At 64.5% G+C, this 51,592-nt stretch carries 54 protein-coding genes and 1 tRNA gene; 35 read left to right on the forward strand and 20 right to left on the reverse strand.

Annotated elements, in window-relative coordinates; all coding sequences use genetic code 11:
* Positions 1-301: 301 nt before the first annotated feature.
* Positions 302-1,024, forward strand: coding sequence for a bifunctional nicotinamidase/pyrazinamidase (gene pncA / locus JQ603_RS37150; protein ID WP_212348345.1), 723 nt, complete (start codon positions 302-304; stop codon positions 1,022-1,024).
* 120 nt (positions 1,025-1,144) lie between these two features.
* Here the strand turns inward: pncA and grpE are convergent, their stop codons facing one another.
* The gene (grpE, locus tag JQ603_RS37155; protein WP_212348348.1) at positions 1,145-1,762 is read right to left on the reverse strand and encodes a nucleotide exchange factor GrpE; all 618 of its coding nucleotides are present in this window, start codon (positions 1,760-1,762) and stop codon (positions 1,145-1,147) included.
* Positions 1,763-1,871: 109 nt separating this feature from the next.
* Positions 1,872-2,960, reverse strand: coding sequence for a heat-inducible transcriptional repressor HrcA (gene hrcA, locus JQ603_RS37160; protein ID WP_212348351.1), 1,089 nt, complete (start codon positions 2,958-2,960; stop codon positions 1,872-1,874).
* 180 nt (positions 2,961-3,140) lie between these two features.
* On the opposite strand from hrcA, the gene rph reads away from it, so the two are divergent.
* From rph to hemW, 3 genes are read left to right on the forward strand one after another with little or no spacing between them, the layout of a single operon-like run.
* Positions 3,141-3,854 carry a ribonuclease PH gene (gene rph, locus JQ603_RS37165; protein ID WP_212348353.1) on the forward strand — a complete coding sequence of 238 codons (714 nt, stop codon included), beginning with the start codon at positions 3,141-3,143 and terminating at the stop codon, positions 3,852-3,854.
* Between the two features lie 11 nt (positions 3,855-3,865).
* Positions 3,866-4,501 carry an RdgB/HAM1 family non-canonical purine NTP pyrophosphatase gene (rdgB, locus tag JQ603_RS37170; protein WP_212348356.1) on the forward strand — a complete coding sequence of 212 codons (636 nt, stop codon included), beginning with the start codon at positions 3,866-3,868 and terminating at the stop codon, positions 4,499-4,501.
* Positions 4,488-5,642, forward strand: a complete 1,155-nt coding sequence (hemW, locus tag JQ603_RS37175) for a radical SAM family heme chaperone HemW (RefSeq protein WP_212348359.1) — start codon at positions 4,488-4,490, stop codon at positions 5,640-5,642. Before rdgB ends, hemW begins: the two co-directional genes overlap by 14 nt.
* Positions 5,643-5,757: 115 nt before the next feature.
* Here the strand turns inward: hemW and JQ603_RS37180 are convergent, their stop codons facing one another.
* Complete coding sequence (locus JQ603_RS37180) at positions 5,758-6,993, reverse strand: penicillin-binding protein activator (protein ID WP_212348362.1); 1,236 nt, start codon at positions 6,991-6,993, stop codon at positions 5,758-5,760.
* Between the two features lie 339 nt (positions 6,994-7,332).
* Here JQ603_RS37180 and rsmI point away from each other — a divergent pair, with 339 nt between their 5' ends.
* The 7 genes from rsmI (at position 7,333) to JQ603_RS37215 (ending at position 14,526) form a co-directional block, all read left to right on the forward strand.
* Complete coding sequence (gene rsmI, locus JQ603_RS37185; protein ID WP_212348365.1) at positions 7,333-8,283, forward strand: 16S rRNA (cytidine(1402)-2'-O)-methyltransferase; 951 nt, start codon at positions 7,333-7,335, stop codon at positions 8,281-8,283.
* A complete protein-coding gene (locus JQ603_RS37190; RefSeq protein WP_212348369.1) occupies positions 8,270-8,668 on the forward strand; it encodes a YraN family protein in 399 nt (132 codons plus the stop codon). Before rsmI ends, JQ603_RS37190 begins: the two co-directional genes overlap by 14 nt.
* 10 nt (positions 8,669-8,678) lie before the next feature.
* Positions 8,679-9,623, forward strand: coding sequence for a glutathione synthase (gshB, locus tag JQ603_RS37195; RefSeq protein ID WP_212348372.1), 945 nt, complete (start codon positions 8,679-8,681; stop codon positions 9,621-9,623).
* A gap of 495 nt (positions 9,624-10,118) precedes the next feature.
* Positions 10,119-10,931 carry a Flp pilus assembly protein CpaB gene (gene cpaB / locus JQ603_RS37200; RefSeq protein ID WP_212348375.1) on the forward strand — a complete coding sequence of 271 codons (813 nt, stop codon included), beginning with the start codon at positions 10,119-10,121 and terminating at the stop codon, positions 10,929-10,931.
* 10 nt (positions 10,932-10,941) lie between these two features.
* Complete coding sequence (locus JQ603_RS37205; RefSeq protein ID WP_212348378.1) at positions 10,942-12,462, forward strand: type II and III secretion system protein family protein; 1,521 nt, start codon at positions 10,942-10,944, stop codon at positions 12,460-12,462.
* Between the two features lie 40 nt (positions 12,463-12,502).
* A complete protein-coding gene (locus JQ603_RS37210; RefSeq protein ID WP_212348381.1) occupies positions 12,503-13,237 on the forward strand; it encodes a CpaD family pilus assembly protein in 735 nt (244 codons plus the stop codon).
* Positions 13,234-14,526, forward strand: coding sequence for an AAA family ATPase (locus tag JQ603_RS37215; RefSeq protein ID WP_212348384.1), 1,293 nt, complete (start codon positions 13,234-13,236; stop codon positions 14,524-14,526). Before JQ603_RS37210 ends, JQ603_RS37215 begins: the two co-directional genes overlap by 4 nt.
* A 30-nt stretch (positions 14,527-14,556) precedes the next feature.
* On the opposite strand, the gene JQ603_RS37220 is transcribed toward JQ603_RS37215, so the two are convergent.
* Both JQ603_RS37220 and JQ603_RS37225 read right to left on the reverse strand, forming a co-directional pair.
* Positions 14,557-15,333 carry a tetratricopeptide repeat protein gene (locus JQ603_RS37220; RefSeq protein WP_212348386.1) on the reverse strand — a complete coding sequence of 259 codons (777 nt, stop codon included), beginning with the start codon at positions 15,331-15,333 and terminating at the stop codon, positions 14,557-14,559.
* A 79-nt stretch (positions 15,334-15,412) separates the two neighbouring features.
* Positions 15,413-15,658: a PilZ domain-containing protein gene (locus JQ603_RS37225; protein ID WP_011083489.1), complete on the reverse strand. Its 246-nt coding sequence runs from the start codon at positions 15,656-15,658 to the stop codon at positions 15,413-15,415.
* 273 nt (positions 15,659-15,931) lie between these two features.
* Here JQ603_RS37225 and JQ603_RS37230 point away from each other — a divergent pair, with 273 nt between their 5' ends.
* The 11 genes from JQ603_RS37230 (at position 15,932) to JQ603_RS37280 (ending at position 25,819) form a co-directional block, all read left to right on the forward strand.
* A complete protein-coding gene (locus tag JQ603_RS37230) occupies positions 15,932-16,138 on the forward strand; it encodes a hypothetical protein (protein ID WP_212348389.1) in 207 nt (68 codons plus the stop codon).
* Positions 16,138-16,359 (forward strand): RNA-binding protein, encoded by a 222-nt coding sequence (locus tag JQ603_RS37235; RefSeq protein WP_212348392.1) that lies wholly within the window; start codon positions 16,138-16,140, stop codon positions 16,357-16,359. The genes JQ603_RS37230 and JQ603_RS37235 overlap by 1 nt, the downstream gene beginning before the upstream one ends.
* Positions 16,360-16,428: 69 nt before the next feature.
* Positions 16,429-17,115, forward strand: a complete 687-nt coding sequence (locus tag JQ603_RS37240; RefSeq protein ID WP_212348395.1) for a hypothetical protein — start codon at positions 16,429-16,431, stop codon at positions 17,113-17,115.
* A gap of 90 nt (positions 17,116-17,205) precedes the next feature.
* Positions 17,206-17,293, forward strand: a tRNA-Ser gene (locus JQ603_RS37245).
* Between the two features lie 146 nt (positions 17,294-17,439).
* Complete coding sequence (locus JQ603_RS37250) at positions 17,440-18,327, forward strand: DDE-type integrase/transposase/recombinase (protein WP_212348398.1); 888 nt, start codon at positions 17,440-17,442, stop codon at positions 18,325-18,327.
* A 132-nt stretch (positions 18,328-18,459) separates the two neighbouring features.
* Entirely contained in the window at positions 18,460-19,116 is a 657-nt protein-coding gene (locus tag JQ603_RS37255) for an NYN domain-containing protein (RefSeq protein ID WP_245004133.1), read from the forward strand.
* 76 nt (positions 19,117-19,192) lie between these two features.
* Positions 19,193-20,731 carry a YifB family Mg chelatase-like AAA ATPase gene (locus JQ603_RS37260; RefSeq protein ID WP_212348401.1) on the forward strand — a complete coding sequence of 513 codons (1,539 nt, stop codon included), beginning with the start codon at positions 19,193-19,195 and terminating at the stop codon, positions 20,729-20,731.
* Positions 20,732-20,829: 98 nt separating this feature from the next.
* Positions 20,830-21,297 (forward strand): hypothetical protein, encoded by a 468-nt coding sequence (locus tag JQ603_RS37265; RefSeq protein ID WP_212348404.1) that lies wholly within the window; start codon positions 20,830-20,832, stop codon positions 21,295-21,297.
* Between the two features lie 213 nt (positions 21,298-21,510).
* Positions 21,511-23,736, forward strand: coding sequence for a PAS domain-containing hybrid sensor histidine kinase/response regulator (locus JQ603_RS37270; RefSeq protein ID WP_212348407.1), 2,226 nt, complete (start codon positions 21,511-21,513; stop codon positions 23,734-23,736).
* Positions 23,737-24,060: 324 nt separating this feature from the next.
* Positions 24,061-24,693 (forward strand): histidine phosphatase family protein, encoded by a 633-nt coding sequence (locus JQ603_RS37275; RefSeq protein ID WP_212348410.1) that lies wholly within the window; start codon positions 24,061-24,063, stop codon positions 24,691-24,693.
* Between the two features lie 79 nt (positions 24,694-24,772).
* Positions 24,773-25,819: an AI-2E family transporter gene (locus JQ603_RS37280; protein ID WP_212348413.1), complete on the forward strand. Its 1,047-nt coding sequence runs from the start codon at positions 24,773-24,775 to the stop codon at positions 25,817-25,819.
* Positions 25,820-25,835: 16 nt separating this feature from the next.
* Here the strand turns inward: JQ603_RS37280 and JQ603_RS37285 are convergent, their stop codons facing one another.
* The 8 genes from JQ603_RS37285 to hisB all read right to left on the reverse strand — a co-directional run bounded on the left by JQ603_RS37285 (position 25,836) and on the right by hisB (position 30,912).
* The gene (locus JQ603_RS37285) at positions 25,836-26,075 is read right to left on the reverse strand and encodes a hypothetical protein (RefSeq protein ID WP_212348416.1); all 240 of its coding nucleotides are present in this window, start codon (positions 26,073-26,075) and stop codon (positions 25,836-25,838) included.
* A gap of 100 nt (positions 26,076-26,175) precedes the next feature.
* Positions 26,176-27,132: a type I pantothenate kinase gene (gene coaA, locus JQ603_RS37290; RefSeq protein ID WP_212348420.1), complete on the reverse strand. Its 957-nt coding sequence runs from the start codon at positions 27,130-27,132 to the stop codon at positions 26,176-26,178.
* A gap of 21 nt (positions 27,133-27,153) precedes the next feature.
* On the reverse strand, positions 27,154-27,480 hold the full coding sequence (locus tag JQ603_RS37295; RefSeq protein WP_212348423.1) for a phosphoribosyl-ATP diphosphatase: 327 nt from the start codon (positions 27,478-27,480) through the stop codon (positions 27,154-27,156).
* Between the two features lie 78 nt (positions 27,481-27,558).
* Positions 27,559-28,332 (reverse strand): imidazole glycerol phosphate synthase subunit HisF, encoded by a 774-nt coding sequence (gene hisF, locus JQ603_RS37300; RefSeq protein ID WP_212348425.1) that lies wholly within the window; start codon positions 28,330-28,332, stop codon positions 27,559-27,561.
* A gap of 3 nt (positions 28,333-28,335) precedes the next feature.
* Positions 28,336-29,079, reverse strand: a complete 744-nt coding sequence (gene hisA / locus JQ603_RS37305; protein ID WP_212348511.1) for a 1-(5-phosphoribosyl)-5-[(5-phosphoribosylamino)methylideneamino]imidazole-4-carboxamide isomerase — start codon at positions 29,077-29,079, stop codon at positions 28,336-28,338.
* Positions 29,076-29,726: an imidazole glycerol phosphate synthase subunit HisH gene (hisH, locus tag JQ603_RS37310; protein ID WP_212348429.1), complete on the reverse strand. Its 651-nt coding sequence runs from the start codon at positions 29,724-29,726 to the stop codon at positions 29,076-29,078. Before hisH ends, hisA begins: the two co-directional genes overlap by 4 nt.
* Complete coding sequence (locus tag JQ603_RS37315) at positions 29,723-30,253, reverse strand: DUF2628 domain-containing protein (RefSeq protein ID WP_212348433.1); 531 nt, start codon at positions 30,251-30,253, stop codon at positions 29,723-29,725. The genes hisH and JQ603_RS37315 overlap by 4 nt, the downstream gene beginning before the upstream one ends.
* A gap of 65 nt (positions 30,254-30,318) precedes the next feature.
* Positions 30,319-30,912: an imidazoleglycerol-phosphate dehydratase HisB gene (gene hisB / locus JQ603_RS37320; RefSeq protein WP_212348436.1), complete on the reverse strand. Its 594-nt coding sequence runs from the start codon at positions 30,910-30,912 to the stop codon at positions 30,319-30,321.
* A gap of 242 nt (positions 30,913-31,154) precedes the next feature.
* Here hisB and hslV point away from each other — a divergent pair, with 242 nt between their 5' ends.
* The 5 genes from hslV (at position 31,155) to JQ603_RS37345 (ending at position 35,497) form a co-directional block, all read left to right on the forward strand.
* Entirely contained in the window at positions 31,155-31,715 is a 561-nt protein-coding gene (gene hslV, locus JQ603_RS37325; protein ID WP_212348439.1) for an ATP-dependent protease subunit HslV, read from the forward strand.
* A gap of 3 nt (positions 31,716-31,718) precedes the next feature.
* Complete coding sequence (locus JQ603_RS37330; protein WP_212348442.1) at positions 31,719-32,204, forward strand: GNAT family N-acetyltransferase; 486 nt, start codon at positions 31,719-31,721, stop codon at positions 32,202-32,204.
* The gene (locus tag JQ603_RS37335) at positions 32,201-32,818 is read left to right on the forward strand and encodes a DUF2585 domain-containing protein (protein WP_212348462.1); all 618 of its coding nucleotides are present in this window, start codon (positions 32,201-32,203) and stop codon (positions 32,816-32,818) included. The genes JQ603_RS37330 and JQ603_RS37335 overlap by 4 nt, the downstream gene beginning before the upstream one ends.
* 53 nt (positions 32,819-32,871) lie before the next feature.
* Positions 32,872-34,176: an ATP-dependent protease ATPase subunit HslU gene (gene hslU / locus JQ603_RS37340; protein ID WP_212348465.1), complete on the forward strand. Its 1,305-nt coding sequence runs from the start codon at positions 32,872-32,874 to the stop codon at positions 34,174-34,176.
* A 196-nt stretch (positions 34,177-34,372) separates the two neighbouring features.
* Positions 34,373-35,497, forward strand: coding sequence for a hypothetical protein (locus JQ603_RS37345; protein ID WP_212348468.1), 1,125 nt, complete (start codon positions 34,373-34,375; stop codon positions 35,495-35,497).
* Here JQ603_RS37345 and JQ603_RS37350 read toward each other — a convergent pair.
* The 3 genes from JQ603_RS37350 to JQ603_RS37360 are packed head-to-tail and all read right to left on the reverse strand — an operon-like array spanning position 35,494 to position 38,313.
* Positions 35,494-36,084 (reverse strand): Smr/MutS family protein, encoded by a 591-nt coding sequence (locus tag JQ603_RS37350; protein WP_212348471.1) that lies wholly within the window; start codon positions 36,082-36,084, stop codon positions 35,494-35,496. The genes JQ603_RS37345 and JQ603_RS37350 overlap by 4 nt on opposite strands.
* Positions 36,081-37,628, reverse strand: coding sequence for a murein transglycosylase A (gene mltA / locus JQ603_RS37355; RefSeq protein ID WP_212348474.1), 1,548 nt, complete (start codon positions 37,626-37,628; stop codon positions 36,081-36,083). Before mltA ends, JQ603_RS37350 begins: the two co-directional genes overlap by 4 nt.
* Positions 37,606-38,313: a Tim44/TimA family putative adaptor protein gene (locus JQ603_RS37360; protein ID WP_212348477.1), complete on the reverse strand. Its 708-nt coding sequence runs from the start codon at positions 38,311-38,313 to the stop codon at positions 37,606-37,608. Before JQ603_RS37360 ends, mltA begins: the two co-directional genes overlap by 23 nt.
* 415 nt (positions 38,314-38,728) lie before the next feature.
* On the opposite strand from JQ603_RS37360, the gene secB reads away from it, so the two are divergent.
* On the forward strand, positions 38,729-39,217 hold the full coding sequence (secB, locus tag JQ603_RS37365; RefSeq protein ID WP_018646030.1) for a protein-export chaperone SecB: 489 nt from the start codon (positions 38,729-38,731) through the stop codon (positions 39,215-39,217).
* 9 nt (positions 39,218-39,226) lie between these two features.
* Here secB and dnaQ read toward each other — a convergent pair whose 3' ends face one another.
* From dnaQ to JQ603_RS37385, 4 genes are read right to left on the reverse strand one after another with little or no spacing between them, the layout of a single operon-like run.
* Positions 39,227-39,946 (reverse strand): DNA polymerase III subunit epsilon, encoded by a 720-nt coding sequence (dnaQ, locus tag JQ603_RS37370; protein WP_212348481.1) that lies wholly within the window; start codon positions 39,944-39,946, stop codon positions 39,227-39,229.
* A gap of 27 nt (positions 39,947-39,973) precedes the next feature.
* Complete coding sequence (coaE, locus tag JQ603_RS37375; protein ID WP_212348484.1) at positions 39,974-40,573, reverse strand: dephospho-CoA kinase; 600 nt, start codon at positions 40,571-40,573, stop codon at positions 39,974-39,976.
* A gap of 23 nt (positions 40,574-40,596) precedes the next feature.
* On the reverse strand, positions 40,597-41,205 hold the full coding sequence (locus tag JQ603_RS37380; RefSeq protein WP_212348487.1) for a Maf family nucleotide pyrophosphatase: 609 nt from the start codon (positions 41,203-41,205) through the stop codon (positions 40,597-40,599).
* 8 nt (positions 41,206-41,213) lie between these two features.
* On the reverse strand, positions 41,214-42,053 hold the full coding sequence (locus JQ603_RS37385; RefSeq protein ID WP_018646025.1) for a pyruvate, water dikinase regulatory protein: 840 nt from the start codon (positions 42,051-42,053) through the stop codon (positions 41,214-41,216).
* A 458-nt stretch (positions 42,054-42,511) separates the two neighbouring features.
* Here JQ603_RS37385 and hemJ point away from each other — a divergent pair, with 458 nt between their 5' ends.
* From hemJ to JQ603_RS37420, 7 genes are all read left to right on the forward strand, one after another.
* On the forward strand, positions 42,512-42,946 hold the full coding sequence (gene hemJ, locus JQ603_RS37390; protein WP_212348490.1) for a protoporphyrinogen oxidase HemJ: 435 nt from the start codon (positions 42,512-42,514) through the stop codon (positions 42,944-42,946).
* A gap of 246 nt (positions 42,947-43,192) precedes the next feature.
* Positions 43,193-44,458 carry a transcription termination factor Rho gene (gene rho / locus JQ603_RS37395; protein ID WP_011083462.1) on the forward strand — a complete coding sequence of 422 codons (1,266 nt, stop codon included), beginning with the start codon at positions 43,193-43,195 and terminating at the stop codon, positions 44,456-44,458.
* 311 nt (positions 44,459-44,769) lie between these two features.
* On the forward strand, positions 44,770-46,116 hold the full coding sequence (gene mnmE / locus JQ603_RS37400) for a tRNA uridine-5-carboxymethylaminomethyl(34) synthesis GTPase MnmE (protein ID WP_212348494.1): 1,347 nt from the start codon (positions 44,770-44,772) through the stop codon (positions 46,114-46,116).
* A gap of 654 nt (positions 46,117-46,770) precedes the next feature.
* Positions 46,771-48,651: a tRNA uridine-5-carboxymethylaminomethyl(34) synthesis enzyme MnmG gene (mnmG, locus tag JQ603_RS37405; protein ID WP_212348496.1), complete on the forward strand. Its 1,881-nt coding sequence runs from the start codon at positions 46,771-46,773 to the stop codon at positions 48,649-48,651.
* A 141-nt stretch (positions 48,652-48,792) separates the two neighbouring features.
* Positions 48,793-49,434 (forward strand): 16S rRNA (guanine(527)-N(7))-methyltransferase RsmG, encoded by a 642-nt coding sequence (rsmG, locus tag JQ603_RS37410; protein ID WP_212348499.1) that lies wholly within the window; start codon positions 48,793-48,795, stop codon positions 49,432-49,434.
* A 27-nt stretch (positions 49,435-49,461) separates the two neighbouring features.
* Positions 49,462-50,328: a ParA family protein gene (locus JQ603_RS37415; RefSeq protein WP_212348502.1), complete on the forward strand. Its 867-nt coding sequence runs from the start codon at positions 49,462-49,464 to the stop codon at positions 50,326-50,328.
* A 189-nt stretch (positions 50,329-50,517) separates the two neighbouring features.
* Complete coding sequence (locus JQ603_RS37420) at positions 50,518-51,405, forward strand: ParB/RepB/Spo0J family partition protein (protein ID WP_212348505.1); 888 nt, start codon at positions 50,518-50,520, stop codon at positions 51,403-51,405.
* Positions 51,406-51,592 lie beyond the last annotated feature (187 nt).

Below are 51,592 nucleotides of genomic sequence, written 5' to 3' on the forward strand. Positions count from 1 at the left end.
AACTCCGCCCCATGGCAACACCTCCTCCAGGAAGTGTTGCACTTCGTTTGTGAACTCAGGGGACCCATAACCACAGGGGGTGGTTGTGTGGCGAGCTCGTAACTCCGAGTCTTCGCAAAACTATCGCTGCGGCGTATGGGTCCCGGCCCCCCGCGCGCAATTGCGCGCTAGGCCGGGACGACGACGATTTTGGGTTCGAGAGCCCAACCCCTCACCAATCCCGGCTGCATTTTCGGGCTTCTGTTCGTATACGAACGGAACTAGGCTTCCCCGGTTGGATCATCCTGGAGGGAGACGAACGATGCTGGATCGGCGACAGGTCTTGGCAATGCTTGGAACGACGGCGCTGGCGACCCTCGCGCCAACCGCGCTGTTTGCAGCGGCATCGATCAAGCCGGACGATGCGTCCGCGCTGCTCGTGATCGACGTGCAGAACTGCTTCCTGCCCGGCGGCAGTCTCGCCGTGAAGGAAGGCGAGCAGGTGGTGCCCGTCATCAACAAGATGGCAAAAGCGTTTGCGAACGTGGTGATGACGCAGGACTGGCACACGCCCGGCCACGTCTCGTTTGCGTCGGTCCACTCCGGCAAGAAGCCGTTCGAGACCATCGACCTGCCCTACGGCAAGCAGGTGCTGTGGCCGGATCATTGCGTGCAGGGCACCGATGGCGCGGCGCTGTCGAAGGACCTTGCGATCCCGCACGCCGAGCTCATCATCCGCAAGGGTTTTCACAAGGACGTCGACAGCTACTCGGCCTTCCTCGAAGCCGACGGCAAGACCTCGACGGGACTTGCAGGCTATCTGAAGGGCCGCAAAATCAAGCGCGTCTTCGTCGCAGGACTTGCGACGGATTTCTGCGTCGCCTGGACCGCGCTGGACGCGCGCAAGGCGGGCTTCGAGGTCTATGTGGTGGAAGACGCCTGCCGCGGCATCGACACCCAGGGCTCGCTGGCAAAGGCCTGGGCCGACATGGCCAAGGCCGGCGTGAAGCGCATCCAGTCCGCGGATATCGCGGTGAGCGCGTAGGCTTTCACGCAGTCATTCCGGGGCGATGCGAAGCATCGAACTCCGGTGCGCAATTGCGCACCGGAGAATCTCGAGATTCCGGGTTCGGCTCTGCGAGCCGCCCCGGAATGACACCAAGACTCAGTTCGTCGCGCCGCTCGACTCGTTGTTGTTGGCCGCAGGCGCGGCCTTCGCGCCGCCCTTGGCGACGCCGACGAGAGCCGGGCGCAGCACGCGGTCGCCGATGGTGTAGCCGGCCTGCATGATCTGCACCACGGTGCCCGACGGCACCGACGGATCAGGCACTTCGTACATCGCCTGGTGGAAGTTCGGATCGAACTTCTGGCCCTGCGGATCGAGCTTCTTCACGCCGTGCTTTTCCAGCGCGTTGAGCAGCGCGCGCTCGGTGAGCTCGACGCCTTCGATCAGCGAGATCAGGCCGGGATCGGCCGTGGCACGCGCTTCGGCCGGAACGGCATCGAGCGCGCGCTGGAGATTGTCGGCGATGTCGAGCACGTCGCGGGCAAAGCCGGTGATGCCGTAGAGGCGGGCGTCGGCGACCTCCTTGGTGGTGCGCTTGCGCAAATTCTCCATCTCGGCCAGCGTCCGCAGCATGCGGTCGCGCGCCTCGGCGGCTTCCTTCTGCAGCAGCTCGACCGAACCCGGCTCGGGATCGTCGGGCATGATGTAGGGTTTTGACACCACGGGCTCGCCGGTCGGCGCGGTCGTGTCTTCGGGTTGCCGGTCTCGATCGGTCATCGGCTCAAATCTCGAACTCGTTTCCAAGGATTGTCAGGAAGGATTGTTGGCCCGGATATCGTGCCTTAAGCGGCGAAAATCAAGCGCCCGTGATCGGCGCAAATGCCGGTCAGCCCCCCAAAAGGCGGCTGACGATGCGGGCGGCATAGTCCACGGTCGGGATCACGCGGGCATAATTCAGCCGCGTCGGCCCGATCACGCCGAGAACACCGACGATGTGGCCGGCGGCATCCCGATAGGGTGAGATGATGGTGGAGGACCCCGACAGCGAAAACAGCTTGTTCTCGGAGCCGATGAAGATCCGCACGCCCTCGGCGGTCTCGGCGCGGCCGAGCAGGTCGATGACGCCGCGCTTGGTCTCGAGATCGTCGAACAACAGGCGCACCCGCTCCAGATCCTCCAGTGCGTGCAGATCTTCCAGCAGATTGGCGTGACCGCGGACGATGAGCTGGCGGTCCTCGTTCTCGCCACCCGACCAGCTGGCGATGCCGGCTGAAATCACCTTCTGCGTCAGCTGATCGAGCTCGGCGCGGGCTTGCCCGAGCGCGGTTTCAAGCTCGAGCCGCGCCTCGGCCAGTGTCCGGCCGCGAATCCGGGCATTGAGGAAATTGCCGGCTTCGGTGATGGCCGAGGAGGGAACCCCCGGCGGCAGCGTCAGCACCCGGTTTTCGACCTGGCCATCCTCGCCGACCAGGATCACCAGCGCTTTTTCCGGTTCCAGGCGGACGAATTCGATGTGCTTGAGCCGCGCATTGGATTTCGGCGTCAAAACCACCGCCGCGGCGCGGGTCAGGCCCGACAGCCGCGTCAGCGCCTGGTCCAACGCCGCCTCGACCGACTGGGCCTGGCCGACCGTGGCAAGCTGGCTCTGGATCGACTGCCGTTCGGCCTCGTTGAGATCGCCGACCTGCATCAGGGCGTCGACGAAGAAGCGCAGGCCGAGTTCCGTCGGCAGCCGGCCCGCCGAGGTGTGCGGGGCGTAGATCAGGCCGAGCTGTTCCAGATCCGCCATGACGTTGCGAACCGAGGCCGGCGACAGCGGCGTGGCAATCAGGCGGGAAATGTTGCGCGAGCCGACCGGCTCACCGGTCGCGAGATAGCTTTCGACAATTTGACGAAAGATGTCGCGGGAACGCTCGTTGAGCTGGGCGAGGCCTGCGCGCGGCGCGATCAGATGGATCGGATCGTGATGGGCCACAGACGGTAACTCCTCTCAGATGCTCATAATTTGTCCATCCGGGACGGTTCTGACAAGCGTGGCGTTTGCGGGGTGGAAAACCGGGGCGAACAAGCGCCGATCTTCCCCCTTGCCGCCCACCGTCACCGCACCTACAAGCACCGCGAACAGCCTTTTTCCGAGAATTTTGGAGGATTTCCCATGCGGCCAAGCCGCCGTGCGCCCGACGAATTGCGCCCCGTGACGCTGGAGCGCGGCGTCGTCAAATATGCGGAAGGCTCCTGCCTGGTGAAATTCGGCGACACCCATGTGCTGGTCACCGCCACGCTGGAGGACCGCCTGCCGCCGTGGCTGAAGGGCCAGGGCCGCGGCTGGGTCACCGCCGAATACGGCATGCTGCCGCGCGCGACCTCCGAACGCACCCGCCGCGAGGCCTCCGCCGGCAAGCAGAGCGGCCGCACCGTCGAGATCCAGCGCCTGATCGGCCGCTCCTTGCGTACCATCGTCGACCTCGAAGCGCTCGGCGAGCGCCAGATCACGGTCGATTGCGACGTGCTCCAGGCCGACGGCGGCACCCGCACGGCCTCGATCACCGGCGCCTGGGTCGCGCTCGCCGATTGCATCAGCTGGATGAAGGCGCGCAACATGATCAAGGCCAACGTGCTGCGCGACAACGTCGCGGCGATCTCCTGCGGCATCTACAACGGCACGCCGGTGCTCGATCTCGATTATGCCGAGGATTCGGAAGCCGAAACCGACGCCAATTTCGTCATGACCGGCGATGGCCGCATCATCGAGGTGCAGGGCACCGCGGAACGCGAGCCGTTCACGGAAACCGAGTTCCTGGCGCTGATGGCGCTGGCGCGCAAGGGCGTCGCGCGTCTCGTGGACTTGCAGAAACTGGCTGTCGCGTAGTCAATAGGCCCATGCACCGCCGAATCACCGGAAAGCTCGTCATCGCCACCCACAATCCCGGCAAGCTCGCCGAGATGAAGGAGCTGCTTGCGCCGTACGGGATCGAGGCGGTGTCGGCCGGTGAGCTCGGCCTGGATGAGCCCGAGGAAACCGGCAACGACTTCCGCAGCAACGCCGCGATCAAGGCGATCGCGGCGGCAAAGGCGACGAAGCTTCCCTCCTTCGCCGACGATTCCGGCATCGTGGTCGATGCGCTCGACGGCGCGCCCGGCATCTACAGCGCGCGCTGGGCCGGTCCGACCAAGGATTTCAACGCGGCGATGGCGCAGATCGAGCGGCTGCTGCAGGAGCGCGGCGCGAGCACGCCCGCAAAGCGCACCGCGCATTTCGTCTCCGCGCTCTGCGTGGCCTGGCCCGACGATCATCTCGAAGAGGTCGCGGCGCGCGTCGACGGCACGCTGGTCTGGCCGCCGCGCGGCACCGCCGGGTTCGGCTACGACCCGATGTTCCTGCCCGATGGCCACGGCCGCACCTTTGGCGAGATGGAAAGCATCGAGAAGCACGGCCTGCCGCCGCTCGGCCTCGGTCTGTCCCATCGCGCCCGCGCCTTCGTGAAACTGGCGGAGATCTGCCTTGAGCCGCGCTAAGGAAGCCTTCGGCGTCTACGTGCACTGGCCGTTCTGCCTGTCGAAGTGTCCGTACTGCGACTTCAACAGCCATGTCCGCCACGCCGCGATCGACGAGGCGCGCTTTGCTTCGGCCTTCGCGCGCGAGATCGCAACGACCGCCGAGCGCGCACCCGGCCGCGAAGTGACCTCGATCTTCCTCGGCGGCGGCACGCCGTCGCTGATGCAGCCTTCAACGGTCGGCGCGGTGCTCGATGCCATCGGCAAGCACTGGACCGTCGCAGGCGACGTCGAGGTGACGCTGGAAGCGAACCCGACCAGCGTCGAAGCCACGCGCTTCGCCGGCTATCGCTCAGCCGGCGTCAACCGCGTCTCGCTCGGCGTGCAGGCGCTCGACGATGCCTCGCTGAAAGCTTTGGGACGCATGCACAGCGCGCGCGAGGCGCTCGATGCCGTCGCCATCGCGCGCCGCTCATTCGACCGCTATTCGTTCGACCTGATCTACGCCCGTCCCGACCAGACGCCGGCGATGTGGGCCGATGAGCTGCGGCACGCGATCGATGAAGCGGCCGAACATCTGTCGCTCTATCAATTGACGATCGAGGAAGGCACGCCGTTCTTCGGCCTGCACCAGGCCGGCAAGCTGAAGACGCCGGACGAAGCGGTCGCGCGCGCGCTCTACGACGTCACGCAGGAGACCTGCGACAAGCTGGGGCTACCCGCCTACGAGATCTCCAACCACGCACGACGCGGCGCCGAGTGCCGGCACAATCTGGTCTACTGGCGCGGCGAGGAATATGCCGGCATCGGCCCGGGCGCACACGGCCGTCTCGACATCGATGGCGTGCGCCATGCCACCGCCACCGAGAAGCGTCCCGAGGCCTGGCTGATGCGGGTCGAGACCAACGGCCACGGCGTCATCACCGACGATCTCCTCAACAGCGAGGAGCGCGCTGATGAATTTTTGCTGATGGGACTGCGTCTCGCCGAAGGCATCGACCCCGCGCGCTACAAAGCGCTGTCAGGCCGCCCGCTCGATCCCAAGCGCATCGCGCTGCTGCGCGAGGAAGGCGCGATCACGGTCGATGCGACGGGACGGTTGCGCGTGACAAGCAGCGGTTTCCCGGTGCTCGACGCGGTGGTCGCGGATCTCGCGGCGTAACGCACTGCCGTAGGGTGGGTTAGCGAAGCGTAACCCACCACTGTCTGTCTCCGCAGAGGTAGAAGAGGTGGGTTACGCCTTCGGCTAACCCACCCTACGGCACCGTCGTCCTGAACTAGGCCCCAAAACTCTTCGGCGAGCCCGCGACCGCAACGCCGCCGCCGGTCGTCACCTTCATCACGGCAAGGCCGCGTTCATTGGTGCCGTCGGGGCGGAAGCGGAACAGACCGTCGATGCCGGCGAAGCCGGAAGGATTGGTGAGCACATCGGAGGAGAAGCGCGTGGGCCCTTGCGTGCGCGCCAGCGCGGCGACGAGCGCGACCGCATCATAGGCGAGCGTCGCGGTGCGGATCGGCTCGGCGCCGTACTTCGTGCGATAGCGGCCCGAGAACGCGCGAAAACCGGCCGGATCGGGCGCGGCATAGAGGCCGCCCTGCAGCGCCGAGCTCGCATAGACGCGCGGATTGTCCCACAGGCCGGTGCCGAGCAGCTGGATGTTGCGCAAATTCGCACCCGCCGCGGTCATCGCATCCGCGACCGTCACCACCGCATCGCCGTCGTCGGCAATGAACAGCGCATCCGCGCTGCCGAGCTGCTGCGCCACGGTGCGCGCCGGCGTGGCGCGATCGGCGCCGTATTTCTCGAACGCGACGATGCGCCCGCCGCGCCGCGGCACCGCCGCCTTCACCGCGGCTTCGACCACATTGCCATAGGCATTGTCGGGCACCAGCACGGCGACGGAGCGCTTTCCGATGCTGGCGGAATATTCGATGATGCGGTTGACGTCGGACTCCGGCAGGAACGAGAGCAGATAGACGCCGCGGCCGGCGATGCTGGAGTCGGTCGAGAACGCGATCACCGGGATGTTGCGGGTGCGCGCGACCTGCGCCACGGCCGGCACGGATTGCGCGAACAGCGGCCCCAGGATGATCTCGGCGCCCTCCTCGACAGCTTGCTGCGCGCCGGCTTGCGCGCCCTGCGGGCTGCCATTGTCGTCCTTGATCAGCAGCTGGATGTTCGGGTTCTGGAACTCGGCCAGCGCCATCTCGGCGGCGTTGCGCATGGACTGCGCGGCAAGCCCGGCATTGCCGGCCGCCGAGAGCGGCAGGATCACCGCGACCTTGACCCCGCCGCTGCCGGCGGTCGTCGCCTGTTGCGGGGGACCTGCCGGCTGGGCCGGCGGCGCGGAGGAGCTCGAGAACGGATTGGAGAACTGGCTGAGGCTCTGCTGCACGCCGGCGCAGGCCGACAGCAGGGGCGCCCCCAGCAACAGGCCGAGCGCACTGCGCCGGGTCGCTCCCGACGATCGGGGGCCCGGAACGGGAGATTTTGGATGACGCGGGCCCAGCATGACAGCTTCTCTTCCGGCCGGCTCTCGCCAGCCGGTCACAACATTCTTTGCCGCGACACGAGCCGCGGATTCAGGCATAGTGTCGACAAATAGTTAACCAAAACAAAAGGATAATGACCGCTTAACGCGGCTGCCTTCCCGTCCTGGCCAGCTGTTCGCCGTTCGTCGCGTAGCATCAAGGCGGCGTTTCCGTCGCGAATATGGCACGAGGGCCCTCACTCCCCCTCGACGTGACCTTGGGTCGATCACATTCCTGTCCGTTCCTCGCCCCTCACCTCAGCACGATCTTTTCGAAGAGCAGTTCCCAGCCCTGCGGATCGTGCCTAAGTTGACTTCATTATGCGCGCAAAGCCGGCCCCGATAAATACGCCTGAAGGCCCAGACGCCGCCCCGCGCGGCTTCTCCATCGATGCCCATCGGCTGGCGGCCCCGAAGGCGGCCGCGGGCCTCCACCTGGTCGCGACCCCCATCGGCAATCTCGGCGACATCACGCTGCGCGCACTGCAGACGCTCGCCGGCGTCGATGTCATCGCCTGCGAGGACACCCGCATCACGCGCCGCCTGACCGAGCGCTACGACATCTCCGCCCAGCTCAGGCAATATCACGAGCACAATGCCGAAGCGGCGCGCCCGAAGATCCTGGAGGCGCTGGCGCAGGGCGGCTCGGTCGCGCTGGTATCGGATGCCGGCACGCCGCTGATCTCCGATCCCGGCTTCAAGCTGGTGCGCGAGGTCTGCGCAGCCGGCCATGCCGTGTATGCGCTGCCCGGCCCGTCCTCGGTGCTGGCGGCACTGTCGGTCGCGGCGCTGCCGACGGACCGCTTCTTCTTCGAAGGCTTCTTGCCGGCGAAATCCGCGGCGCGGCGCTCCCGCCTTGCCGAGCTCGCCCGCATCGACGCGACGCTCGTGATGTTCGAATCCGGCAACCGCGTGCAGGATACACTCACCGAACTCGCCGAGATCATGGGCAGCCGCGAGGCCGCGATCTGCCGTGAGCTGACCAAGCTGCACGAAGAGATTTCGCGCGCAACGCTGCACGAGCTGGCGCAGGGCGCTGCATCGCTGGAAACGCGCGGCGAATTCGTCCTGGTGATCGCTCCGCCCGCGGCCGACGCCGAGGTGCTGACATCGGATGCGCTGGACGATCTTCTGCGCGCGCAGCTCGCAGCGCACAGCGTCAAGGACGCGGTGGCACATGCGGTCGCGCTCTCGGGCCGGCCGCGCCGCGAGGTCTATGCCCGCGCGCTCGAGCTCGCAAAAGATCTGCGGGGCGACGATGGCGAAGACTGAGGGTGCGGAACCGAAAGTCGCCTCGCCCGAGCGCGTCGCCGCCTTCCGCACCGGCATCTCCGCGGAGAGCCGCGCCGCCGCCTATCTCATGGCCAAGGGCTACCGCATCCTGGCAAAACGCTACCGCACGCCGCATGGCGAGATCGACATCGTGGCGCGCCGCCGCAATCTGATCGCCTTCGTCGAGGTCAAGGCGCGCGCCAGCCTGGATGATGCCGCTTTCGCGGTAACCCCACGCCAGCAGCAGCGCATCATCGACGCCGCCCAAGGCTGGCTCGTGGCGCATCCCGAGCATGCCGAATTCGAATTGCGATTTGACGCCATGCTGATTGCGCCGCGCTCGCTTCCGCGCCATGTGTTGGCGGCATTCGACGCCTCGACCTGAAAGGCAGACCATGAAACTCAACGTCGCCGTCCAGATGGACCCCATCGCCCGCATCAACATCAAGGGCGATTCCACCTTCGCGCTGCTCTTGGAGGCGCAGAAGCGCGGCCATGGCCTGTCCTATTATACGCCCGACAAGCTCTCGATGGTCGGCGATGAACTGGTCGCGCCGGTGCAACTTCTGACCGTGCGTGACGAGCCCGGCGATCATTTCACCCTCGGCGAGCCCAAGCGCGAGGCGCTCAACGGCTTCGACGTGGTGCTGCTGCGCCAGGACCCGCCCTTCGACCTCGCCTACATCACCTCGACGCACTTCCTGGAGCGCATCCATCCGAAGACGCTGGTCGTCAACGATCCGGCCTCGGTGCGCAACGCGCCGGAAAAGCTGTTCGTGATGAACTTCCCGCAGCTGATGCCGCCGACGCTGATCTCGCGCGACCTCGACGAGATCAACGCGTTCCGCGACCGGCACGGCGCTGTCGTGATGAAGCCGCTGCACGGCCATGGCGGCGCGGCGGTGTTCCGCGTGATGCCGCAGGACATGAATTTCGGCTCGCTGTTCGACATGTTCTCGGTCACGTTCAAAGAGCCCTGGGTGATCCAGCAGTTCATCCCCGAGGTAAAGCACGGCGACAAGCGCATCATCCTCGTCAACGGCGAGTTCGCCGGCGCGGTGAACCGCGTGCCGGCCGCGGACGACCTCCGCTCCAACATGGTGCGCGGCGGCGCCGCGCAGGAGACCGAGCTCACCCCGCGCGAGCGCGAAATCTGTGCGACCGTCGGCCCGGCACTGCGCGAGAAGGGCCTGCTGTTCGTCGGCATCGACGTCATCAACGGCAATCTCACCGAGATCAACGTGACCTCGCCCACCGGCATCCGCGCCATCTCACGGCTCGGCGGCCCCGACGTGGCGGCGAAGATCTGGGACGTGATCGAGCAGAAGCGGAAGAAGTAAGTCTCGTAGCCCGAATTGCGCTTCGCTCCATCCGGGCTACGCACGCGCGCTGCGCACAACTGTTTCCCCAACGTCGTCCTGGCGAAGGCCAGGACCCATTACCCCAACCGCTGGTTTGGCGAAGTCGGGTAGACACGTTCTGCAACAATTCCCATTGGTGGTAATGGGTCCTGGCTTTCGCCAGGACGACACCGGTGATGTAGCGCGCCGCTTCCTTCTCACAACCATGATCGTGCAGCTCCAAACGTGGGAGCCACTAACCACCCGTTCACCATGACGCCCCGCGCCTCATGCGAACGCGCGATCCGGCATGCGTGAATCTACGGGGCCGCTCGCCGACTGAATAACGCCGCGTTCACCATCTGCCGAAAACCAGCATCGTGACCGGCCGGCGCATTCGGCCTCGCAACACCCCTTATACTTTTACTCCCTACTCATCGACGCAGGGGAACCCGCCAGGTGCGGTTCGAGTGACCCGCGTAAGAGTAAAAGCGTATGAACACCGCACGCATTGTCGTTCTCGTCATCGCGCTGGGCGCCGGCGGCGTCGCTGCATATCTGGCGAGCGGCTATCAGAATGCGCCCGCTCCCGTCGCTCCCGTCGCCGAGAAGCTGCCGACGGTCGAGGTTCTGATCGCGAAGAACGACATCCAGCTCGGCCAGGCCGTGAAGCCCGACGACCTGCAATGGCAGTCCTGGCCGGCCGCGACCGCGAGCAGCGCCTTCATCCGCCGCGACGCCAGGCCCGACGCGCAGACCCAGATCGCCGGCTCGATCGCACGCGTCCCCTTGATGCAGGGCGAGCCGATCCGCGAGCAGAAGCTGGTGCGGGCCGAAGGCTCCGGCTTCATGGCCGCGATCCTGCCCTCGGGCATGCGGGCCGTCTCCACCGAGATTTCAGCCGAGACCGGCGCCGGCGGCTTCATCCTGCCGAACGACCGCGTCGATGTCGTCCTGACGCGCCGCCTGAAGAATCCCGACGCCAACGGCGCAACCGCCGGCAACGACCTCATCGTGTCCGAGGTCATCCTGTCCAATATCCGCGTGCTCGCGATCGACCAGGCGCCGAAGGAAAAGGACGGCCAGACCGCCGTGATCGGCAAGACCGTCACGCTCGAGCTCAAGCCCGACCAGGTCGCGACGCTGTCGGCCGCGCGCCAGGGCGGCACGCTCCAGCTCGCGCTGCGCAGCATCGTCGATGTCAACGCGACCGAACTCACGGTCGAGGATCAGGCGGCCAAGCGTTCCGGCGGGGTCAACGTGATTCGTTACGGGGTGCAGGTGCGGCAACTGACGTCACAGAAGTGATGGGGATAGCATGAACTACGGGGATGATCGGGCGGGCCTGCGCATTCGGGGGAATCGCGCAAGCACGTTCTGGACGGGGGCGATGCTGATGCTGGGGCTGCTCGCAGTTCCCGACATGGTCAGCGCTGCTGCGGATGCGCCGGTCGGCGACCAGGCACCGATGCAGGTGCCGGATCTCGGCTTGACGTCGGTCGGCTCGATCGCGCCGGCGAAGACGCGCTTTCTCTCGCTCGGCGTCGGCAAGTCCGTCGTCATCGACCTGCCGCGCGAGGTCAAGGACGTGCTGGTGGCCGATCCCAAGATCGCCAATGCGGTGATCCGCTCGGCCCAGCGCGCCTACATCATTGGCGGCCAGGTCGGCCAGACCAATGTCGTGTTCTTCACCGCCGACGGCCAGCAGGTCGCCGCCTACGACATCGCGGTGAAACGCGACCTCAACGGCATGCGTGCGGCGCTGCGCCAGTCGCTGCCGGGCGTGCAGATCGAGGGCGTCGGCGACAGCGTGATGCTGACCGGATCGGTGTCGAGCCCGGTCGAGGCCCAGCAGGCCGGCGACGTCGCCGCAAAGCTCGTCGGCGGCGCCGAGAAGGTCGTCAACAACATCGTCGTGCGCGGCCGCGACCAGGTGATGCTCAAGGTTGTCGTCGGCGAAGTGCGCCGCGACATCGTCAAGCAGCTCGGCGTCGATCTCAGCGCCAGCCTGAACGCCGGCACCGCCGTCGTGAATTTCAACAACTCCAACCCGTTCTCGGTCTCCGGCGGCCCGCTCGTCAGCAGCAACGGACTCGGTGTTACTGGCCTTGCAAAAGGCGTGGCCACCGTCAACGCCACGATGCGCGCGATGGAAAGCGCCGGCGTGATGCGCACCCTGGCCGAGCCGAGCCTGACGGCGATCTCCGGCGAGTCGGCCACTTTCATCGCCGGCGGCGAATTCCCGATCCCTGCGGGCTATTCCTGCGATCCGGTCACCCACGTCTGTACCACCCAGATCACCTACAAGAAGTTCGGCATCTCCCTGAACTTCACGCCGGTCGTGCTCAGCGAGGGACGTATCAGCCTGCGCGTGATGACCGAAGTCTCGGAGCTGTCGAATCAGAACGCCATCTCCGTGACGCAGGCGGTGTCCTCGGGCACGACCAGCTCGATCACCATCCCCTCGATCCAGACCCGCCGCGCCGAGACCACGCTGGAAATTCCCTCGGGCGGCTCGATGGCGATGGCCGGCCTGATCCAGCAGCAGACCAAGCAGGCGATCAACGGCCTGCCCGGCGTCGACCAAGTGCCGATCATCGGCGCGTTGTTCCGCAGCCAGGACTTCGTCAACAACGAGACCGAGCTGATGGTGATCGTGACGCCCTATGTGGTGCGCGCGGTCGCCCAGAAGGAATTGTCGCGGCCGGACGACGGCTTCGCGCCGGCCTCGGACGCGCAGACGGCGCTGCTCGGCCGCATGAACCGCCTCTATGGCATCGCGCGGCGCGTCGATCCAATCGACGGCAATCGCGGCGATTTCGGCTTCATCATCGACTGAAACGAACGGTTTGGGGACCGGGACAAGAGGGGATCAAGCGATGACGAAGACGACAGCGGATCGACGTCGCGGCTTAAGCGTCGCGCTGGCGTTGACGGGTCTCTCCGTCATGCTCGGCGCCTGCAACACCACCGGCGAGATCGTCACCCAGACGGTGCCGACCGATTATCGCCAGCGCCACCCGATCGCGGTGCAGGAAGGCAAGAAGTCGATCGTGATCTTCGTCGGCAAGGCGCGCGGCGGACTCTCGGACGCGCAGCACTCCGACGTCGCGGGAATCGCCCGGGACTGGGTGCGCGAAGGCACCGGCTCCGTCGTCGTCGACGTGCCTGTAGACACCGCGAATTCGCGCGCTGCGGCGGCGACCTACCAGGAAATCCGTTCCGCGCTGGCATCCGGCGGCGTGCCGTCGCGCGCCATCGTCAAGCGTCCCTATCGGCCCGAGGATCCCGGCCTGCTGCCCACCATCCGCGTGAGCTATTCCAGGATCGCCGCGGTCGCCGGCCCCTGCGGGCTGTGGCCGGAGGACGTCGGGCCGTCCATCCTCGACCCCGGCTACAACGAGAACCGGCCGTATTTCAATCTGGGCTGCGCCAGTCAGCGCAACCTTGCTGCGATGATCGACAATCCCGCCGACCTCGAGCAGCCGCGCTCGGAAACGCCGGTTTACACCGCGCGGCGCGACATCGCCTTCGACCGCTATCGCAAGGGCACCCCGATCGCCACTCCCAATCCCGACGCCGAGAAGGCCAAACTCAGCGACACAGGCAAATGACAGGCTTCAACGACGAAGAAGAAGCGGACGATCCGCGGCACCCCGAGGAACACATTGCACCGGTTCCTCGCATCTCCGTGCAGGCGTTTTGCGAGACCGACCAGACGCTCAAGGCGGTGACCGCGGCGGGCGAGGATCGAAGGCTCGCCAAGGCGCATCTCACCGCCAAGGAAGGCGGCTTAGCTGCGGCGATCGAAGTCTATGAATCGATGCCGACGCCGAACGTGATCGTGATCGAATCCGACGGCACGCGCGACATCCTCGAAGGTCTCGACGATCTCGCCGGCGTCTGCGATCCCGGCACCCGCGTGGTCGTGATCGGCAACCCCAGCGATACCGCGCCCTATCGCGAGCTGGTGCGGCGCGGCGTCAACGACTACGTGGTCGGCCCGGTCGAAACGCTCGACGTGGTCCGCTCGATCTGCAGCCTGTTCTCGGCCTCCGAAGCCATCATCACCGGCCGCGTCATCGCGGTGGTCGGCGCCAAGGGCGGCGTCGGCGCGTCCACCGTCGCGCACAACGTCGCCTGGACCATCGCCCGCGACCTTTCGCTCGATTCCGTCGTGATCGATCTCGACCTCGCCTTCGGCACCGCGGGCCTCGATTACAACCAGGACCCGGCGCAGGGCATCGCCAATGCGGTGCTGTCGCAGGACCGGCCCGACACCGCGCTGATGGAGCGCCTGCTCGCCAAATGCACCGAGCACCTCAGCCTCCTCGCCGCACCCGCCACCCTCGACCGCGTCTATGATTTCGGTGCCGAAGCGTTCGACGCGGTGTTCGACACGCTGCGCATGACCACGCCCTGCATCGTGCTCGACGTTCCCCATCAATGGTCCGCCTGGACCAAGCGCGCGCTGGTCAACGCCGACGACATCGTGATCGTAGCCGAACCCGATCTCGCCAATTTGCGCAACACCAAGAACATGCTGAGCGTGCTGAAGGCGGCGCGGCCGAACGACCGGCCGCCGCTGTACTGCATCAACCAGGTCGGCATGCACAAGCGCGCGGAGATCGAGGTCAAGGCGTTCGCCAAGACCATGGAGAGCCAGCCGATCGCGGTGATCCCGTTCGATTCGAAACTGTTCTCGACCGCGGCCAATAACGGCCAGATGATCGCGGAGGTCTCCAAGAACCACCGCACCACCGAGCTGTTCCAGACCATGGCCAACCGCCTCGCCGGGCGCGGCGACGTGAAGAAGCCGAAGCGTTCGCTGCTCGGCCCGCTCCTGAAGAAGCTGAAGGGCCGCTCGGGTCGCGGCTCCGCCCCGCATCGCAAGGCGTCGTAGGTTTCCCGTACGGAAAACGCGGCGAGCGGGCTACTTCTCGGCCCGCTGCTGCTGCTTCTTCGCCAGCAACTGACGCAACGCCGCGACCTTGGCCGCGGCCTGGTCCGGCGGCAAATCTGCCTTCACGAGGATTTCAGCCTCGGCCTCGCGGCCTTGCAATCCCAGCACGAGCGCGAGATTGGCACGGATCCGCACATCGTTCTGATTGCGCTGATAGGCGCGGCCGAGCACCTGTTCGGCCCGCGGCAGATTGCTCTGCAGCATGTAGGACAGGCCGAGATTGGACAGAACCTGCGGCTCGTCAGGCACGATCTTCAACGCGCTCGCATAATATTGCTGCGCTTCTTCGTTGCGGCCGAGCTGATCGAGCGCGGCGCCCTGCGCCGACAGGATCCGCCAGTCGGGATCCTCGGGCGAATGCGCGCGGCCCAGAACGTCGAATGCCTGCTGGAAATTGCCGTTGTCGGCGAGCGCGCGGCCGTAGCCGGCGAGCAGCGCCTTGTTGCTGGGATGGGCGAGCACGGCCTGCTCGAGCACCGCGACCGCCTGGGCGCGCTGGCCGGTGGCGCGCAGCGCCTTGCCGTATTCGAGCGCGAGGTTGGGATCACCGGGCTTGGCGCGATAGCGCTCGCGCAGCCCGTCCATGTCCGACCTGGCGTCGGCCTTGCCGGCTGTTTCCGGCTTGCCGCCGAGCGCGCCGGTGACATCCTCGAGGCTCGTCGTCTGACAGCCGCCGAGGGCAAGCACGATGAGCGCGGAAAGCAGAAATCTCGCCGGGGGGAAGGCGAGGGACGAACGCTTGGGCATACTCTGATCACTCGGCAACTGATCAGAGATGCTTACCGATTAACGCTAAAGTCCCGTTAAGGACGCGTATCGATCGGACTTAGTCGGTGAATTCGGCACCGAATTCGCAGCCGATGCGCCAGCGCAGGCGGCACTGGCGGGAATAGTCGGGTGCAAAGATGATGGTGAATTGCGGCGGCACTTCCAGAAACTCCGCCACGACTTTCACGCCCCCGTCCGAGATATCCGTGATGGTGCAGTCCCTGGGCAGCGAGCCCGCCCCAAAATGAATCTTGGCGAGCCGGCTGCACACCCGACGTTCGCTTCTCCGGCGATTTGCAAGCATTTGAACTGTTCACCCGTTAGACCACGGCCCATCCCGCACCCTCAGGAATAGCGGACATTCGTTGGAATGTGCTGATGAGAGCCGCTCGCATTCAAGGCGTAGTGTCTCCGTTGTGTTTACGGCCTGTTAGGGCTGGACGGGCGCCCTGGATTGTTCCCGTATTGTTCTTGCGGACGGCGGGTCGTGCCTCAGTTTGAAATTTAGCCCGTCTTGACGGTCACCAGATGGACCCGGCTTCCGTGCTATATTGGCGAGACCAGCAGCGGAGGCGAAATGGCGACTTTCCAAGCAGGCTTGGGCCGGATGTTAAACGGGAACCTGGTAATCTACGACTCTGTCACCATCGAAAATGACAGCTCAGTCGGTGCCGTTGAGCGCGCCAAGTCGTGGGCCTCGACAGTCGAGCAGCACGACGAATCGTGGCTTCAGGTTGTCTACAACGGGAAGGCCGTCGCCAGCCTCAAGCCGGGAGAATTCTGATGGCTAAGGGCCCCAAGGGCGAGAAGCGCCACGCCGACACCGTACAGAACGCCATGTTGATCGGCAGGATCGCGACCGGAGAGGTCGAGGACCCGCCCAGTAAGGTCCCGAATCGGGCCAAGGGCGGAAAGATCGGCGGGAAAGCGCGCTCCGAGGCCCTGTCTCCCGAGCGAAGGGCGGCTATTGCGAAGAAAGCTGCGCACAAACGCTGGGAATCGTAAACCAAGTTCTTGTATCCGTTGTGTAGAACATCTACAAGCATCCCATCCGGTCGAATCGGGTGGACGTAGATGGACGACGAAGTTCGCAAGGCAGCCGCTGGCGCCGTAGCCGAAAAGTTCCGAGACCTGATGCAACAGCGCTCAGACGCGCTGCGCCGTCGCGCGGAAATTGACCGGGAGATTCGCGGCTACGACCGCGCGTTGTTTGACTGTCGGGCCGCTGGCCGCCTTTTCGGCGTCGATATCGAGCTGCCCGATGATGCCAAGCCGGCGATGATCGTGAGGCCACATAATGTGAACAGAACAGTTCTGGCGCATCAGGTGGCGCATGAGGTGGCGCATCAGTGGCGCCGCAGCCCCTCCGCCGCACCAAGCCTGTTTGAGGAAGCCGCACCAAGGATAGTAGGCACTAAGGCAATGCCTGACCCGGAGCCCCCGGCCCCGCCAGTGCCCACGGTGGCGTCAACAACCCTTACGCCTGGTGCCGAGCCGTCGATCCGGGATCTGATCCTGCTCTACCTTAAGCAGGCTGGTGCAAAGGGCGAGAAGGCATCGCTGATGCGGCGAAAGGTCGAGACCTTCCTCAATCGCCAAATCCACTACAAAACCATTGGGATGAGCCTCTACCGGCTCTCCAAAGAGTCGCCCCCAGCGGTACGGCGAGAGGGCCAGACTTGGTTCCTCATCCCCCCGCTGCCGTGGGCAGAAACGAAAGACCCCGGCGCTGCTACACCGGGGTCCTCAGAAGGGAGGTGAAGGCGATGAGTAAGCACCGCTACGACACCAGCTAGTTCGTTTCCAACGTGGCTTGCGGTGGGGAAACCCGCCGCAAGTTCGTCTGCGTGCGCCCCGGTAGCTCAGTGGAGCCGTGAAAAGCCTAGAGAGCGCCGAGCTGCTAACTCGGAGGACGTTGGTTCGAGTCCAACCCGGGGCACGCGTGGATGAATATGAGGAAATTATCCTCGCTTAGCAACCGAAAAACCCTACGAATCCAAAAGGTTACAGATATTTAGTAGTCAGTGGAATCTAAACTGAACTAATTGCTTGACATATGTAGGGGTTCTGTTCATGATGCGATCTATGAACAGACTTCCTACAGAGAAGCGCGCCCAAATCCTCCAGATGCTCTGCGAGGGTTCTTCCATGCGCTCCATCTCCCGGGTCTCTGACGTTTCCCTGAACACGGTTACCAAGCTCTTGGTTGACGCTGGCAGCGCCTGCGCCGCCTTCCATGACGCGACCGTCCGCAACGTCAAATCCCAGCGCGTCCAGTGCGATGAAATCTGGAGCTTCGCCTACGCCAAGGCCAAAAACGTTCACAGCGCTAAGGCCGCTCCGATTGGCTCGGGCGACGTTTGGACGTGGACCGCTATTGATGCCGACTCCAAGCTGATCCTGACTTGGCTTGTCGGTGACCGCGACGCGAGCGCCGCCAACGCATTCATTGCCGACCTGAAGCCCCGGCTCGCAAACCGCGTCCAACTCACAACGGACGGCCACAAGGCTTACCTGCATGCGGTTAGCCAGGAATTCGGCCCCGATGGGGTGGACTACGGGATGCTTGTGAAACTGTACGGCAGCGACCCCCAAGCTCAGAAGCGCTACAGCCCGGCAAAACTCATCGGAATTGAGAAAGATCTGATCCTCGGCTCGCCCGACATGGCGCACGTCTCCACGTCCTACGTGGAGCGCCAGAACCTCACCATGCGCATGTCGATGCGCCGCTTTACCCGGCTCACCAATGCCTTCTCAAAGAAGGTGGAGAACCACTATCACGCCCTCTCGCTCTACTTCGTCTGGTATAACTTCATTAAGCAGCACAAGACGTTGCGTATGACCCCGGCGATGGCCGCTGGCCTTGTTTCATCGCCTCTCGAAATGACTGACATTGTTACGCTGATCGACCAACGCGAAGGCCCGGCAAAGAAGCGAGGGCCGTACAAGAAGAGGCTGCCAATTCCGGCCTAGGGCGGGAACGCCCCCTTAACAAAATTCGTTGACAATCCCGAGCGGGTCACCATTTATGGTGCCTGCTATATCCGCTACGCCCGTAGGCGGGCAACGTATCAACCCCCACGGTCCTGCCGTGGGGGTTTTATTTTGAAAGTTGCTGTGCTGATCGACGGCGGCCATCTTCGCGTCCAGGCGCGAATGGCAAATCATCGCTATGATCCTGATTTTATTGAGAAAGTTGCGCACACATGCGTAGAGGAAAAGGAAACCCTCCTGCGCGTGCTCTATTATGATTGTCCTCCATTTAATGGAGAAGTGAAGCTGCCTGTCTCAGGGGAGACGACTACATTCAAAGGGTCGGATAAGTGGCTTCGGGAACTGGCGGCAAAGGACCTGTTCGCCGTAAGGCGAGGGGTGCTCAAGTTTCGAGGCTATAAGCCCAAAAAGATTCCTGTAGTTGGCAAAGAGCTAACCGATGACGACTTCGCGCCAGATTTCGAACAGAAGGGCGTTGATATGCGCATTGGGCTGGACATGGCGAACTTCGCCGCTGACAGGACCGTAGATCGGATAATCTTGGTAACTGGCGATACCGATTGTGTGCCAGCGATGAAGAACTGCCGGATTCGCGGTCTACAGGTCATCTTGGCCGCATTGCCCGGCCATACCGCTGCTCAAGAACTACTTTGGCATTCCGACATTCATCGCACTGTGAATTGGCCCTCACAGCCTGATGCTGCAAAGGCTACCCCGGCTTCGTCAGTGCCTGCCCCGAGAAAGCTGACGTGGCAACGGGCCAAATAATTTCAAACTGAGGCACGACCGGACGGCGCCCTGCTCTGCTACCCTTGATTGTGCGAGAGGGCAGGCTGGTTCGGGCATGGTTCAACGGGTTTCCACCGTCGCCTTTGAGGGGATCGAGGCCCGCGCGGTCGACGTGCAGGTGCAGGTCGCGCCCGGCCTGCCGGCGTTCGCCATCGTCGGCCTGCCTGACAAGGCGGTGTCGGAGGCGCGCGAGCGGGTACGCTCGGCGCTGATCGCCTCTGGGCTGGCGCTGCCGGCGCGGCGGATCATCGTCAATCTGGCGCCCGCCGATCTGCCCAAGGAAGGCAGCCATTACGACCTGCCGATCGCGCTTGGCCTGATGGCGGCGATCGGCGCGATCCCGCCGGATGCGCTGACCGGTTTTACCGTGCTCGGCGAGCTCGGGCTCGACGGCTCGATCGCAGCCGTCGCCGGCGTGCTCCCCGCCGCGATCGGCGCCAATCAGCGCGAGGAAGGCTTGATCTGCCCGGCCGCCTGCGGTTCGGAGGCGGCGTGGGCGAGCCCGGATATCCAGATCATTGCAGCACAATCGCTGATCCAGATCGCCAACCATTTCAAGGGCACGCAGGTGCTGTCGCGGCCCTCGCCGAAAGTGCACGAGGCCGCCGCTTCAAAGCTCGACCTGCGCGACATCAAGGGCCAGGAAAGCGCCAAGCGCGCGCTCGAGATCGCGGCCGCCGGCGGACATCACCTCCTGATGATCGGCGCACCCGGCGCCGGAAAATCGATGCTGGCGGCGCGTCTGCCCTCGATCCTGCCACCGCTGTCGCCGGGCGAGCTTCTGGAAGTCTCGATGATCGCTTCCGTCGCCGGCGAGATCGAGGGCGGCGCGCTGACGTCGCGGCGGCCGTTCCGCTCGCCGCATCACTCCGCCAGCATGGCCGCGCTCACCGGCGGCGGCATGCGCGCAAAACCCGGCGAGATCTCGCTCGCGCATCAGGGCGTGCTGTTCCTCGACGAATTGCCGGAGTTCGATCCGCGCGTGCTGGATTCGCTGCGCCAGCCGCTGGAGAACGGCGAGGTCTCGGTGTCCCGCGCCAATCACCGCGTCACCTACCCTGCGCGCTTCATGCTGGTCGCAGCGATGAATCCCTGCCGCTGCGGCAACGCCTTCGAGCCAGGTTACGCCTGCAAGCGCGGCCGCATCGATCGCTGCACCTCCGACTACCAGGCCCGCATCTCCGGCCCGCTGATGGACCGCATCGACCTGCGCATCGAGGTGCCGGGCGTGACCGCCGCCGATCTGATCCTGCCGGCGGCGGCGGAGGGCTCGGCCGAGGTCGCAGCACGCGTGGCGGCGGCGCGCGACATCCAGCTTGCGCGTTACGCCGATGCGGGCCTGCCGAATGTCCGCACCAATGCCGAGGCGCCCGCCTCCGTGCTGGAGGAGATCGCCAAGCCCGATGCGCAGGGTCAAAAACTGCTGCGCGATGCCGCCGAGACCATGCGGCTGTCGGCGCGCGGCTATCACCGCGTGCTGCGGGTGGCGCGGACGCTCGCCGATCTCGATCACGCCGACAAGATCGGCCGGCTGCATCTCGCCGAGGCCTTGTCCTACCGCGCACTCGCGGAGGATGTGCGCCAGATGGCGTGATCATTCCGCGCGTCAACCCGGCGGTAACGAGTTTCCTTTACGCTCTGCAAACCATAAGGCCCGACGAGTTTTCAAAAGGGCCTGGCGAGTAGAGTGTCATGTTGCGTTTCAAGATCCTGGCCTCGGTTGTTCCCCTGCTGGCGGCTGCGGTGTTTGCCCGCGGCGAGATCGGATCGGTCTCACATCCCTGCATCGCCTTGGGCGAAACCTCGGTCGAGCTGACATCCCTGTTCTGGACCGCCGGCGTCCACGTCGCCTTCACCGACGATCCCGCGCGGGCCACCGTCAGGGTCCAGATCACCGACGATGCGGACGCCGCGGACTTCGCGGTCGTCGACGACGGCCTCGGTTCCGAGACCGATTCCTGCCAGGCCAATCCGGCAAACCGCCTCGTCACCATCGCGGCGCAGCCGGTCGATGGCGGCCCGGTCATCTATCTCTCGACCGACGGCCCCGCCGATTACCGAATCTATGTGCGCTCCAAGACGTTCTCGCAGCGCGAGGCCGCGGCGCTGATCGTTGGCGCTCACGACGGTCGCCGGCCGGTCCAAGCCGCCTCGCTCTAAAGCGCGATGAGGAGTCTCATCGCGCTTTAGGTTGTTGTTCGAGCATGATCTTCCCGGAAAACCGCTGCACACTTTTCCGGATCATGCTCTAGGCCATTAACACCTCGTCAACCCTGTTTGGAGGCGGCGCCACCGCCTCAAGCTGTTCGCAAGGTCGGCGCGACATCGTCGCATGCAGCGGCGGTGGGGTTTCGGACAAGAGTCGGGGTTGCGATGGGTCGGACGTTCCGGATCAAGGTGCGCATGCGCCGCTTCAGGCGGCAGCATCCCAGGATCGCCTTCGCGATCCGCTCCTTCATGATCTTCTCGGCGACGTTTGGCGGCGCCTATGGCTTCGTCTCCGGTAGTCGCTCCGAGAATTCCGGCTACGATCCCAACGCCTTTGCGATCGGCGCGAGCTTTTTGTTCGCCCTCGCCTGCCTCGGCCTTGCCACGCTCAGCATGCGCTTGCGCTTCGTCAACAAGCGGCTGCGCAAGCTCGCCGCCCACAACGAGGCGCTGATCGACCGCAATTGGGAGCTGAAGGAAGCCGAGGAGCGCGCCCGCAGCCTGTTCGAGCAGCAGGGCGATCTGATCGTGCTGCGCGACCATCAGGGCCGCATCACCTTCGCCAACGACGCCTATTGCGCGCTTGCGGGCCAGGCGCGCAGCGCGCTGGTCGGCACGCGTTTCGATTTCGACGTGCTGGAGCAGGGCGACAGCGCCCGCGAAAGCAACGGCACCCGCATCCACGACCAGAGGATCACCACGCCGCTCGGCGCGCGCTGGATCGCCTGGCGTGAAGGTTACGTGCGGCTCGACGCCGGCCAGGCCGCCGAACTGCAGAGCGTGGGGCGCGACGTCACCGACCGCACCGAGACCGAGCGTGCACTGTCGGAGGCACGCGATCAGGCCGATGCCGCCAACCGCGCCAAGTCGCGCTTCCTGGCGATGGCATCGCATGAGATCCGCACGCCGCTCAACGGCATCATCGGCATGGGCGGCCTCCTGCTCGACACCAATCTGACGCCGGAGCAGGCGACCTATGCCAGGGCGGTGAAGACCTCGGGCGAAGCGCTGATGGCGCTGATCGAGGAGCTGCTCGACTATTCCAAGATCGAAGCCGGCAAGCTCGACCTCGAGCAGCGTCCGTTCGCGCTCTCGACCCTGATCGAGGAGATCACCGAGCTGCTGGCGCCGCGTGCGCAGGCCAAGCAGCTCGAGATTGCCGCCTATGTCGACGAGCGCCTGCCGCTGGAAGTCGTCGGCGACGCCGCACGGCTGCGTCAGGTGCTGCTCAATCTCGCCGGCAACGCCATCAAGTTCACAGCTCACGGCGGCGTCGCGCTGATTGTCGAACCCGGCATCTGGCCGAACGAGATCAGCTTCCTGGTCCGCGACACCGGCATCGGCATCGCGCCCGAAGCGCAGCAGCGCATCTTCCGCGAATTCGAGCAGGCCGACGAGCGCGTCGCCCGCACCTATGGCGGCACCGGGCTCGGCCTCGCCATCAGCGAACGCATCGTCAAGCGCATGGGCGGCCGCATCACGCTGACCAGCGAGCCGGGCAAGGGCGCGACCTTCGAGGTCGCGGTGCCGCTCGCACCGTCGCTGGGAGCCACGGGGCAGACGACGTTCCCGAGCCCCGACCTCACCGGCAAGTCGATCCTCGCGATCGCCGAGGGGATCGAGGCCTCGCTGATCGCGCGGCGCTTGGAGCGCTGGGGCGCTCAGACCTGCCTTGTGTCGCACGCCACCGTCGCGGAAGCGCTGCTGCCGGAACGCTCATGGCACGCAGTGCTGATCGATCGCGCGATCGGTCCTGCCATCGCCGACCGGCTGGGCGAAATCGCCCGCGCGCATGCGCCGCAGCGGCTGGTGCTGCTGACGTCGAGCTCGCGGCATGAGAAGATCTCGCCGGCCTTCACCGGATTCCTGGTCAAGCCGCTGCGCGCGGCCTCGCTCGCCGCACGCCTCACGCTGACGCCGGAGATCCCCTCGCCCGACCTCGCGCCGGAACCGCCGGCGGAATCCACCGGCGCAGCGTCGGTGAAAGCCCTGTCGATCCTCGTCGCCGAGGACAATGAGATCAACGCACTGCTGATGCGTTCGCTGCTGACAAAGCTCGGCCACCGCGTCGTCATCGCCGTCCATGGCGAGGCCGCGCTGGAATCCTGGCTGGCGGCGTCATCGGCCGGCACGCCCTACGATCTCGTGCTCATGGATATCCAGATGCCGCAGCTCGACGGCATCGAGGCAACCAAACGCATCCGCGCCCATGAGGCCGCCACCGGCGGCCATAACACGCCGATCCTGGCGCTCACGGCCAATACACTAGTTGAGGATCGTTATGCGTGCTTCGAAGCCGGCATGAACGGCTTCCTGATCAAGCCGCTCGATCGGGACAAGCTCGACGAGGCACTGGCGGGACTGGCGGCGTCGCGGCATCTGGCAGTGTAGCGGCAATCGACGCTGCCGTAGGGTGGACAAAGCGAAGCGTGCCCACGAATCGTTCGACAACAGGCACAGAGCGTGGGCACGGCGCTTCGCGCCTTTGCCCACCCTACGGCACCGCAGCCTGCAACTCTCTCCCCGTCATTGCGAGCGCAGCGCAGCGAAGCAATCCAGAGTCTCTCCGGGGGGACAGTCTGGATTGCTTCGCTGCGCTCGCAATGACGATGTGGTGACAGGAGCGCCTTGCCCGACCGACAATCTGCGATTGAAATCCAACGCACTGCGCGTCATCATCCTTCGGGGGCTCGGTTTCCGACGAGGATATCGCGCATGAATGTGCTCTACCGGCTCTCCGTCATTGTCTTTCTCGCTGTTTGCTCCCAGGCCGCCGCCACGGCCGACACGCCGGACCTCATCGCATCGCTGAAGCAAGGCGGCTACGTCCTCGTCTTTCGGCACACTGCCACGGACGACAGTCAAAAGGACGTCTATCCCTTCAAGTTCGACGACATGAGCGCCCAGCGTCAGCTCAGTGAAAAGGGCAGGGATGCGGCGCGCCAGATCGGGACGGCGATCAAGGAGCTCGCGATCCCGATCGGCAATGTCTACACCAGCCGGCTGAACCGTGCGGTCGAGGCCGGCAAGCTGATTTCCGGCCGCGAGGTCAAGCCGGTCGATGCGTTGACGGACAGCAGTAACGCGAGTGCATCGGGAATGGCAAACCCGACCGGTGCAAATGCCAGGGCGGGCCAGGCCGTGCGTCAGCTCGTCGATACGCCGCCGAAGGCCGGCACCAACACGTTCCTGGTCACGCACAAGACGAACATCGCCGATGCTTTCGGCAAGGAGGCCGGCGACGTGCAGGAAGGCGAAGCTTTCGTCTACAAGGCCGGCAGCTCGGGCCCCGCCACCTTTGCAGGGCGCATCAAGCTCGCGGATTGGAGCGCGAAAGCGGGCAAATGACGGGAGCGCGACTTGGCGCTCCGCCACGATCTTGTGATACCGATGTCTTGTGACGCGCGACTAAAGGGCTGGCGAACACGTGAGAACATCGGAAGACCGCTCATTCCTCGTCTTGCTTGCCGCGATCTCCGTCGCGTTCGGCTGGGTGCTTTGGCCGTTCTCCGGAGCATTGCTGTGGGCCACGCTGCTGGCGATCATCTTCGCACCACTCTATCGACACGCCCTGAAAACCCTCCCGGGAAGGCACAACCTTGCCGCATTATTCACTGTCGTCGTCGTGGTCGTCATGGTGTTGATCCCCGTGGCGATCGTCATCGCTTCGCTCGTCGAGCAGGGAGGGGAGCTGTATCAGCGCGTTCAGAGCGGGGAGATCAGTTTCGCCCATCCTCTGCAGCAACTGAAATCCGCGCTGCCCGACTGGGCTGCTTCCGTCTCGGACCGCCTGGCCGGCATCGATCTTTCGGCCCTGAAAGAGCGCCTCTCGAGCCTGGTCGTCCCGGCCGGCCAGCAGCTGGCCGGCCATGCTTTCAACATCGGCCAGCTGACGGTGGAGTTCGTCGCAAGCTTGCTCGTGATGCTGTACCTGCTGTTCTTCTTCCTGCGCGACGGTGACGAGCTCAACATACGCATCCGCGACGCGCTGCCGCTGCGTGCGAGCCACACCGCCGCGATTCTGGATGCGTTCACCCTCTCGGTTCGCGGGACGATCAAAGGAATCATCCTGGTTGCTCTGATCCAGGGAGCGCTTGGCGGGCTGATCTTCTGGCTGCTCGGCCTGACCGCGCCGCTGCTGGCGGGCGCTCTCATGGCGCTGCTTTCGCTCCTGCCCGTGCTCGGCTCCGCCCTGGTTTGGGTTCCGGTCGGGCTCTACCTGCTTGTGGCAGGCGCAGTCACGAAGGGAATCATCCTGCTCGCATTCGGGACTTTCGTGATCGGTCTTGCCGACAATTTTCTCCGCCCTGTCCTGGTCGGCCAGTCGATCCGAATGCCAAGCTATATTGTGCTGCTTGCCACCCTGGGCGGCCTTGCAACTTTCGGCGCGAACGGCTTCGTCATCGGCCCGCTCGTCGCCGCAATGTTTCTGACGACGTGGCACATCTTCGTCGGTTCGAAAGCGCAACAGTAGGTCCGGAAACGACCGGTTATGCGGCGGAAGCCGTAGGCCGCGGCGTAGAGAGCTTGTCAGTCGGCGCTTTGCCTGCCTTGAAGATGGTCTCCGTCTGGGCCGCCCGCTTGCAATGCGGGCACACGAAGAGATGCGCGATGATCGGGGTCGGCTCATCCGCGAGCAGTTCGGAGCGGAACCACTTCATCTCGATATGACAGTCCGGGCAGGCCGGTGCTTCGAGCTGCGCCGCAGCGCTTCTGAGACGATCAACCATGGTGCCTCCCGCCGTTTCAAAGCATAGCGGAAGACCCATTATTGGTCTGCAACAAAAGATACATTTGCAGGCCAGCCGAGGCCCATGTTCACGGGCGCGATCACAACCGCCTGAGCGCCACGCTCTCCACCACGTGATCCGGGCCCTTCTTCAGGATCAGCGTCGCGCGGGGGCGGGTGGGCAGGATGTTGTCCTCGAGATTGGCGAGGTTGGTGCGCTCCCAGATCGCGGTCGCGGTCGCGGTGGCTTCCTCGTCCGAGAGCAGCGCGTAGCGGTTGAAGTAGGATTTTGGATTGGTGAATGCGGTGTCGCGCAGCGCCAGGAAGCGCTTGATGTACCAGCGGCGCAGCGCCGCTTCGTCGGCATCGATATAGACCGAGAAGTCGAAGAAGTCGGAAACGACGGGCACTGCCTTGCCGTCACGCGGCAGCTTGCCGGTCTGCAGGACGTTGACGCCCTCGACGATCAGGATGTCGGGCTGATCGACCTCGGCCCACTGGCCCGGCACGATGTCATAGGTCAGATGGGAGTAGACCGGCGCGCGCACATGGCGACGGCCCGACTTGATGTCGGAGAGAAAGCTGAGCAGCAGCGGCAGGTCGTAGCTCTCCGGAAAGCCCTTCTTCTGCATGATGCCCTGCCGGTCGAGCACCGCGTTGGGATAGAGGAATCCGTCGGTGGTGATCAGCTCGACCTTCGGGCGCGGCGACCAGCGCGCCAGGAGCGCCTGGAGCACGCGGGCCGTGGTGGACTTTCCGACCGCGACCGAACCGGCGACGCCGATGATATAGGGCACCTTGCGGTCGCGGATGTTGAGGAACTGGCGCTCGGCGTAATACAGGCGCTGCATCGCATCGACATAGATCGAGAGCAGGCGCGACAGCGGAAGATAGATGTCCTCGACCTCCTGCAGGTCGAGGCGATCGTGCAGCGAGCGCAGCCGGTCAAACTCGCCCGGCTCCAGCGTCATCGGCGTATCGTCGCGCAGGCGCGCCCACTCATCGCGCGTATAAACGCGGTACGGATTATACTGCTGCTCCGGTGCGCGGATATCCATGAAGCGACCTCTCCACCTCGGCTAGTTGCCGCTCTTGCGCGACGCCTTCTCTTCCAACCCTGACATGTTCGTCCGCTTGTCCAGCGCGGCTTCGACCTCTTCCAGCTTTATGCCGCGTGCCTTCAAAAGCACAAGGAAATGATAGAGCAGATCGGCACTCTCGGCGATCAGATGCGCGCGATCGTTTTCGACTGCTGCGATTACGGTTTCGACTGCTTCCTCGCCGAACTTCTTGGCGCAATGCTCGGCGCCCTTGTCTAGGAGCTTGCGGGTATAGGAGGCCTCGCCGCCGGAAGCCGCGCGGGCGTCGATGGTCTCGGCCAGATCGTGGATCGTGAAACGCGACATCGGACTTACTCGGAAACACATGAGGCCACGGAGGCCATTCCCCGCAGGCTAATGTAGCATTTTTACGAACGGGAGTCGTCAGGCATCGAGGCGCATCGGCAGCCCGCGCCTCGCCATGTGCTCCTTGGCTTCGCGGATGGTGAATTCCCCGAAGTGGAAGATCGAGGCAGCCAGGACGGCCGTGGCGTGCCCGTCGCGGATACCGTCGACGAGGTGGTCGAGATTGCCGACGCCGCCCGAGGCGATCACGGGAACGGGAACGCTGTCGGCGATCGCCCGGGTCAGCGGAATGTCGAAGCCTTGCCGTGTGCCGTCGCGATCCATCGAGGTGAGCAGGATTTCACCGGCGCCGAGCGAGACCACCTCCTGGGCGTATTCGATCGCATCGATGCCGGTGGAGTTGCGGCCGCCATGGGTGAAGATCTCCCAGCGGTCACTGCCCGGACGCTTGACGCGCTTGGCGTCGATCGCAACCACCACGCACTGCTCGCCGAATTTTTCGGCAGCTTCCTTGACGAATTCGCGCCGCGACACCGCGGCGCTGTTGATCGAGACCTTGTCGGCGCCGGCGCGCAGCAGCGTCTTGATGTCGTTGACCTCACGCACGCCACCGCCGACGGTCACGGGCATGAAGCAGGCCTCCGCCGTGCGCCGGACCACGTCCAGCATGATGCCGCGATTCTCGTGGGTCGCGGTGATGTCGAGGAACGTCAGCTCGTCGGCGCCCGCGGCGTCGTAGGCGATCGCGGCTTCGACGGGATCGCCGGCATCGCGCAGATCGACGAAGTTGACGCCCTTGACGACGCGGCCGTCCTTGACGTCGAGGCAGGGGATCACGCGCACCTTGAACATGTGTCAGCTCCCAGGCGCGCGTGCGTTGCGGATCAAGGTGAGGGCGGCGGCGGGATCGAGCCGGCCGTCGTAGAGGGCGCGGCCGGCGATCGCGCCGGCGAGCTTTTTGGCCCGCGGCATCAGCATCGCTTTCACATCCTCGATCGAGGCGAGGCCGCCGGAAGCGATCACCGGAATGGAGATGGCGTCGGCGAGCGCGATGGTCGCATCGAGGTTCAGGCCCTTGAGCAGGCCGTCGCGCGCGATGTCGGTGAAGATGATGGCGGCGACGCCGGCATCCTCGAAACGCTTGGCGATCTCCAGCACCGTCACCTGCGAAGTCTCGGCCCAGCCTTCGACCGCGACCTTGCCGTCACGGGCATCGAGCCCGACCGCAACGCGGCCGGGGAATTTCTTCGCGGCCGATTTCACCAGCTCGGGATCGCGCACCGCGGCGGTGCCGATGATGACGCGGGTGATGCCCTTGGCGAGCCAGGCTTCGACGGTCTTGAGATCGCGAATGCCGCCGCCGAGCTGCACCGGGATCTTGATCGTCTTCAGCATCGCCTCGACGGCCTCGGCGTTCACCGGTTTGCCGGCGAAAGCGCCGTCGAGGTCGACGACGTGGAGATACTCAAAGCCCTGCTCGGCAAAGCTCTGCGCCTGGGCTGCGGGATTGAGATTGAAAACGGTCGCGCGCGCCATGTCGCCTTGCTCGAGGCGCACGCATTGGCCGTTCTTGAGGTCGATCGCGGGGAAGAGAATCACGGTTTCCATCGCAAGAAGTTCGAGATCAGGGCGAGGCCGAAGCGCTGGCTCTTCTCGGGGTGAAACTGCGTGCCGATTGCGGTGTCCTTCGCGACGATCGCGGTGACAGGCCCGCCGTAATCGGCGCGCGCGAGCACGTCCGCCTCGCTGGCGGGATTGAGGTGATAGGAGTGCACGAAATAGGCGTGCTGGCCCTTGGGGCCGAGCGGCAGCCTGTTCAGCACCGGATGCTCCCTGAGCACCTCGAGCGTATTCCAGCCCATGTGCGGGATCTTCAGGCTTTCGTCGCGCGGCGTGATCTTCTCGACGTCGCCGCCGATCCAGTTCAGGCCTTCGGTGATGACATGCTCCTTGCCGCGGCTTGCCATCAGCTGCATGCCGACGCAGATGCCGAAGAACGGCCGCGCCTTGACGCGCACCGCTTCGGTGATCGCCTCGACCATGCCGTTGACGGCATCGAGCCCGCGCCGGCAATCGGCGAAGGCGCCGACGCCCGGCAGCACCAGACGGTCAGCCTCGTAGGCCTGATCGGGATCGCTGGTGACGAAAACCTTTTGCGGATTTTCGAGGCTGCGCGCGGCGCGCTCGAAAGCCTTGGCGGCGGAATGCAGATTTCCGGAACCGTAATCGATGATGGCGACGCTCATCTTGACCCTCCCGGTTCTGGAAACAATCCAATGATGCCGCCGGCCGGAATCGGCGGCGGGTTCGAGAATTGCTGGCCGGGCACGCCCCGGGTCGGCGGCGGGCCGCCACGGTCGACGGCCCATTGATCGTTGACGATGCCGTGCTGCTTCTGGCTCCAGCGCTCGAAGAAGCGGCGCTCGGCCGTGTCATGGTCGTCGGCGATGACGATGTCGAGCTGCCGCCACTTGCAGCGCGACAGCGTCCAGCGCCGCAGGCTGGAGGCCTCGAGACCCATCAGCAGCGCGATAACGATATCGGCGAGGAAGATCGAGCTGCGGCCAATACCGAGGCTGGAGAGCCCGGCATGGAATGCGGCAATGAAGATCAGCCAGCCGATCAGCACCAGCCACAGCCGATTCCACAGCAGCCAGAGCGGGCCGAAGATCATCGCCCAGAAATGGAAGCCGTCGCGCACGAAGACGAATTTGTCGGTCGCGCGCAGATCGGCTCCGCCAGGGAAGGGAGCATGAACTGTGTAGGCAGGCATGGTGATGCCCCGTTCTCGAGAATTGAGTAGATGCCGCCAGCGGCGTTCGCCGCGCGACGGAGATGTCAGCCGCCGAGCGAGCCCTTGGTGGACGGGATTTCGCCCGCCGCCTTCGGATCGATTGCAACCGCGGTGCGCAGCGCCCGCGCTAGACCCTTGAAGCAAGACTCGGCGATATGATGGCTGTTATCGCCATATAGGGTCTCGACGTGGAGAGTCACGCCGGCGTTGATGGCGAAGGCCTGGAACCACTCGCGCACCAGCTCGGTGTCGAACTCACCGATCTTGTCGCGGGGGAAGTCGGCCTTGAAGACCAGGAACGGGCGGCCCGAAATGTCGATGACCACACGCGACAGCGTCTCGTCCATGGGCATGTGCACGCCGGCATAGCGGGTGATGCCCGCCATGTTGCCGAGCGCCTGCTTGACCGCCTGGCCGAGCGCGATGCCGGTGTCTTCGGTGGTATGGTGATAATCAATGTGCAGGTCGCCCACCGCCTTGACCGTGAGGTCGATGCGGGAATGGCGGGCGAGAAGATCGAGCATATGGTCGAAAAAGCCGATGCCGGTCGCGATATTGGCCATGCCGGTGCCATCGAGGTTCACGGAGACCTCGATGTCGGTTTCCTTGGTCTTGCGCTTGATCGTCGCGGTGCGCATTGAAAGCTGGCTTTCGCTTCTATTTGAACATGATCTTTTCCGGAAAACCGGTGCCCACTTTTCCGGATCATGCTCGGGGGCCGAAAACGCCAGTCTATTAACAGCCAAATGACACCTTCGCTACTGCGGGAACGGCCGGCCGGGGCTCTACTTCTGCCTATGGTGAGCGAAATTCGGCCCGGAACGGCCCGTTGTGCCCTTGGCTCGGACCCCCTAAATCAGGCCGGACAGTGAGGTATTTCATGCAGGACACCCAGAACAGCTCGCCGGGCTGGCACGGCACCACGATTTTGACGGTCCGCAAGGGCGGCAAGGTGGTGGTCGGCGGCGACGGCCAGGTCTCGATCGGCCAGACCGTGATCAAGTCCAACGCCAAAAAGGTCCGTAAGCTCGGCAAGGGCGACGTGATCGGCGGCTTCGCCGGCGCCACGGCCGATGCCTTTACGCTGTTCGAGCGACTGGAGAGCAAGCTCGAGCAATATCCGGGGCAGCTGACCCGGGCCGCCGTGGAGCTCGCCAAGGACTGGCGCACCGACCGTTACCTCAGGCGGCTGGAGGCCATGATGATCGTGGCCGACAAGGACGTCTCCCTGGTGCTGACAGGCACCGGCGACGTGCTCGAGCCCGAGGCGGGCGTGATGGCGATCGGCTCCGGCGGCAACTACGCCCTGGCCGCGGCCCGGGCCCTGCTCGACACCGACAAGGACGCCGAGACCATCGTCCGCCGCTCCCTCGACATCGCCGCCGACATCTGCGTCTACACCAACCGCAACCTGACCATCGAGAGCCTGACGAGCGGCTAGGAGATGCCGCCCGCCTATACCTTCCGACCGATGGCCGCGGCCGACCTGCCGCTGATCCGGCGGTGGCTGGGCGAAGCCCATGTGCGGGAATGGTGGGGCGATCCGGACGAGCAGTTTGCGCTGGTGAGCGGTGACCTCATTGAGCCGGCGATGGACCAGTTCATCGTCTTGGCCGGCGACAGGCCCTTCGGCTATCTTCAATGCTACCGCCTGACCGCCTGGAATACGGGCTTCGGGCCGCAACCGGAGGGCACGCGTGGCATCGACCAGTTCATCGGCGAGCGCGACATGATCGGGCGCGGCCACGGCTCGGCGTTCATCCGCGCGTTCGTCGACGAGCAGTTGCGGCACGGCCTGCCGCGCATTGTCACCGATCCGGATCCGCTCAATGCACGCGCCGTACGCGCCTACGAGAAGGCAGGCTTCGTCCGTGACCGCATGGTCGAGACGCCGGACGGGTCGGCGCTGTTGATGGTGCGCGAAGCATGACGCTGGCACATGCGCAGGAGAGCAAGGTCGCATTTCCACCGCTCGCCTGGGCCGGCGTCGCGCTGCTGTTGCTGGCGCTGCAAGCGGCGATCCTGTTCGCGATGGGCCGCGTGCCGATCTGCACCTGCGGTTATGTCAAGCTGTGGCACGGCGTGGTGAACAGCTCGGAGAATTCCCAGCACATCGCCGACTGGTACACCTTCTCGCACATCCTGCACGGCTTCCTGTTCTACGGCTTGACCTGGCTGCTGTTCGCTCGTCTGCCGTTTCTCACCTTGTCGTGGCCGGCGCGGCTGATCATCGCCATGCTGATCGAGGGCGCCTGGGAGATCGTCGAGAACTCGCCCTTCATCATCGAGCGCTACCGCGCCGGCACGATCTCGCTGGACTATTACGGCGACAGCATCGTCAATTCGGTGTCTGACAATCTGGCCATGATGCTCGGGTTCCTGGTCGCGCGCTTGCTGCCGGTATCTGCGACCGTCCTGCTCGGCCTTGCCTTCGAGATCATGCTGGCGCTCCATATTCGCGACAATCTGACGCTCAATATCCTGATGCTGATCCATCCGATCGAGGCCGTGAAACAATGGCAGTCGGGCCCGCCGATCATCTGACGGCCGAAAAAAGCGGCTTGTCCCGGCCCGCATCTGACCCTAGCTAAGGTGCCATGACAGACTTCTCTCCCCGCGAAATCGTTTCCGAACTCGACCGTTTCATCGTCGGCCAGGGCGACGCCAAGCGCGCCGTCTCGATCGCGCTGCGCAACCGCTGGCGGCGGCAGCAGCTCGAAGGCTCCTTGCGCGAGGAGGTGCTGCCGAAGAACATCTTGATGATCGGCCCCACCGGCGTCGGCAAGACGGAAATCGCGCGGCGGCTCGCCAAGCTTGCGAACGCGCCGTTCCTGAAGGTGGAAGCCACGAAATTCACCGAGGTCGGCTATGTCGGCCGCGACGTCGAGCAGATCGTGCGCGATCTCGTCGAGGTCGCGATCGCCCAGGTGCGCGAGAAGAAGCGCAAGGACGTGCAGGCGCGGGCGCAGCTCGCCGCCGAGGAGCGCGTGCTCGATGCGCTGGTCGGCGCCAATTCCAGCTCGGCGACGCGGGAATCCTTCCGCAAGAAGCTGCGCGCCGGCGAACTCAACGACAAGGAAATCGAGATCGAGACGCAATCGTCCGGCGGGGGCATGCCGATGTTCGAGATCCCGGGCATGCCCGGCGCGCAGATGGGCGCGATCTCGATCGGCGACATTTTTGGAAAGCTCGGCGGCCGTTCCAAGACGCGGCGGCTGACGGTCGAGGGATCGCACGAGATCCTCGTCAATGAAGAGTCCGACAAGCTGCTGGACACCGAGCAGCTGACGCTGGAGGCGATCAGCGCGGTCGAGAACAACGGCATCGTGTTCCTCGACGAGATCGACAAGATCTGCGCCCGCGACGGCCGCGTCGGCGGCGACGTCTCGCGCGAGGGCGTGCAGCGCGATCTCCTGCCGCTGATCGAGGGCACCACGGTCTCGACCAAGCATGGCGCGGTGAAGACCGACCACATTCTGTTCATTGCGTCGGGCGCCTTCCACGTCGCAAAACCGTCCGACCTGCTGCCGGAATTGCAGGGCCGCCTGCCGATCCGCGTCGAGCTGCAGGCGCTGACCCGCGACGACATGCGCCGCATCCTGACCGAGCCCGAGGCTTCGCTGATCAAGCAATATGTCGCGCTGCTGCAGACCGAGGGCGTCACGCTCGACATCACCGACAGCGCCATCGATGCGCTGGCCGACGTCGCGGTGGCCGTGAACTCCACCGTCGAGAACATCGGCGCGCGGCGGCTGCAGACCGTGATGGAGCGGGTGCTGGACGAGATCTCCTTCACCGCCCCCGACCGCAGCGGCGAGACCATCAAGGTCGACGCCGACTACGTGCAGAAGCACGTCGGCGACCTCGCCAAGAACGCCGACCTGAGCCGGTTCATTTTGTAGTTTTTTGGAGGTCGGCTATCTATCCGTCGTCCCGGCCTAGTGCGCAATTGCGCACGGGGGGCCGGGACCCATAACCACCGGCGGATACTGTTGAAAAAGATAGCGGCTCCATCCTTGGCTCAAAACAGACATTCGTGGTTATGGGTCCCGGCCTTCGCCGGGACGACGGCGGTGGTTGGCGCACGCCGGGTGCCACGTGCCCGCTAGCATCCTGCAAAACCCCTGGCGCCTGCTGCTCGCGATCAACGCCGCAATCATCGTCGGCGTGTTCGTTCACAAGATCCAGCTGCCGCCTTACGTCCCCTATATCCATCTCCTCGTCGACTACCATTTCGGCTTCATCAAGCGCGCGCTGATCGGGGCGATCGTCGCGCTGTTCACCGACAAGGTGCCGGTCTGGCTGGTGTTCGCACTGGGCGGGGCGACATGGCTGGTGACATCAGGGCTGTACGCAAAGCTGTTCCAGAGGACGTTCGGCTTCACCGCGAAGACGCTGCCGCTGTTCGTGTTCACAGCAGGCTCGCCGTTCTTCCTGAAGAATTTCATGCACACGCTCGGCCATTTCGACATCTATGGCTGCGCGCTGGCGATCGTCCTCTTGCTGATGCCGGCGCGCTCGTTGCTGTTCGTGGCTTTGGCGGCGCTGTTCTCGATCGTGCTGGTGCTGATCCACCACATTCATCTCCTGATGTATGTGCCGACGATCATCACCATCGTGGTGATCAGGCACTATCTCGCTTATGGCAGCAATCGCACCAACGTCGCATTCGGCGTGATCGCCTTCGCCGTCGTCTCCGCGCTGTTCTTCGCCGCGCAGTTCCTGGGAACGATGCCGATCCCGGAAGCGGACTTCGTCGCCTACCTGAAGACCCGGATGGCCGATCCGTCCCGCACTGACCTCTTGCAGTTCGCCTACATCTGGTATCAGCCGCTGGCGAAGGAAATCTCGGACACCTGGGGCCGCCTGCCGCACAACATCCTCGGCGTGCCCGTGTTCGCGCTGCTGATCTGGCTGCACACGCCGCTGTGGCGCTTCTTCGCGAGCCTGATCGGCGCGCTCGCCAGCGATCTGCACAAGCGGCTCGTCATCGCGGCGCTAACAGGCGTCAGCCTCGCTTTTCTCGTGATGTTCGCGATGGTGTTCGACTATTCGCGCTGGATCTCGAACTGGGCGGTCTGCATGATCCTGATCCTGCATGCGGTGAAGATGCTGCCGGCAAAGCGGGAAGCTCCGTTGATTCCGGCGGAGGACCGGAAGACAAACATCTTCGGCCTGATCATCACACTGATCCCACGCGTCGGAATCGTCCGGCCGTTTTAAATTCTCGCCCGCCTGATCCGCACATACAGCGCGCCCTCGCCGCCATGGCCGATATGGGCGGTCTCGAAGCCGACGACGAAGGCGCGGAATTCCGGCAGGCTCAGCCATTCCGGCACCTGGCGGCGGAGCACGCCGCTTTCGCCGCCGCTGCGTCCCTTGCCGGTGATGACGAGCACGAAGGTCAGGCCGTCGTGATGGGCGCGGTGCAGGAAGCCGGTCAGCGCGCGATGGGCGCGCATCTGGGTCATGCCGTGCAGGTCGAGCCGCGCCTCGATCTCGCTGCGCCCGCGCGACAATTTTGTCCGCTCGCGCTTGCCGAGCGGCGCCAAGGGCGGGACCTGCGGTTTCGCAGGCCGCGGCGCCGATGCAGTGGCAGCCGGCCTTGCCGGTGGCGAAGGCCGGGTCACCTGGGCTACGGGCGAAGGTCCGGCAGGCGGCGCGGCATGCGCCTTGGCCACGCGATGCTTCCTGAGCGGCTTGACCTGTCTTGCGACCGTATCCCACAGCGCGCGCTCATCCTCGCTCAGCGCGCGGCGGCGCGGCGAGGGGCGAGGCTCCAGCACGGGCGGACGGGACGATCGCTTCATTGCTGCCGATGGGGACGATTCTTCACGGGCCGCCGCGGCTCAGGGACAGGCTCGATCGCGGGACGCGGCACCGGTAGCGGGACAGGGCCGGCGATGGCAACCGTTTCGTTCTTGCCTTGCGCCGCGGCGGGCGCAGCAGCAGGCGCGCCCGTCCTGGCGGGATCGGTTTGCGGAAACAGTTTTGCGATGTTCTCCGAGGGACGCGGATCCGGTACCGGCAGCCGCGCGGCGCGTGCCGCGGGATCGAGGCCCTTCGGGACCAACATGACGAAATGCATAGGATGGCGCAGCCGGCCGGAGACACGGCCGGCTTCCTGCCCGGCGCCGAAATAGAGATCCGCACGCGCGGGGCCGATGATGGCCGAACCGGTGTCCTGCGCGATCATCAGGCGGTGGAACGGCGTCTTGGATCGTTCGGAATCGATCGGCAGCTCGCCCTCGATGAAGAACGGCGTGCCGTAGACGTGCAGCGATTTGTCGACCGCGATCGAGCGTCCCGCCGTCAGCGGAATGCCTTGCGCGCCCACCGCCTCGTCCTTGTCGGAGAGGTTGACCTCGCGGAAGAAAATGTAGGCGCGGTTCTGGCGGCGCAGCTCCTTGGCACCATCCGGATTCTGCGCCATCCATTCCCTGATCTTCTGCATCGACATCTCCTCCTTCGGAATGATGCCGCGCTCGATCAGGATGCGTCCCACCGCCGTGTAGGGATAACCGTTGTAGGCGTCGTAATTGAGCCGGAGCGTCGTGCCGTCCTCGAACTTGATCCGCGCCGAGCCCTGGATCTGCGCGAACAACAGATCGGTCGGATCCTTCAGCCAGGCAACCTCGAGGCCACGGCCGGCGATCTTGCCGTCCTCGATCTCGCCGCGATCGTAATAGGGCACCAGCTTGCGGCGGCCGATCTTGCGGTAGACCGGGCCCTTGTTGGGCAGGCTGACCGAGTCCTGCTTGTAGCCGCGCACGAACAGGTTCGAGGGCCGGCGATAGACCGGGACATTGTAGACGTCGGTCTGCGTGCGCGATCCCTCGAGCACCGGCTCGTAATAGCCGGTGACGAAACCGTCGGGCTCCCCTAAGCGGGAGATGCGCAGCGGCGCAAAATTCTCCTCGAAGAAAGTCTTTGCCTTGGCGTCGTCGCCGAGCTCGAGCGATTTGGCGACCCGGCAGGGCTCGCTCAGCGATGCCCCCAGCGCCTTGTATTCATTCTTGGGCTCGGGCGCGCCGTTCTGTGCGTTGATCGTCTTGCAGCTGGCGCGAAATGTCTTGTAGGCGGCGAGATGATCGTCGTCGCCCCAGCCCTTCACGTCGGCCCAGGCCAGCGGCAGATATTGCGCGCCTGATATCTCGAACGGCAGGGGTAGCTGCGGATAGGGCAAGGCCCGCGGCGGGCTGGCTGCCAATTGCGGCGGATGGTGATGGTGGCTGCGGTAGTGGCGCCGCGCCGCCTCGGCGCCGAGCGAAAACGTCGACAGCACGACGACACCCGCGCAGAACGCCGTCGCGCTGTTCTTGAGAAGGAGCTTAATTCGCGCTTCCGGTGCCAACCAGCTTCCAGTTCGGATCGCGAGAGGTGGTGTCGCGGGCGAAAGTCCAGATATCGGTGATGTCGGCAACCGTGTCGGCACTGCCGTCGACGATGTTGCCGGCCTTGTCGCGGGTGGCCGAGATCATCTGCGAGACGAAGCGGATCGTGAGCTGGGCGGTCCGGTCGCGCAACTCGGCACCGACCAGCTCCGCCTTGTCGATCGAGACGAAGCGCGTCTCGGTCTTCTGCTCGTTCTTCTCGCGCTCCTTGATCGCGGCGTCGAAGCTCTCATAGACCTCCGACGACAAGAGGTCGCGCAGCGCGCGGCGATCGCCATTGGCAAAGGCCAGCACGATCATCTCATAGGCGCCGCGGGCGCCCGAGATGAAGTGGCGCGGATCGAAGGTGGAATCCTTGTCGACGATGGCATCGAGACCCTGGGCGAGTGCGGTGCCCGGTTCAGCCAGACCCTTCCAGCGATCGCTGGGCACGGTCGGCTCGACCGTCGGCGCCAACGGGGCCTGGTCGATCACCTTGCCCGGCATGGTCACGACGTTCTTGTCCTGGGCACCTCCCAGCGCATTGCGGGCGGCAGTGTGATCGAACGGCGGCCGCTCGTTGCCCGTGCGCTGCCCCAGCACGCTGCGCAGCCTCAGAAAGATGAAGACCGCCAACGCCAGGAAGATGATGGTGTAGATATCCACGTCGTATTCGCTTTCTGGTCTTTGCTTCTGGGTCTTCGCTTTGGCGTCGTTGCCGGGAAAATCGATCCGGCCAGTAGACCGTTCCATACGAGAACGGCAAGTCTACATCACCATTTTGGGTCCCGCGCGTCTGGTCCCTGGGATGTAGGCACGAAATCTTGCCCGGCCAATGGCGCCTTTTGGCACAGCGGTGAGTGTAGCGCGTTTTATGCTTAAGGGGAAACCCGATCCTGGGCGGAAATCGCGTATCTTCAATCGTTTAAGGCGCGATTTCGCCTAAAGTCCGCTCGGAACGTCACAGTTGCGGGCACGGCCTGAATCCCCCGTCCGGGACCGTTCGTCCTTGTGGAACGAGGCAGCCCTATGTTAGCCAACCGCCGCGAAATTCAGCCCAATCGGGTAAGGAGACACTTCTATGACCAACGGTAACGGTACCCCTCCCGAGGCGGCCCAGGCTCCCCAGCTCAACGTGCTGGCGCAATATACCAAGGACCTGTCGTTCGAAAATCCGAACGCGCCGAGCTCGCTCCAGCAGCAGGGCCAACCGCCCCAGATCAACATCCAGATCAATGTCGGCGCCAATAACCTCAGCGAGCAGGAGTTCGAGGTGACGCTGACGGTCGAAGGCAAGGCCGAGACCGCGGGCAAGGTGATGTTCTCGTTCGAGCTCGCCTATGCCGGCGTGTTCCGGATCGTCAACGTGCCGAAGGAGAACCTGCACCCGCTGGTCATGATCGAATGCCCGCGGCTCCTGTTCCCGTTCGCCCGTGAGATCATCGCCACCGCGGTGCGCGACGGCGGGTTCCCGCCGCTGATGCTGGACCCGGTCGATTTCGTCGGTCTCTATCGCCAGAACATGGAACGGCAGATGGCCGCCCAGGGTGGCCAGACCGGCCAGGCCTAACTTGCGATCCTAACCAGCCGGATCGGCGATCGCTGGAGCGGGCAAAAACTCGTTCCAGATCGCCTTTTCGCCCATCGTTGCGATGAAGGCCCGATGGGCCTCCCGCTCGGCATCTGAAACCCGCGGCGCGAGCGGCACCAAACGCTGCCGCCGCGGCGCGTCGCCGGCCGTACTGACGCGAATTTCTTCGGCGTCCGAAGCCAGCAGCAGCTGCGACTGCCGCGCTCCCACCAGATCGACATAGACTTCAGCAAGCAGTTCGGCGTCGAGCAGCGCGCCGTGCTTGGTGCGGTGTGAATTGTCGATCGAATAGCGCGAGCAGAGATCGTCGAGCCGGTTCGACACGCCGGGATGCTTGCGGCGCGCCAGCAGCAGCGTATCGACCAGCCGCTCGCGCGGGATCGCCGCGCGCTTGATCCGGTCCAGCTCGGCATTGATGAAGCTGATGTCGAACGAGGCGTTGTGGATCACCAGCGGCGCATCGCCGATGAACTCCAGAAACGCATCGACGACCTCGTTGAACAGCGGCTTGGTCGAGAGGAATTCGGCCGACAGCCCGTGCACCGCGAAGGCCTCCGCCGGCATGTCCCGTTCGGGGTTGATATAGACGTGATACGTCTGTCCCGTCGGCATGCGGTTGAATATCTCGACGCAGCCGATTTCGACCAGTCGATCGCCGCGGAGCGGATCGAGGCCGGTGGTTTCGGTGTCGAGGACGATTTCGCGCATGATCGGGAGGCCGTGTGAGACGGCGAATCAGGCTCGCCGCTGCGGCATCTTAACGACCTCGGTCAGGATGTGCTTGATTTGGGCGCGCACCGGCTCAAGTCCGTGTGAGGTATCCACCACGAAATCGGCCCGCTTGCGCTTCTCGGCATCGGGCGTCTGCTTGGCGATGATGGCATCGAGCTTGGCCTCGTCCATCGTGCCGCGCGCCAGCACCCGCTCACGCTGGAGTTCCGGCGATGTCGACACCACGACCACCGCGTCGACCCGCTTCTCGCCGCCGGTTTCAAACAAGAGCGGGATGTCGAGAACCACGACCGGCGCCTTGGCGGCCTCGGCGTCGGCGAAGAACTTCTTCCGGGAGGCGCCGAGCATCGGATGGACGATCTGCTCGAGCTGCTTGATCGCGGCGGGATCGTGCACTACGCGCGCCGATAGTTTTGTTCGATCGACCTTGCCGTTCACGGTGGTGCCGGGGAAGGCGGCCTCGATCGCCGGCGCGGCCTCGCCCTCATAGAGCTGATGCACGGCGGCATCGGCGTCGTAGACGGGCACACCGGCTTCCGCGAACAATTTCGCGGTGGTGGATTTGCCCATTCCGATCGAGCCGGTCAGTCCCAGGATCCGCATCAGCGCCCTGCCATCTCTGTCATTCACACCGCAATTAGCTGTTCGCTCCGCAGGAACGCAAGCAGCGGCAGCAGCGGCAGGCCGAGAATGGTGAAATGGTCGCCCTCGATGCGCTCGAACAGATGGATGCCGAGGCCCTCGAGCTGATAGGAGCCGACGCTTCTGGTCACGGCATCGCCGGCGGCGTCGAGATAGGCCGAGAGTTCGGCCTCGCCCATCTGCCGCATGGTCATGCGCGCCACCGAAACATCCTCGAAAACGATCTTGCCGTCCCGCGCCACGGCCACGGCGGAATTCAGCTCGTGGCTGTTGCCGGCGAGATCGCGCAGTTGCGCCAGCGCCTGCGGGCGGCCGGCCGGCTTGTTGAAGAGACGGCTCCCAAGGGCCAGTGTCTGATCGGCGCCGATCACATAGCTTCCGGCACGATCGGCAGAGACCGCCTTGGCCTTTTCGCGGGCCAGGAGCAGCGCGATCTCGCGCGGATCTCCGAGATTGGAGCTCGCCTGGATGCCGCGCTCGTCGATGTCAGCCGTGACGGCTTCGAATGCGAGCCCGGCATTGGCCAGCAGCATTTTCCGCGCGCTGCTTTGCGAGGCCAGGATCAACGGAGTTTTGCCGAGCCACAGAGCCATCGCGGAAACTATTCCGACGGCCGGTTGCGCTGGCGGTCGCTGTAGAGCTTCATGATCGCCGCGGCGGTTTCCTCGATCGAGCGCCGCGTGACGTCGAGCAGCGGCCAATCGTGCTTGGCGCTCAGCTTGCGCGCGAACGCGACCTCCTCGGTGACCGACTGTCTGTCGGTATAGGTGTCGCTGCCGGATTCGGCGCCCATGGAGAGCAGGCGGTTCTGGCGGATCTGGATCAGGCGTTCCGGCGTCGCGTGCAAGCTCACCACCAGCGGGCGCGTCAGCGTCTCCAGCTGCGCCGGCACGGGAATGCCGGGCACGAGCGGCACGTTGGCGGTGCGGATGCCGCGATTGGCGAGATAGATCGATGTCGGCGTCTTCGAGGTGCGGGACACACCGACCAGGACCACGTCGGCGTCGTCGAGACCTTCGACATGCTGACCATCGTCATGGATCATCGTGTAGTTCAACGCGTCGATGCGCTTGAAATATTCCGCGTTGAGCACGTGCTGGGCGCCGACGCGGCCCGTGGTCGCAGCTCCCAGATAGGCTTCGAACAGCTGCATCACCGGCCCGATGATCGAGAGGCTCGGAACATTGATCTGCTTGCACTTGTCCTCGAGCCTGGCGACCAGATCCTTCTCGAGCAGCGTGAACAGCACGATCCCCGGCGCTTCCTCGATCTCGTCGAGCACCCGGTCGAGCTGCTTCTGGCTCCGCACCAGCGGATAGACATGCTCGACCGGCGTCACGTTGGCATACTGCGCGGCGACGGCGCGCGCGACCGTGATCAGCGTCTCGCCGGTGGAGTCGGAGACCAGGTGCAGATGGAAATAATTGTTCGAGGTCGGCACAAAAACTCTTGGGATGAGGGCGGGGTGGTTTGTGGATTTCTGTGGAGCTTAACCGCTCGGAAAGGGATGTGCGACACCAGGGACGGGACAAGTGCCAATTTTCTTCACACCGGTGCCCGTCAGAACAAGTCCGGCGGCTCTTCAAGCGGGAAGCGGGATTGCGCGGATAACCCCCTTGATAAGCTGCCGACGAGCGGACGCAAGCCTTTGAGTCCGGACGGCTTATCGGAACAAGCCGAACTGGCGCAGGATATGTTGAGGAATGTGAACAAGCGCGCGTGAACGCGCGGACGAAATTGCGTGAGTCCAATCCACGGTCACTAAGACTCAAACCTTTAAGAATCTAAGATTCTAGATTTGAGGAAGGCGCTACGGACGGATATGTGTGCAGGGTAAGACCTTAACGGGTTCTTACTATCCCCAGCTCCTTTCGCTGGGCATCAATCCGGGCCGCGAAAATGTTCGAAGACGTCTATCTCTGGATCAAGGCGCTGCATGTGATCGCCGTCATCTCCTGGATGGCGGGCATGCTCTATCTGCCGCGACTGTTCGTCTATCACTGCGACGCCGAGATCGGCTCGAAGCAGTCGGAGACGTTCAAGGTCATGGAACGCCGGCTGCTCAAGGCGATCATCAACCCGGCCATGATCGTCACCTGGCTCGCTGGGCTCTTTCTCGCCTGGTCCGGCCACTGGTTCACATTTGGCTGGCTGCACGTAAAACTGGCATTGGTCCTGGTGTTGTCGGCGGTCCACGGCTTTTTTTCCCGCTGGCTCAAGGATTTCGCCGCCGATAGGCGTCCGCGAAGCCAGAAATTCTATCGGATTATCAATGAGGTGCCGACCGTTTTGATGATTCTCATCGTCATCATGGTGATCGTGAAGCCGTTCTAGGCAAGCCCCGCGCGGTTTAGCTCAGCGCTTCGGCTTGCGGAGAAGGGAGCGATTTTCTATATTATCGATATCCCACCCAACGCAGGCGGATGTGGTTGTGTCTGAGCTTTCCAGAGGCCGGACACCGCATCAGGTTTGAAGCCTCACCGGCACTCTCCTTGCCAGACCTGCGGACCTTATCTTCTCACGTCCGCATTTCAGAGCCTCCTCGCACCCCTTCCAAGGTTACCCCACAGGACCACCCCAATGCGGGAAATTAAACTCCAGGACCTCAAGTCGAAAACCCCGGCCGAGCTCGTCTCGTTCGCGGAAGAGAATGGGGTCGAGAACGCCAGCACCATGCGTAAGCAGGAGCTGCTGTTCGCCATCCTCAAGCAGCTCTCGCTGGCCGAGACCGACATCGTCGGCGAAGGCGTCGTCGAGGTGCTCTCCGACGGTTTCGGCTTCCTCCGCTCGCCCGATGCCAATTATCTGCCGGGCCCGGACGATATCTACGTTTCGCCCTCGCAGATTCGCCGTTTCGGCCTGCGCACCGGCGACACCATCGAAGGCCACATCCGCAGCCCGAAAGAGGGCGAGCGCTACTTCGCGCTGCTGAAGGTCAACACGCTCAATTTCGAGGACCCGGAAAAGGCCAAGCACAAGGTCAATTTCGACAACCTCACGCCGCTGTTTCCGAACCAGCGTTTCCGTATGGAGATCGACGATCCGACGCGGAAAGACCTGTCTGCACGCGTGATCGACATCGTAGCCCCAATCGGCAAGGGCCAGCGCGCGCTGATCGTCGCGCCGCCGCGCACCGGTAAAACCGTGCTGATGCAGAACATCGCGCACTCGATCACGCACAATCATCCCGAATGCTATCTGATCGTGCTGCTGATCGACGAGCGTCCGGAAGAAGTCACGGACATGCAGCGCTCGGTGAAGGGCGAGGTCGTGTCGTCGACCTTCGACGAGCCGGCGGTGCGCCACGTCCAGGTCGCCGAAATGGTGATCGAGAAAGCCAAGCGCCTGGTCGAGCATGGCCGCGACGTCGTGATCCTGCTCGATTCGATCACGCGCCTCGGCCGCGCCTACAACACCGTGGTGCCGTCATCCGGCAAGGTGCTGACCGGCGGTGTCGACGCCAACGCGCTGCAGCGCCCGAAGCGCTTCTTCGGTGCCGCCCGCAACATCGAGGAGGGCGGCTCGCTGACCATCATCGCGACCGCGCTGGTCGATACCGGCAGCCGTATGGACGAAGTCATCTTCGAAGAGTTCAAGGGCACCGGTAACTCGGAACTGATCCTGGACCGCAAGGTCTCGGACAAGCGCACCTTCCCGGCGATCGACATCTCGCGCTCCGGTACCCGCAAGGAGGAGCTCATCACCGATCCGCAAGTGCTCAAGAAGATGTACGTGCTCCGCCGTATCCTCAATCCGATGGGCACGATGGACGCGATCGACTTCCTGCTCGACAAGCTGCGGTCGACCAAGAGCAATTCGGAGTTCTTCGACTCCATGAACACCTGAGTGCAGTGCAGCAAAGATCAGAGGGCGCCTTCGGGCGCCCTTTTTGTTGCGGCTTTGCTGCAGCGAAGTGCAGCATGAATGGCAGCCAGCCACCGAAGTTCGGGGCGTCTTTTAATCTGTTGATATATCAAAATAATACTTGAATTGCCGCCGGCCTTTCCGCCGTGCAAGGGCGTATTCTTGCAGCAAAAATGCTGCGGGATTATTGCGATGCAGCATAAATTGTTGCGAGATCTGGTGCGGCAAAATCCCGGCGCTGGCCGGCTAAAAACGGATGTTTGCCTTTTCACTGGCAGCCGGACAAATAGGCCATGCATCCGCGAGACCAGACCATTTTTGCGCTGTCATCCGGCCGGGCGCCCAGCGCGATCGCCGTGGTGCGCGTGTCGGGCTCGCAGGCCGGCCTGGTGCTGACGACGCTCGCGGGCCAATCGCCGGCGCCGCGGCAGGCGAGCCGCCGGTTGCTCAGGGACGGCGCGGGCCAGCCGATCGACGACGCTGTCGTGCTCTGGTTTCCAGGGCCGGGCAGCGCGACCGGCGAGGACATCGCCGAATTCCACGTCCATGGCGGCCGCGCGGTGCTGGCGGCGCTCCTCGCCGCGATTTCTGTTATTCCGAATACGCGCGCGGCCGAGCCCGGCGAGTTCACCCGGCGCGCCTTCGAGAACGGCAAGCTCGACCTGACCGAGGCCGAGGGCCTCGACGACCTCATTCACGCCGACACCGACCGGCAACGTCGCCAGGCGCTGCGTCAGCTGCAGGGCCTGCTTGGTGACCGCGCGCGCGACTGGCGTGAGCGCATCATCGAGGCGTCCGCGCTGATCGAGGCCGGCATCGATTTTTCCGATGAAGGCGACGTGCCGGCGGAGCTGAGGGCGCCGGCGGTGAAAGCGATCGAAGCGCTGCACGACGAAATTGCAAATGTGCTTGCGGCACAGGGACATTCTGAACGTCTGCGCGACGGCCTCGTGGTTGCGATCGCGGGCGAGCCGAATGTCGGCAAGTCGACGCTGATGAATCAGCTCGCGCGCCGCGACGTCGCGATCGTGTCGCCGCATGCCGGCACCACGCGTGACGTGATCGAGGTGCAGCTCGATCTCGACGGCTATCCCGTCACGGTCATCGACACCGCCGGCATTCGCGAGACCGACGATCCGGTCGAGCAGGAAGGTGTGCGCCGCGCACGGGCGCGGGCCGAGGACGCGGACCTGGTCTTGTGGCTGGTCGAGGGTGAGGGGCCGGTCGGTCCCGAGGCAATGCGGTCGTTGCGGACATCCGAAGACGATCGATCCAGCTCGGTCTGGATCGTGCGCAACAAGATCGACCTTGGCGGGGTCGGGGGATCCGAGCCGGGAGAGTTCGGGATCTCGGCAAGCCGGGGCGATGGCATTCCTGAGCTGGTCGCTGCGCTCGTCAAATTCGCGGCCAGCTTCTTCGGGACGACCGAGGGCGCCTTGGTGACCCGGGCCCGCCAGCGCGATCTGTTGCGCCAGGCGTCAGGCAGCTTGCGCCGGAGTCTGGAGCTTGTAGAAGAGGGCGAAGAGCTCGCGGCCGAAGAGCTGCGTGCCGCCGCGTATGCTCTGGGGCGCCTGCTGGGCCGGGTGGATGTCGAGGACGTCCTCGGGGCCATTTTCCAGAAATTCTGCATTGGAAAGTAGCGCTAGTTCTTCATTGTAGAACTAGCACTTGTTCCATTTCTTGTGTTTCACATGAAACGCTGGCTCGCTGTTCCAGCCTTGTAGCCCGGATGGAGCGCAGCGCAATCCGGGACAGCTCGCCCGGCCAGACGCCCAGCCCCGGATTTCGCTGCGCTCCATCCGGGCTACAGCCTTTACTAATAGACGGGGATCGGTTCCCTCCTGTTTCACGTGAAACAGCGGTGCGCCGTTCGGCCTTTCAGGTTTCGTCTGCGGGATCTGATATTCCCGCCACCAGCAACGAGGAATTGGGCCGGCGGCCTGCGCCCCAACCTCGTCATTGCGAGGAGCCCTGCAACGAAGCAATCCAGACTGCTTCCGCGGAGGGATTCTGGATTGCTTCGCTGCGCTCGCAATGACGGAGTAGGCTGGTCGGTGTCGTCCTCTCCCGACCCGTGCCCAACGCGGTGAGAGGTCGACTATGCAATCCCCTTTCTGGGCTCGGACCTGATCGTGTTTCACGTGAAACAGTAGTCCGCTCAACGCCGCGTCTACTGTGCATGGGGTTGTTTTCGTCAAAAAGCCTTCCGCGCCGAGACACCCTGTTTCACGTGAAACACTGCCCCACCCAGTTTCTACTTCCGGCTTTTTCCGCTCTGGGATAGAAGTCCGCCCATGCGAACAGAGCGAAAGAGTTTCGACGTCATCGTGATTGGCGGCGGCCACGCCGGCTGTGAGGCCGCGGCTGCTTCTGCCCGGATCGGCGCGGCGACCGCTCTGGTGACGCATCGTTTCTCCACGGTCGGCGCGATGTCCTGCAATCCCGCCATCGGCGGTCTCGGGAAGGGCCATCTGGTCCGCGAGGTCGATGCTCTCGACGGTCTGATGGGCCGTGTGGGCGATGCCGGCGGTATCCAGTTTCGCGTTCTCAATCGTCGGAAGGGCCCGGCCGTGCGTGGTCCGCGGGCCCAGGCCGATCGGAAGCTCTATGCCGCCGCGATGCAGACCGCGATCCGGGAGACCGAGGGCCTTTCCGTCATCGAGGGCGAGGCTGACGAGCTGATCGTGGTCGAGGGACGGGTCACCGGACTGCGTCTGGCTGATGGCCGGGAGCTTCGGGCAGGGGCCGTTGTCGTTACCACGGGGACCTTCCTGCGCGGTCTGATCCATCTCGGCGAGAAGAACTGGCCCGCCGGCCGGGTCGGCGAGGCGCCTGCGATGGGTCTTTCCAGCTCCTTCGAGCGGGCCGGATTCACCCTTGGACGGCTCAAGACCGGGACGCCGCCGCGTCTGGACGGCACCACGATCGACTGGTCGGCGGTCGAAATGCAGCCCGGAGACGAGCCGCCGGAGCCCTTCTCGGTGATGACCGAGCGGATCACGACCCCGCAGATCCAGTGCGGCATCACCCGGACCACGGCCGCGACCCATGAGGTGATCCGGGCCAATGTCCATCGCTCCCCGATGTACTCCGGCCAGATCAAGAGCTCCGGTCCCCGCTATTGCCCCTCGATTGAGGACAAGATCGTCCGCTTCGGCGACCGCGACGGCCACCAGATCTTCCTGGAGCCGGAGGGGCTTGACGATACGACCGTCTATCCCAACGGCATCTCGACCTCGCTGCCGGAAGAGGTTCAGCTCGCGATCCTCGCCAGCATTCCCGGCCTTGAGCGGGTGAAGATGGTCCGCCCCGGCTATGCCATCGAATACGATCACATCGATCCCCGCGAGCTCGATCCGACCCTGCAGACCAAGCGTCTGCGTGGTCTGTTCCTGGCCGGGCAGATCAACGGCACCACCGGATACGAAGAGGCTGCCGGGCAGGGCATCGTGGCTGGCCTGAACGCTGCGCTCTCTGCCAGCGTCTCTGCGTTGACTGTCTTCGACCGCGCAGACGGCTATCTCGGCGTGATGATCGATGACCTCGTCACCCGCGGGATCAGCGAACCCTATCGGATGTTCACCTCGCGCGCCGAGTATCGGCTGACCCTGCGGGCCGACAATGCCGACCAGCGCCTGACCGAGAAGGGAATCGCGCTCGGCTGCGTCGGCAGTGCCCGGACCCGGCATCATCGCGCCAAGATGGACGTCCTGAACGCCGCCCGGACCCTGTCGAGGTCGCTGACCATCACCCCGAACGAGGCGATCAAGCACGGGTTGTCCCTGAACCGGGATGGCCAGCGCCGCTCGGCCTTCGAGCTGATGGCCTATCCGGAGATCGGCTGGAGCCAGGTCCGCGCGATCTGGCCGGAGCTGTCCAGCATCGATCCCGTCATCGCCACCCATCTCGAGATTGACGCCAAATACGATGTCTATCTGGAGCGCCAGAGCGCCGACGTCGAAGCCTTCCGGCGCGACGAGGGGATGGTGCTGTCGGAGGTGGACTACCAGCTGGTGCCCGGTCTCTCCAACGAGGTCCGCGCCAAGCTGGAGAAGGCCCGGCCGTTCACCGTCGGCCAGGCCGGCCGGATCGATGGCATGACGCCGGCGGCGCTCGGCATTCTCGCGGCCTATCTCCGCCGCGAGGCACGGAAGACTTCCAAAGCAATCGCATAGGCGTTTCACGTGAAACAGCGCGGACCGGGCGTGGACAGGCCGCTATCGCGACGACCCGGAGCGGGTGAGGGCGCGGGTCGTCGATCAGAACCGACACCGGCCAAACCCAGGATCGACAAGGCCAGCGCCAACGATCAGTCGTTGGATGCCATCATCGCGGCCGACAAGGCTGCGGCACTCAAGCTCGCGCCCGTTTCACGTGAAACTGAGGAGCGGCTCGACCGCTACATCGCGCTGCTCCGGGAGTGGCAGGCCAAGACCAATCTCGTCGCGCCCTCGACCCTGCCAAACCTCTGGACCCGGCACATCGCCGATTCGCTCCAGCTCGTCGATCTGGCGCCGGCCGCAAAGCGCTGGGCCGATTTCGGCAGCGGCGGCGGCTTTCCCGGCGTCGTCCTCGCCTGCGCCATGGCTGGGACACCCGGAGCGAGCGTCCATCTCGTCGAGCGAATCGCCAAGAAGGCGGCATTCCTGCGCGAAGCGATTCGCGTCACCGCATCTCCGGGAGTCGTACATCTCGCTGAGATCGGGGATAATGTGGATAGAATCACCGGCCCCGTCGATTGCGTCACCGCGCGTGCACTGGCTCCGCTACATCAACTCATCGGCTTTGCGGAGCCGCTGATGCGCCAGGGCGCAAAGGCGTTGTTTCTCAAGGGTCAAGATGTAGAGGCTGAATTGACCGAAGCCGCTAAATATTGGAATATTCAGCCGCAGCTCCACCCAAGCCGGACCGGCGACGGTTGGATCGTGGAGCTGAGTGCCGCCGAACGGCGTGGGTGAGGCGTTCAGGGGGAGTGGGGAATTTCGATGAGCGTGATTGACGAGCCGCAGCAAGAACAGACCGACCAGGAGAAGGCCGAGGTCCCGCACGGTCATCCGCGCATCCTGGCGCTGGCGAATCAGAAGGGCGGTGTGGGAAAAACAACCACAGCGATCAACCTCGGCACGGCGCTCGCTGCGATTGGCGAGCGCGTCCTGATCGTCGATCTCGATCCGCAGGGCAACGCCTCGACCGGCCTCGGCATCGACCGCCGCAGCCGCTCCTGCTCGACCTATGATGTGCTGATCGGTGAAGCGCCTCTGCGCGAAGCCGTGGTCTCGACCGCGGTGCCGCGGCTGCACATCGCGCCCTCGACCATGGATCTCTCCGGCCTCGAGCTCGAGCTCGGCACCACGCCCGGCCGCGCCTTCAAGCTGCGCGACGCGATCGGCGCGCTCAACAACAACGTCTCGCCGGATGCCGACTACACCTATGTGCTGATCGACTGCCCGCCCTCGCTCAACCTGCTCACGGTGAATGCGATGGCGGCCTCCGATGCGATCCTGGTGCCGCTGCAATGCGAGTTCTTCGCGCTCGAAGGTCTGTCGCAATTGCTGCAGACGGTGGAGCAGGTGCGCTCGACGCTGAATCCGAACCTGTCGATCCACGGCATCGTGCTGACCATGTTCGACTCGCGCAACAACCTCTCGAACCAGGTCGTCGCCGACGTCCGTCAGTTCATGGGCGAGAAGGTCTACAAGACCATGATCCCGCGCAACGTGCGCATCTCGGAAGCGCCGTCCTACGGCAAGCCGGTGCTGGTCTACGATCTCAAATGCGTCGGCAGCGAAGCTTACTTGCGCCTCGCCACCGAAGTGATCCAGCGCGAGCGCGAGCTGCGCACGACGCATTGACGCTGCCGTAGGGCCGTAGGGTGGGTTAGCCGAAGGCGTAACCCACCACTGTCGATCTCCGCGGAAACAGAGAAGGTGGGTTACGCCGAGCAGATGCGCTTCGCGCATCTGCGGGGCTAACCCACCCTACGATGTACGATTTGAAATTCAGTTCTGGAGTGCTGCACCGTGAATCCAAGGGAGCTGGCGATGGCCGACGAAGCGCGTTCGCGACTGGGCCGGGGTCTTGCAAGTCTGATCGGTGACGTCGGCGGCGAGGCTCAGCATGTCGATCGTCCGCGCGCACAGCGCAAGGTGCCGATCGAATTCATCAAGGCCAATCCGCGCAATCCGCGCCGCACCTTTTCGGACACGGAGCTGAAGGAGCTCAGCGACTCCATCAAGCAGCACGGCGTGATCCAGCCGATCGTGGTGCGCCCCGTGAAGGGCGCGCAGGATCGCTACGAGATCATCGCCGGCGAACGGCGCTGGCGCGCCTCGCAGATGGCGGGCCTGCACGAAGTGCCGATCGTGCCGGTCGACATCAGCGACAGCGACGCGCTGGAGTTCGCGATCGTCGAGAACGTGCAGCGCGAGGATCTCAACCCGATGGAAGAGGCGCAGGGCTATCACGCGCTCGCCAACGAGTTCAAACGCAGCCAGGACGACATCGCAAGGGTCGTCGGCAAGAGCCGCAGCCACGTCGCCAACATGATGCGGCTGACCAAGCTGCCGGCCGAGGTGCAGGCCTTCATCGCGACCGGTGAATTGACCGCGGGCCACGCCCGCGCACTGATCGGCGTGCCCGACCCGCTCGCCGCGGCCAAGCGCATCGTCGAGGAAGGCCTCAACGTCCGTCAGGCCGAGGCGCTCGCGCATGAAGAGGGCGTGCCGGAGCGCAAGCCGCAGAAGGCGCGCAGCACCGGCGGTAAAGAAAAGGACCCCGACACGATCGACCTGGAGAAGCGCGTCAGTGATGCGCTCGGCCTCAAGGTCACCGTCAATCACCGCGATCCCGGCGGCTCCGTGCAGATCAACTACCGCAACCTCGATCAGCTCGACGAGGTGATGAAGCGGCTGGCCAAGGGTGGGCTGTAACTCTCTCGGTGTCGTCCTGGCGAAAGCCAGGACCCATACCGCGTGATCTTTCGACCGCGGAAGATCACAGTACCGAACCACCAATCTTCGCCAAACCCCTCCCAGGGGTAATGGGTCCCCTGAGTTCACAAACGAAGTGCAACACTTCCTGGAGGAGGTGTTGCCATGGGGCGGAGTTACGAGCAGC

Origin of the sequence: Bradyrhizobium liaoningense (assembly GCF_018130825.1) — a bacterium.
GTDB classification, from domain to species: Bacteria; Pseudomonadota; Alphaproteobacteria; order Rhizobiales; family Xanthobacteraceae; genus Bradyrhizobium; species Bradyrhizobium liaoningense_B.

Excerpts from the sequence above, each read along its gene's own strand:
- JQ603_RS37275 (WP_212348410.1), top strand. The coding sequence starts at position 24,061 with ATGAATGTGCTCTACCGGCTCTCCGTCATTGTCTTTCTCGCTGTTTGC.
- hslV (WP_212348439.1), top strand. The coding sequence starts at position 31,155 with ATGCAGGACACCCAGAACAGCTCGCCGGGCTGGCACGGCACCACGATT.
- dnaQ (WP_212348481.1), bottom strand. The coding sequence starts at position 39,946 with ATGCGCGAAATCGTCCTCGACACCGAAACCACCGGCCTCGATCCGCTC.
- gshB (WP_212348372.1), top strand. The coding sequence starts at position 8,679 with ATGAAACTCAACGTCGCCGTCCAGATGGACCCCATCGCCCGCATCAAC.
- pncA (WP_212348345.1), top strand. The coding sequence starts at position 302 with ATGCTGGATCGGCGACAGGTCTTGGCAATGCTTGGAACGACGGCGCTG.
- JQ603_RS37260 (WP_212348401.1), top strand. The coding sequence starts at position 19,193 with ATGGTTCAACGGGTTTCCACCGTCGCCTTTGAGGGGATCGAGGCCCGC.
- JQ603_RS37295 (WP_212348423.1), bottom strand. The coding sequence starts at position 27,480 with ATGTCGCGTTTCACGATCCACGATCTGGCCGAGACCATCGACGCCCGC.
- JQ603_RS37285 (WP_212348416.1), bottom strand. The coding sequence starts at position 26,075 with ATGGTTGATCGTCTCAGAAGCGCTGCGGCGCAGCTCGAAGCACCGGCC.
- hisB (WP_212348436.1), bottom strand. The coding sequence starts at position 30,912 with ATGCGCACCGCGACGATCAAGCGCAAGACCAAGGAAACCGACATCGAG.
- JQ603_RS37250 (WP_212348398.1), top strand. The coding sequence starts at position 17,440 with ATGAACAGACTTCCTACAGAGAAGCGCGCCCAAATCCTCCAGATGCTC.
- JQ603_RS37190 (WP_212348369.1), top strand. The coding sequence starts at position 8,270 with ATGGCGAAGACTGAGGGTGCGGAACCGAAAGTCGCCTCGCCCGAGCGC.
- coaA (WP_212348420.1), bottom strand. The coding sequence starts at position 27,132 with ATGGATATCCGCGCACCGGAGCAGCAGTATAATCCGTACCGCGTTTAT.
- coaE (WP_212348484.1), bottom strand. The coding sequence starts at position 40,573 with ATGCGGATCCTGGGACTGACCGGCTCGATCGGAATGGGCAAATCCACC.
- JQ603_RS37220 (WP_212348386.1), bottom strand. The coding sequence starts at position 15,333 with ATGCCCAAGCGTTCGTCCCTCGCCTTCCCCCCGGCGAGATTTCTGCTT.
- JQ603_RS37270 (WP_212348407.1), top strand. The coding sequence starts at position 21,511 with ATGGGTCGGACGTTCCGGATCAAGGTGCGCATGCGCCGCTTCAGGCGG.
- JQ603_RS37415 (WP_212348502.1), top strand. The coding sequence starts at position 49,462 with ATGAGCGTGATTGACGAGCCGCAGCAAGAACAGACCGACCAGGAGAAG.
- rdgB (WP_212348356.1), top strand. The coding sequence starts at position 3,866 with ATGCACCGCCGAATCACCGGAAAGCTCGTCATCGCCACCCACAATCCC.
- hslU (WP_212348465.1), top strand. The coding sequence starts at position 32,872 with ATGACAGACTTCTCTCCCCGCGAAATCGTTTCCGAACTCGACCGTTTC.
- mnmG (WP_212348496.1), top strand. The coding sequence starts at position 46,771 with ATGCGAACAGAGCGAAAGAGTTTCGACGTCATCGTGATTGGCGGCGGC.
- JQ603_RS37240 (WP_212348395.1), top strand. The coding sequence starts at position 16,429 with ATGGACGACGAAGTTCGCAAGGCAGCCGCTGGCGCCGTAGCCGAAAAG.
- JQ603_RS37180 (WP_212348362.1), bottom strand. The coding sequence starts at position 6,993 with ATGCTGGGCCCGCGTCATCCAAAATCTCCCGTTCCGGGCCCCCGATCG.
- JQ603_RS37225 (WP_011083489.1), bottom strand. The coding sequence starts at position 15,658 with ATGCTTGCAAATCGCCGGAGAAGCGAACGTCGGGTGTGCAGCCGGCTC.
- JQ603_RS37350 (WP_212348471.1), bottom strand. The coding sequence starts at position 36,084 with ATGAAGCGATCGTCCCGTCCGCCCGTGCTGGAGCCTCGCCCCTCGCCG.
- hisF (WP_212348425.1), bottom strand. The coding sequence starts at position 28,332 with ATGTTCAAGGTGCGCGTGATCCCCTGCCTCGACGTCAAGGACGGCCGC.
- secB (WP_018646030.1), top strand. The coding sequence starts at position 38,729 with ATGACCAACGGTAACGGTACCCCTCCCGAGGCGGCCCAGGCTCCCCAG.
- JQ603_RS37235 (WP_212348392.1), top strand. The coding sequence starts at position 16,138 with ATGGCTAAGGGCCCCAAGGGCGAGAAGCGCCACGCCGACACCGTACAG.
- JQ603_RS37380 (WP_212348487.1), bottom strand. The coding sequence starts at position 41,205 with ATGGCTCTGTGGCTCGGCAAAACTCCGTTGATCCTGGCCTCGCAAAGC.
- JQ603_RS37230 (WP_212348389.1), top strand. The coding sequence starts at position 15,932 with ATGGCGACTTTCCAAGCAGGCTTGGGCCGGATGTTAAACGGGAACCTG.
- JQ603_RS37205 (WP_212348378.1), top strand. The coding sequence starts at position 10,942 with ATGAACTACGGGGATGATCGGGCGGGCCTGCGCATTCGGGGGAATCGC.
- grpE (WP_212348348.1), bottom strand. The coding sequence starts at position 1,762 with ATGACCGATCGAGACCGGCAACCCGAAGACACGACCGCGCCGACCGGC.
- rho (WP_011083462.1), top strand. The coding sequence starts at position 43,193 with ATGCGGGAAATTAAACTCCAGGACCTCAAGTCGAAAACCCCGGCCGAG.
- cpaB (WP_212348375.1), top strand. The coding sequence starts at position 10,119 with ATGAACACCGCACGCATTGTCGTTCTCGTCATCGCGCTGGGCGCCGGC.
- rsmI (WP_212348365.1), top strand. The coding sequence starts at position 7,333 with ATGCGCGCAAAGCCGGCCCCGATAAATACGCCTGAAGGCCCAGACGCC.
- hisH (WP_212348429.1), bottom strand. The coding sequence starts at position 29,726 with ATGAGCGTCGCCATCATCGATTACGGTTCCGGAAATCTGCATTCCGCC.
- JQ603_RS37210 (WP_212348381.1), top strand. The coding sequence starts at position 12,503 with ATGACGAAGACGACAGCGGATCGACGTCGCGGCTTAAGCGTCGCGCTG.
- JQ603_RS37335 (WP_212348462.1), top strand. The coding sequence starts at position 32,201 with ATGACGCTGGCACATGCGCAGGAGAGCAAGGTCGCATTTCCACCGCTC.
- JQ603_RS37265 (WP_212348404.1), top strand. The coding sequence starts at position 20,830 with ATGTTGCGTTTCAAGATCCTGGCCTCGGTTGTTCCCCTGCTGGCGGCT.
- JQ603_RS37420 (WP_212348505.1), top strand. The coding sequence starts at position 50,518 with ATGGCCGACGAAGCGCGTTCGCGACTGGGCCGGGGTCTTGCAAGTCTG.
- rph (WP_212348353.1), top strand. The coding sequence starts at position 3,141 with ATGCGGCCAAGCCGCCGTGCGCCCGACGAATTGCGCCCCGTGACGCTG.
- hemJ (WP_212348490.1), top strand. The coding sequence starts at position 42,512 with ATGTTCGAAGACGTCTATCTCTGGATCAAGGCGCTGCATGTGATCGCC.
- JQ603_RS37215 (WP_212348384.1), top strand. The coding sequence starts at position 13,234 with ATGACAGGCTTCAACGACGAAGAAGAAGCGGACGATCCGCGGCACCCC.
- JQ603_RS37315 (WP_212348433.1), bottom strand. The coding sequence starts at position 30,253 with ATGCCTGCCTACACAGTTCATGCTCCCTTCCCTGGCGGAGCCGATCTG.
- JQ603_RS37330 (WP_212348442.1), top strand. The coding sequence starts at position 31,719 with ATGCCGCCCGCCTATACCTTCCGACCGATGGCCGCGGCCGACCTGCCG.
- mnmE (WP_212348494.1), top strand. The coding sequence starts at position 44,770 with ATGCATCCGCGAGACCAGACCATTTTTGCGCTGTCATCCGGCCGGGCG.